This window comes from Enterobacter cloacae subsp. cloacae ATCC 13047 (assembly GCF_000025565.1).
GTDB lineage: Bacteria > Pseudomonadota > Gammaproteobacteria > Enterobacterales > Enterobacteriaceae > Enterobacter > Enterobacter cloacae.
Genome location: NC_014121.1, coordinates 1,428,468 through 1,486,138 on the forward strand (window position 1 = coordinate 1,428,468; position 57,671 = coordinate 1,486,138).

General features: G+C 55.8%; 55 protein-coding genes (2 of these 55 cut by a window edge). 34 read left to right on the forward strand and 21 right to left on the reverse strand.

The genetic code is table 11. The features are described from left to right. The 14 genes from ECL_RS06945 to bglB all read left to right on the forward strand — a co-directional run. Window positions 1-41, forward strand: partial view of a fimbrial biogenesis chaperone gene (locus tag ECL_RS06945; protein WP_013096058.1) — the 3' end only. It extends 721 nt beyond the left edge of the window; only the last 41 of its 762 coding nucleotides appear in the window; its start codon lies beyond the left edge, outside the window; its stop codon occupies window positions 39-41. Next, entirely contained in the window at window positions 17-2,401 is a 2,385-nt protein-coding gene (locus tag ECL_RS06950; protein ID WP_013096059.1) for a fimbria/pilus outer membrane usher protein, read from the forward strand. The genes ECL_RS06945 and ECL_RS06950 overlap by 25 nt, the downstream gene beginning before the upstream one ends. Continuing rightward, complete coding sequence (locus ECL_RS06955) at window positions 2,398-3,360, forward strand: Csu type fimbrial protein (protein ID WP_013096060.1); 963 nt, start codon at window positions 2,398-2,400, stop codon at window positions 3,358-3,360. The genes ECL_RS06950 and ECL_RS06955 overlap by 4 nt, the downstream gene beginning before the upstream one ends. A gap of 85 nt (window positions 3,361-3,445) precedes the next feature. Then, window positions 3,446-5,113: a methyl-accepting chemotaxis protein II gene (gene tar, locus ECL_RS06960; RefSeq protein ID WP_013096061.1), complete on the forward strand. Its 1,668-nt coding sequence runs from the start codon at window positions 3,446-3,448 to the stop codon at window positions 5,111-5,113. Window positions 5,114-5,157: 44 nt separating this feature from the next. Next, window positions 5,158-6,759, forward strand: coding sequence for a methyl-accepting chemotaxis protein IV (gene tap, locus ECL_RS06965; RefSeq protein ID WP_013096062.1), 1,602 nt, complete (start codon window positions 5,158-5,160; stop codon window positions 6,757-6,759). Window positions 6,760-6,778: 19 nt separating this feature from the next. Beyond that, entirely contained in the window at window positions 6,779-7,645 is an 867-nt protein-coding gene (gene cheR, locus ECL_RS06970; protein WP_008500429.1) for a protein-glutamate O-methyltransferase CheR, read from the forward strand. Beyond that, window positions 7,642-8,691, forward strand: a complete 1,050-nt coding sequence (locus tag ECL_RS06975) for a protein-glutamate methylesterase/protein-glutamine glutaminase (protein WP_013096064.1) — start codon at window positions 7,642-7,644, stop codon at window positions 8,689-8,691. The genes cheR and ECL_RS06975 overlap by 4 nt, the downstream gene beginning before the upstream one ends. A gap of 17 nt (window positions 8,692-8,708) precedes the next feature. Continuing rightward, window positions 8,709-9,098 carry a chemotaxis response regulator CheY gene (cheY, locus tag ECL_RS06980; RefSeq protein WP_008500431.1) on the forward strand — a complete coding sequence of 130 codons (390 nt, stop codon included), beginning with the start codon at window positions 8,709-8,711 and terminating at the stop codon, window positions 9,096-9,098. A 10-nt stretch (window positions 9,099-9,108) separates the two neighbouring features. Then, window positions 9,109-9,753: a protein phosphatase CheZ gene (gene cheZ, locus ECL_RS06985; protein WP_013096065.1), complete on the forward strand. Its 645-nt coding sequence runs from the start codon at window positions 9,109-9,111 to the stop codon at window positions 9,751-9,753. 145 nt (window positions 9,754-9,898) lie between these two features. Beyond that, window positions 9,899-11,047: a flagellar biosynthesis protein FlhB gene (flhB, locus tag ECL_RS06990; protein ID WP_013096066.1), complete on the forward strand. Its 1,149-nt coding sequence runs from the start codon at window positions 9,899-9,901 to the stop codon at window positions 11,045-11,047. Continuing rightward, on the forward strand, window positions 11,040-13,118 hold the full coding sequence (gene flhA / locus ECL_RS06995) for a flagellar biosynthesis protein FlhA (RefSeq protein ID WP_013096067.1): 2,079 nt from the start codon (window positions 11,040-11,042) through the stop codon (window positions 13,116-13,118). The genes flhB and flhA overlap by 8 nt, the downstream gene beginning before the upstream one ends. Next, entirely contained in the window at window positions 13,118-13,510 is a 393-nt protein-coding gene (gene flhE, locus ECL_RS07000) for a flagellar protein FlhE (protein WP_013096068.1), read from the forward strand. Before flhA ends, flhE begins: the two co-directional genes overlap by 1 nt. A gap of 260 nt (window positions 13,511-13,770) precedes the next feature. Further along, window positions 13,771-15,354: an MFS transporter gene (locus ECL_RS07005; protein WP_013096070.1), complete on the forward strand. Its 1,584-nt coding sequence runs from the start codon at window positions 13,771-13,773 to the stop codon at window positions 15,352-15,354. Between the two features lie 4 nt (window positions 15,355-15,358). After that, the gene (gene bglB, locus ECL_RS07010) at window positions 15,359-16,498 is read left to right on the forward strand and encodes a beta-galactosidase BglB (protein WP_013096071.1); all 1,140 of its coding nucleotides are present in this window, start codon (window positions 15,359-15,361) and stop codon (window positions 16,496-16,498) included. Between the two features lie 38 nt (window positions 16,499-16,536). Here the strand turns inward: bglB and argS are convergent, their stop codons facing one another. After that, the gene (argS, locus tag ECL_RS07015) at window positions 16,537-18,270 is read right to left on the reverse strand and encodes an arginine--tRNA ligase (protein WP_013096072.1); all 1,734 of its coding nucleotides are present in this window, start codon (window positions 18,268-18,270) and stop codon (window positions 16,537-16,539) included. Between the two features lie 238 nt (window positions 18,271-18,508). On the opposite strand from argS, the gene ECL_RS07020 reads away from it, so the two are divergent. Next, entirely contained in the window at window positions 18,509-19,069 is a 561-nt protein-coding gene (locus tag ECL_RS07020; protein ID WP_013096073.1) for a VOC family protein, read from the forward strand. A 78-nt stretch (window positions 19,070-19,147) separates the two neighbouring features. Beyond that, window positions 19,148-19,891: a copper homeostasis protein CutC gene (gene cutC / locus ECL_RS07025; protein WP_044158219.1), complete on the forward strand. Its 744-nt coding sequence runs from the start codon at window positions 19,148-19,150 to the stop codon at window positions 19,889-19,891. 262 nt (window positions 19,892-20,153) lie between these two features. On the opposite strand, the gene cmoB is transcribed toward cutC, so the two are convergent. From cmoB to ECL_RS07050, 5 genes are read right to left on the reverse strand one after another with little or no spacing between them, the layout of a single operon-like run. After that, complete coding sequence (gene cmoB / locus ECL_RS07030; RefSeq protein ID WP_013096075.1) at window positions 20,154-21,125, reverse strand: tRNA 5-methoxyuridine(34)/uridine 5-oxyacetic acid(34) synthase CmoB; 972 nt, start codon at window positions 21,123-21,125, stop codon at window positions 20,154-20,156. Beyond that, window positions 21,122-21,865 carry a carboxy-S-adenosyl-L-methionine synthase CmoA gene (cmoA, locus tag ECL_RS07035; RefSeq protein ID WP_013096076.1) on the reverse strand — a complete coding sequence of 248 codons (744 nt, stop codon included), beginning with the start codon at window positions 21,863-21,865 and terminating at the stop codon, window positions 21,122-21,124. Before cmoA ends, cmoB begins: the two co-directional genes overlap by 4 nt. Before the next feature lie 40 nt (window positions 21,866-21,905). Further along, complete coding sequence (locus ECL_RS07040; RefSeq protein WP_013096077.1) at window positions 21,906-22,301, reverse strand: MAPEG family protein; 396 nt, start codon at window positions 22,299-22,301, stop codon at window positions 21,906-21,908. A gap of 50 nt (window positions 22,302-22,351) precedes the next feature. Further along, window positions 22,352-23,170 carry a DUF72 domain-containing protein gene (locus ECL_RS07045; RefSeq protein WP_013096078.1) on the reverse strand — a complete coding sequence of 273 codons (819 nt, stop codon included), beginning with the start codon at window positions 23,168-23,170 and terminating at the stop codon, window positions 22,352-22,354. Next, window positions 23,167-23,733 (reverse strand): hydrolase, encoded by a 567-nt coding sequence (locus ECL_RS07050; protein WP_013096079.1) that lies wholly within the window; start codon window positions 23,731-23,733, stop codon window positions 23,167-23,169. The genes ECL_RS07045 and ECL_RS07050 overlap by 4 nt, the downstream gene beginning before the upstream one ends. A 264-nt stretch (window positions 23,734-23,997) precedes the next feature. Here ECL_RS07050 and aspS point away from each other — a divergent pair, with 264 nt between their 5' ends. The 6 genes from aspS (at window position 23,998) to ruvB (ending at window position 29,254) form a co-directional block, all read left to right on the forward strand. Further along, entirely contained in the window at window positions 23,998-25,770 is a 1,773-nt protein-coding gene (gene aspS / locus ECL_RS07055; protein ID WP_013096080.1) for an aspartate--tRNA ligase, read from the forward strand. Between the two features lies 1 nt (window position 25,771). Next, entirely contained in the window at window positions 25,772-26,215 is a 444-nt protein-coding gene (gene nudB / locus ECL_RS07060) for a dihydroneopterin triphosphate diphosphatase (RefSeq protein ID WP_023620451.1), read from the forward strand. A 27-nt stretch (window positions 26,216-26,242) separates the two neighbouring features. After that, on the forward strand, window positions 26,243-26,983 hold the full coding sequence (locus tag ECL_RS07065) for a YebC/PmpR family DNA-binding transcriptional regulator (protein ID WP_013096082.1): 741 nt from the start codon (window positions 26,243-26,245) through the stop codon (window positions 26,981-26,983). 34 nt (window positions 26,984-27,017) lie between these two features. Continuing rightward, window positions 27,018-27,539, forward strand: a complete 522-nt coding sequence (gene ruvC / locus ECL_RS07070; protein ID WP_013096083.1) for a crossover junction endodeoxyribonuclease RuvC — start codon at window positions 27,018-27,020, stop codon at window positions 27,537-27,539. An 81-nt stretch (window positions 27,540-27,620) separates the two neighbouring features. Beyond that, the gene (gene ruvA / locus ECL_RS07075) at window positions 27,621-28,235 is read left to right on the forward strand and encodes a Holliday junction branch migration protein RuvA (RefSeq protein WP_013096085.1); all 615 of its coding nucleotides are present in this window, start codon (window positions 27,621-27,623) and stop codon (window positions 28,233-28,235) included. 8 nt (window positions 28,236-28,243) lie between these two features. Further along, entirely contained in the window at window positions 28,244-29,254 is a 1,011-nt protein-coding gene (gene ruvB, locus ECL_RS07080; RefSeq protein ID WP_013096086.1) for a Holliday junction branch migration DNA helicase RuvB, read from the forward strand. Window positions 29,255-29,314: 60 nt separating this feature from the next. On the opposite strand, the gene znuB is transcribed toward ruvB, so the two are convergent. Next, window positions 29,315-30,100: a zinc ABC transporter permease subunit ZnuB gene (gene znuB / locus ECL_RS07085; protein ID WP_013096087.1), complete on the reverse strand. Its 786-nt coding sequence runs from the start codon at window positions 30,098-30,100 to the stop codon at window positions 29,315-29,317. Continuing rightward, window positions 30,097-30,852: a zinc ABC transporter ATP-binding protein ZnuC gene (gene znuC / locus ECL_RS07090; RefSeq protein ID WP_014832401.1), complete on the reverse strand. Its 756-nt coding sequence runs from the start codon at window positions 30,850-30,852 to the stop codon at window positions 30,097-30,099. Before znuC ends, znuB begins: the two co-directional genes overlap by 4 nt. A gap of 77 nt (window positions 30,853-30,929) precedes the next feature. On the opposite strand from znuC, the gene znuA reads away from it, so the two are divergent. The 3 genes from znuA (at window position 30,930) to lpxM (ending at window position 34,299) form a co-directional block, all read left to right on the forward strand. Then, entirely contained in the window at window positions 30,930-31,874 is a 945-nt protein-coding gene (znuA, locus tag ECL_RS07095) for a zinc ABC transporter substrate-binding protein ZnuA (protein ID WP_013096089.1), read from the forward strand. Between the two features lie 15 nt (window positions 31,875-31,889). Further along, complete coding sequence (gene mepM / locus ECL_RS07100; protein WP_013096090.1) at window positions 31,890-33,209, forward strand: murein DD-endopeptidase MepM; 1,320 nt, start codon at window positions 31,890-31,892, stop codon at window positions 33,207-33,209. Window positions 33,210-33,297: 88 nt separating this feature from the next. Further along, complete coding sequence (gene lpxM, locus ECL_RS07105) at window positions 33,298-34,299, forward strand: lauroyl-Kdo(2)-lipid IV(A) myristoyltransferase (protein ID WP_164928066.1); 1,002 nt, start codon at window positions 33,298-33,300, stop codon at window positions 34,297-34,299. 51 nt (window positions 34,300-34,350) lie between these two features. Here lpxM and pyk read toward each other — a convergent pair whose 3' ends face one another. Both pyk and ECL_RS07115 read right to left on the reverse strand, forming a co-directional pair. Continuing rightward, window positions 34,351-35,793 carry a pyruvate kinase gene (gene pyk / locus ECL_RS07110; RefSeq protein ID WP_013096092.1) on the reverse strand — a complete coding sequence of 481 codons (1,443 nt, stop codon included), beginning with the start codon at window positions 35,791-35,793 and terminating at the stop codon, window positions 34,351-34,353. Window positions 35,794-35,933: 140 nt separating this feature from the next. Continuing rightward, window positions 35,934-36,803, reverse strand: a complete 870-nt coding sequence (locus ECL_RS07115) for a MurR/RpiR family transcriptional regulator (RefSeq protein WP_029882312.1) — start codon at window positions 36,801-36,803, stop codon at window positions 35,934-35,936. 357 nt (window positions 36,804-37,160) lie between these two features. Here ECL_RS07115 and zwf point away from each other — a divergent pair, with 357 nt between their 5' ends. From zwf to ECL_RS07130, 3 genes are all read left to right on the forward strand, one after another. Further along, window positions 37,161-38,636 carry a glucose-6-phosphate dehydrogenase gene (zwf, locus tag ECL_RS07120; protein WP_013096094.1) on the forward strand — a complete coding sequence of 492 codons (1,476 nt, stop codon included), beginning with the start codon at window positions 37,161-37,163 and terminating at the stop codon, window positions 38,634-38,636. Between the two features lie 234 nt (window positions 38,637-38,870). Continuing rightward, window positions 38,871-40,682 carry a phosphogluconate dehydratase gene (gene edd, locus ECL_RS07125; RefSeq protein WP_013096095.1) on the forward strand — a complete coding sequence of 604 codons (1,812 nt, stop codon included), beginning with the start codon at window positions 38,871-38,873 and terminating at the stop codon, window positions 40,680-40,682. 39 nt (window positions 40,683-40,721) lie between these two features. Next, window positions 40,722-41,363: a bifunctional 4-hydroxy-2-oxoglutarate aldolase/2-dehydro-3-deoxy-phosphogluconate aldolase gene (locus tag ECL_RS07130; protein ID WP_013096096.1), complete on the forward strand. Its 642-nt coding sequence runs from the start codon at window positions 40,722-40,724 to the stop codon at window positions 41,361-41,363. A gap of 42 nt (window positions 41,364-41,405) precedes the next feature. On the opposite strand, the gene purT is transcribed toward ECL_RS07130, so the two are convergent. Beyond that, window positions 41,406-42,584, reverse strand: a complete 1,179-nt coding sequence (gene purT, locus ECL_RS07135) for a formate-dependent phosphoribosylglycinamide formyltransferase (protein WP_044158213.1) — start codon at window positions 42,582-42,584, stop codon at window positions 41,406-41,408. A 170-nt stretch (window positions 42,585-42,754) separates the two neighbouring features. Between purT and ECL_RS07140 the strand changes: the two genes are divergently transcribed. After that, entirely contained in the window at window positions 42,755-43,402 is a 648-nt protein-coding gene (locus ECL_RS07140; protein ID WP_013096098.1) for a tellurite resistance TerB family protein, read from the forward strand. 85 nt (window positions 43,403-43,487) lie between these two features. Next, entirely contained in the window at window positions 43,488-45,548 is a 2,061-nt protein-coding gene (gene ptrB / locus ECL_RS07145; RefSeq protein ID WP_013096099.1) for an oligopeptidase B, read from the forward strand. Here the strand turns inward: ptrB and exoX are convergent. The 3 genes from exoX to ECL_RS07160 form a co-directional block, all read right to left on the reverse strand. Next, the gene (exoX, locus tag ECL_RS07150) at window positions 45,545-46,207 is read right to left on the reverse strand and encodes an exodeoxyribonuclease X (protein ID WP_013096100.1); all 663 of its coding nucleotides are present in this window, start codon (window positions 46,205-46,207) and stop codon (window positions 45,545-45,547) included. The two genes, ptrB and exoX, sit on opposite strands and share 4 nt — an antisense overlap. A gap of 23 nt (window positions 46,208-46,230) precedes the next feature. Then, window positions 46,231-46,881 carry a carbon-nitrogen hydrolase family protein gene (locus ECL_RS07155; protein ID WP_013096101.1) on the reverse strand — a complete coding sequence of 217 codons (651 nt, stop codon included), beginning with the start codon at window positions 46,879-46,881 and terminating at the stop codon, window positions 46,231-46,233. A 109-nt stretch (window positions 46,882-46,990) separates the two neighbouring features. After that, window positions 46,991-47,221, reverse strand: a complete 231-nt coding sequence (locus ECL_RS07160) for a DNA polymerase III subunit theta (RefSeq protein WP_013096102.1) — start codon at window positions 47,219-47,221, stop codon at window positions 46,991-46,993. Between the two features lie 137 nt (window positions 47,222-47,358). On the opposite strand from ECL_RS07160, the gene yobA reads away from it, so the two are divergent. From yobA to ECL_RS07175, 3 genes are read left to right on the forward strand one after another with little or no spacing between them, the layout of a single operon-like run. Beyond that, entirely contained in the window at window positions 47,359-47,730 is a 372-nt protein-coding gene (yobA, locus tag ECL_RS07165; RefSeq protein ID WP_013096103.1) for a CopC domain-containing protein YobA, read from the forward strand. 1 nt (window position 47,731) lies between these two features. Beyond that, window positions 47,732-48,601, forward strand: coding sequence for a copper homeostasis membrane protein CopD (gene copD, locus ECL_RS07170; RefSeq protein WP_013096104.1), 870 nt, complete (start codon window positions 47,732-47,734; stop codon window positions 48,599-48,601). Between the two features lie 16 nt (window positions 48,602-48,617). Next, entirely contained in the window at window positions 48,618-48,956 is a 339-nt protein-coding gene (locus ECL_RS07175) for a YebY family protein (RefSeq protein WP_013096105.1), read from the forward strand. A 373-nt stretch (window positions 48,957-49,329) separates the two neighbouring features. Here the strand turns inward: ECL_RS07175 and ECL_RS27945 are convergent, their stop codons facing one another. From ECL_RS27945 to ECL_RS07185, 4 genes are all read right to left on the reverse strand, one after another. After that, on the reverse strand, window positions 49,330-49,530 hold the full coding sequence (locus ECL_RS27945) for a tyrosine-type recombinase/integrase (protein WP_350223636.1): 201 nt from the start codon (window positions 49,528-49,530) through the stop codon (window positions 49,330-49,332). A gap of 850 nt (window positions 49,531-50,380) precedes the next feature. Then, window positions 50,381-50,749, reverse strand: a complete 369-nt coding sequence (locus ECL_RS27890) for a glycosyltransferase family 17 protein (protein ID WP_314732276.1) — start codon at window positions 50,747-50,749, stop codon at window positions 50,381-50,383. A gap of 116 nt (window positions 50,750-50,865) precedes the next feature. Next, a complete protein-coding gene (locus ECL_RS27895) occupies window positions 50,866-51,231 on the reverse strand; it encodes a glycosyltransferase family 17 protein (protein WP_013096109.1) in 366 nt (121 codons plus the stop codon). Between the two features lie 786 nt (window positions 51,232-52,017). Then, window positions 52,018-52,959, reverse strand: a complete 942-nt coding sequence (locus ECL_RS07185; RefSeq protein ID WP_013096111.1) for a VirK/YbjX family protein — start codon at window positions 52,957-52,959, stop codon at window positions 52,018-52,020. Between the two features lie 166 nt (window positions 52,960-53,125). Between ECL_RS07185 and pphA the strand changes: the two genes are divergently transcribed. Further along, a complete protein-coding gene (gene pphA, locus ECL_RS07190) occupies window positions 53,126-53,770 on the forward strand; it encodes a protein-serine/threonine phosphatase (protein ID WP_013096112.1) in 645 nt (214 codons plus the stop codon). Between the two features lie 33 nt (window positions 53,771-53,803). Here the strand turns inward: pphA and ECL_RS07195 are convergent, their stop codons facing one another. The 3 genes from ECL_RS07195 to ECL_RS07205 form a co-directional block, all read right to left on the reverse strand. Then, complete coding sequence (locus ECL_RS07195) at window positions 53,804-54,043, reverse strand: YebV family protein (protein WP_013096113.1); 240 nt, start codon at window positions 54,041-54,043, stop codon at window positions 53,804-53,806. Window positions 54,044-54,148: 105 nt separating this feature from the next. Continuing rightward, on the reverse strand, window positions 54,149-55,591 hold the full coding sequence (gene rsmF, locus ECL_RS07200; protein WP_013096114.1) for a 16S rRNA (cytosine(1407)-C(5))-methyltransferase RsmF: 1,443 nt from the start codon (window positions 55,589-55,591) through the stop codon (window positions 54,149-54,151). Window positions 55,592-55,667: 76 nt separating this feature from the next. Beyond that, window positions 55,668-57,671 carry the 3' portion of a PqiB family protein gene (locus ECL_RS07205; protein WP_038419908.1) on the reverse strand. Its footprint extends 630 nt past the window's final position, so 2,004 of the gene's 2,634 nt are visible here — the last part of the coding sequence; its start codon lies off the right edge, out of view; its stop codon occupies window positions 55,668-55,670.

Here is a 57,671-nt window from a genome sequence, read left to right on the forward strand (position 1 = left end):
ACGCCAGGGATGAACAATGGCAGTCGACGCCCGTCAACTGAAACCGGCGATGATGATCCTGCTTTGCGTCACGACCAGCGCCTGGGCAGAACCCGGCGATGACAGTTTACCGCCGCCTCCCGAGGCCCGGGCGGTGAACGATGAGGTGGTTTTTCAGCTTGGCCTCATAGTGAACCACTACGATACCGGTCTGGTGGTGCCCGTGACGCAGCGTAAAGGCGCTTACTTTGTCTCGAGCGCCGATTTGCTGCGTGCCGGGCTGCCGCCGGAGCATGTGCCGACCGGCGAGGTGGATCTCTCATCGCTTGCTCAGGTTCGCGTGGAGTACGACAGCGCCGCACAGCGTCTGCTGCTCACTGTGCCCCGCGAATGGGTGGCCTCCCGGGTGACCTCCTTTGGCGGGCAAACCGCGCAAAGCAAACCTCACTTTGGGCGCGGGGCGCTGCTGAATTACGATCTTTATACCAACCACACGGAACACGTGGGCGGCCAGGCTTCTCTGTGGCATGAGTTCCGCTACTTCAATGAACGCGGCTCGCTCTCTTCTACCGGTTATGTGCGGAAAAATTTCGCTGGCGATGACGGCCAGCAGGCCGGATATGTGCGCTATGACACCACCCTGCTGGTCACCAACGAAGAGGACGCCACCACCTGGACGGCCGGGGATGTGATCAGCGATGCCCTGAGCTGGAGCTCCAGCGTGCGTATGGGTGGGATAAGCTACGGGCGTGACTTCTCCCTGCGCCCGGATCTGGTGACCTGGCCGCTACCGGAATTCTCCGGGGAAGCAGCGGTTCCCACCTCGGTCGATCTCTTTATTAATGGCTATCGGTCTGGCTCTACGCAGCTTCAGCCGGGCCCCTTTACCCTGACGAATCTGCCCTATATTAACGGGGCCGGGGACGCGGTGCTGATCACCACCGATGCGCTGGGACGGCAGGTGAGCACTACGCTGCCGTTCTATGTCACCAGCGAACTGCTTAAACGCGGCTTGAGCGATGGGGCGGTGACGCTGGGAAGCCTGCGGCGCAACTACGGGATCGACAATTTTGATTATGGTCCGGCGGCGGGCAGCGGTTCGTATCGCTACGGGGTAACGGACTGGCTGACCCTTGAAGGTCACGCGGAAGGGGCGGAGTCGCTGGCGCTGGGCGGGGCCGGGACGGTGGTGAAGCTCGGGCACTTTGGCGTTGTGAATACCGCGTATACCCAAAGCCGGATGCGCGGCGATGAGGGCGGGCAGATCGCCTGGGGCTATCAGTACAGCACCAGCGATTTTAGCCTTGCCACTCAACATACGCGACGCGATCGCGGCTTTGGCAACCTGGCCCTCTATGACCAGCCGACGATGTATGACGAAAACGACCGGCCTGTCGCCAGCTTCAGCCGCAATACCGATCAATATTCCCTGACTTTTAATCTTGGGCAGTACGGCAATATCGGGGCCGCCTGGATCGGTGTGGAGAGTTTTGACAGCCAGAAAACAGAACTGCTTAACCTCTCATGGAGCCGCAACCTGTGGGGCGCGAGCAGTCTTTACCTCGCCGCAAGCCGTGATCAGCAGCGGGGCGACTGGACGGTTGCACTCTCGCTACAGGTCCCGCTTGGGGAACGGGACAGCGCCGCAGTCACCTTCGAAAACACGCCGGAGGCAGGCAGCACGCAGCGCATCAACTACAACCACTCCATGCCTTCCGATGGCGGGTTAAGCTGGAACATGGCATGGGCGCATCAGTCGCGGGCGAACAATTATCAGCAGGGAACCTTGGGCTGGCGTAACAATAATATCGAAGTGCAGGGCGGGGCCTACGGTGAAAAGGACATGATGACCTGGTGGAGCGAGGCGCTGGGCTCCATTGTGCTGATGGACGGCGAGCTGTTTGCGGCGAATAAAATCAACGACGCCTTTGTGGTGATCAGCACCGATGGTCAACCGGATGTGCCCGTCAGCTACGAGAACCAGCCGGTCGGCAAAACGAATCGTAACGGCTATCTGCTGGTGAGCGGCGTATCGGCCTATTACCCGGCCAGTTACCGCATTGACACCCTCAATCTGCCTGCCGATACGCGTCTGAAAGAGACCGAACGCCGGATTGCGATCCGCCGCCACAGTGGTTATCTGGTGGACTTCCCGATGGAGCAGGAGCGGGTGGCAAGTGTCATTCTGCATGATGCCGAGGGACAGGCCATTCCGGTGGGCAGCCAGGTCAGACGTGCCTCACGCAGCAACGCGGTGGTGGGTTATGACGGGATCGCCTGGCTGGAAAATCTTAGCGACGTCAATTCGCTGGAGGTGATCACCCCGACGGGCAAACGGTGCCAGGCGATGCTGACCGTTGGCGCGAACCCGGAACACAGGCTGCAAACCTACGGGCCGCTGATATGTCGGGAGGCACGGTGACGCGTTATCTGCTGGTGATTCTGCTGCTCTTCTCCGGTGCCAGCAGCGCGGCCTGCACCGTCAGTACGGTGAATGCGTCGTTTGGCAGCGTGACCTCGTTCGCGCTGAGCGGAACCGGGGAAGTGGAAACCACCGGTACGCTGGTGGTGGCCTGCGATACGGTCCTCAACCTCCTTACCAACGACTCGGTGGCGCTGACTTACACCTCGGCATCGATATTCGCCAACAGTCGCGCCACCCTGAAGCGCACGGACAATGCGGCTATTACCGATGTCATACCCACGCGCCTGTGCGCTGCCTCCGGCTGTGGCGGTAGCAGCGAAGTGCAGATCGGTAATGCCTATACCTGGAGCGGGAACACGCTGCTCGGGCTGCTGGGGTCGAAGCGCTACAACATTCCGCTCTATTTCCGTACGGTGCCGGGACAGAACGTCTCGGCCGGGCCGTATCAGGTGCTGCTGACATTCAGCATTAATTACAACGTCTGTGCCGTTGGCGCTGCCGGACTTTGCCTGACGCCGCAAACCGGCACGGCCACCACCACGATCCTTCTCAACATGACCGTCACTAACGACTGCAGCACCATGACCACGCCGGACGTGAATTTCAACAGCGCGCCGCTAGTACAAAGTTTTCCCACCGTCTCGCAGGCCATCGCCGTCACCTGCACCAAAGGCAGTACCTATACCATAGGGATTAACAATGGTGCCAATGCGCTGAACAACGTTCGTCGCATGGTGAGCGGCAGTAACTACATGAGTTACGACATCTATAAAGAAGCCACCACCAACCGCTGGGGCAGCAGCGGCACCGAACGCTGGACCAGTGCGACCTCATCCCAGGTCAGTACAGACGGATTACTGCGTACCTACAATTACACCGCCAAAGTCCTGACCGGGCAGGCCACGCCCCCCGCCGGAACCTATACCGACACGCTGATTGTTGACGTGGCGTTCTAACCCCCGCGCTTTTCCCTTTCGCAAATGTAAAGTTCCTGTGGCCTGTGCCGATAACACCGTTAATAAATCTATGAGAAGGTGTTGTATGTTGAACCGTATCCGCGTTGTCACAATGCTCATGATGGTGCTGGTCATTTTCGCACTACTTCAGCTTATCTCCGGTGGGCTTTTTTTCTCGTCGTTAAAACAGAATCAGGACAGTTTCGCCGCCTCAAACGATCTGCGCCTGCAGCAGAGTGAACTCACGTCAACGTGGGATTTGATGCTGCAAACGCGTATCAACCTGAGCCGCTCCTCCGCCCGCATGATGATGGATCCCAATAACCAGCAGAGCAGCGCGAAAACCGATCTGCTGAAAAATGCCCGCGCAACCCTTGCGGATGCCGCAAAGCATTACGACGCCTTTAAGAAGATCGCCCCGCAGCCTGCCATGGAGCAGGTGAGCCAGAATATCGATGAAAAATATAACGCCTACTATGCCGGTCTGACGGAGCTTATCCAGTTCCTGGAGAGCGGCAACATGGACGCCTATTTCGCCCAGCCGACACAAGGAATGCAAAACGCGCTCGGCGCGGCGCTGAGTGAATACGCCAAAGCCAGCGCAGATCTCTACCACTCGGCCTTTACGGAAAGCCAGAATGATTACCGCTTTGCCAAATGGCAGATGGCTGTAATGGCGCTGGCGCTGGCCATTGTGCTGATCGCGGTATGGTACGGCATTCGCCATAGCCTGCTGAACCCACTGGGTCGCGTCATTGCCCATATCCGCGAGATTGCCAGCGGCGATTTGACCAAAACGCTGACCGTCTCCGGGCGTAACGAAATCACCGAACTGGCTAACAGCGTAGACCATATGCAGCGTTCGCTTATCGATACCGTTGCCAACGTGCGTAGCGGCACGGATGCCATCTATACCGGCACCAGCGAAATTGCGATGGGCAATAACGATCTCTCTTCCCGTACCGAACAACAGGCCTCCGCGCTGGAAGAGACCGCGGCCAGCATGGAACAGCTCACCGCCACCGTGAAGCAGAACGCGGATAACGCGCGTCAGGCTTCTCAGCTGGCAGAAAGCGCGTCCGAAACGGCGCAGCGTGGCGGTCGGGTGGTGGATGGGGTGGTGAAAACCATGCATGAAATTGCCGACAGCTCGAAGAAAATCGCTGACATCATCAGCGTGATCGACGGCATTGCCTTCCAGACCAATATCCTGGCGCTGAACGCCGCCGTTGAGGCTGCGCGTGCGGGTGAACAGGGGCGCGGGTTTGCGGTGGTGGCCGGTGAAGTGCGTAATCTCGCCAGCCGCAGTGCTAACGCGGCGAAAGAGATTAAAGCCCTGATTGAAGACTCGGTTTCCCGCGTCGATACCGGCTCCGTGCTGGTGGAAAGCGCAGGGGAGACCATGAATGACATCGTGAATGCCGTTACCCGCGTAACGGACATCATGGGTGAAATCGCCTCTGCCTCTGATGAGCAGAGTCGTGGTATCGACCAGGTTGCCCTGGCGGTATCGGAAATGGATCGCGTGACACAGCAAAACGCCGCTCTGGTGCAGGAGTCCGCCGCGGCGGCCGCTGCGCTGGAAGACCAGGCGAGCCGTCTGAAGATGGCCGTCTCGGCGTTTCGTCTCGCTTCACTCGCTGGAAATACGGTCACCCCGCAAGCCACGTATCGTGCGCCAGCCGCTGAGCCGGCGGCCACGCGTACCCGCGCCGCGACGACCGGACATGATGAAAACTGGGAAACATTTTGACTGACATTTAAACCGCGGCTGCTTGCCGCTTGATGGGAGCGTGGATGTTAAATCGTATTCGTATCTCGACCACACTGTTTTTGATTCTGATCCTTTGCGGTGTGTTGCAGGTTGGCAGTAACGGGTTGTCTTTTTGGGCGTTTCGCGATGGCTATCAGAATTTGCAGGAAGTTGAGGCGAGTAATCAGCAGCGCTCCGCACTGGCACAAACGCGTGCCGTGCTGTTGCAGGCAAGCACTGCGCTGAACAAGGCGGGAACCTTAACCGCGCTGAGTTATCCGCCAGATGATATCAAGGCGCTGATGGCGACGGCGCGCAACAGCCTTAAGCAGGCCGACGCGCAGTTCAAAACGTTCACCGCGCAGGAGGACGTCAGCGAAAAAGGGAAAGCGCTGAAAGCTGCCATGAAGAAGAACTTTGAGCAGTGGCACAGCGATCTGGATCACCAGGCGACCTGGCTTGAGAACAACCAGCTCTCGGACTTTATGAGCGCGCCGGTGCAGGCCTCACAGGCGGCGTTTGATGACAGCTTTAACGCCTGGCAGCAGGATATTAACCAGTTTGTTCAGCGCGCAGGGGAAAGCAGCCGCATGAGCTACCACATGTCCGGCGTGATTTTTACCGTGGTGGTGATTCTGGCGGCACTGCTGACCGGTGCCGCGCTGCTCTGGTCGCGCAAGATGATTGTTCAGCCGCTGGCGATTATCAGCAGCCACTTCGACAGCATTGCGAAGGGGGATCTGGCGCGTCCGGTGGCGGTGTATGGCAAAAACGAAATTTCGGCGATCTTTGCCAGCCTGAAGGCGATGCAAGGATCGCTACGGGAAACGGTCTCCGATGTGCGCCAGGGCAGCTATGCCATGCACACCGGGATCTCAGAGATTGCGGCTGGCAATAACGATCTCTCTTCCCGTACCGAGCAACAGGCGGCCTCGCTGGCGCAAACGGCGGCCAGCATGGAACAGCTGACTGCGACGGTAAGCCAGAACGCCGACAACGCGCGCCAGGCGTCAGACCTGTCAAAACAGGCGGCGATGACGGCGAAGAAGGGGGGCGACCAGGCGTCTCATGTGGCCAGCACCATGCAGGATATTGCCGCCAGTTCGCAGAAAATTGGCGACATCATCAGCGTGATTGATGGCATTGCGTTCCAGACCAACATTCTGGCGCTGAACGCGGCTGTGGAAGCGGCGCGTGCGGGTGAGCAGGGGCGCGGGTTTGCGGTGGTGGCGGGTGAAGTCCGTAACCTGGCGAGCCGCAGCGCCAACGCGGCAAAAGAGATCAAAGGGCTGATTGAAGAGTCTGTCTCCCGCGTCCAGCAAGGCTCCGCGCTGGTGGATACGGCGGCGAAAACCATGCACGAGATTGTCACCTCCGTTACGCGGGTGAACGACATCATGGGCGAAATTGCCTCGGCGTCTGATGAGCAGCGTCGCGGGATTGAGCAGGTGGCCCAGGCGGTAAGCCAGATGGATCAGGTCACGCAGCAGAATGCCTCGTTAGTGGAGGAAGCGGCAGCGGCAACCGATCAGCTGGCCAGTCAGGCGGATCATCTCACCGGGCTGGTCGCGATATTTAATGTCAAAGAGCACGTTGAAGCAGTAACAGAAGTCGGGCGGTCGCAGGCCGTGCCAGTTGTATCCTGAATGTAATTAAGAAGGCGCTATGACATCACCAATGCCTCCAGGGCAAACGTCATTATTGTTGCAGATGACACAGCGCCTCGCGCTGTCCGACGCGCATTTTCGTCGGATATGTCAGTTAATTTACCAGCGTGCGGGGATCGTGCTTGCTGACCATAAGCGAGACATGGTCTACAACCGTCTGGTGCGGCGCCTGCGTACGCTGGGGCTGGATGACTTTGGTCGCTACCTGAGCATGCTCGAAGCGAACCAGAACAGCGCCGAGTGGCAGGCTTTTATTAATTCTTTAACCACTAACCTGACGGCCTTTTTCCGCGAAGCTCATCACTTCCCGGTACTGGCAGAGCACGCCCGCCGTCGCACCGGGGAATATCGCGTCTGGAGTGCGGCGGCCTCGACCGGGGAAGAGCCTTACTCGCTGGCGATCACCCTTGCCGATACCCTGGGAATGGCGCCGGGTCGCTGGAAAGTGTACGCCAGCGATATCGACACCGAAGTGCTGGAGAAGGCGCGTAACGGCGTCTATCGCCAGGATGAGCTGAAGACGTTGTCGCCTCAGCAGCTTCAGCGTTACTTCATGCGCGGTACCGGCCCGCATGAAGGGCTGGTGCGCGTGCGCCAGGAGCTGGCGAACTGCGTGGAGTTTGCACCGGTTAACCTGCTGGATAAGCAGTACAACGTGCCGGGGCCTTTCGACGCCATTTTTTGCCGTAACGTCATGATCTATTTTGATAAAACGACGCAACAGGACATTCTGCGTCGGTTTGTTCCGTTGCTCAAGCCTGACGGTTTACTGTTTGCCGGGCACTCGGAAAACTTCAGCAACCTCGTGCGTGAGTTTAGCCTGCGTGGGCAAACGGTATATGCGCTGAGTAAGGAAAAAGCATGAGTAAAATCAGGGTATTGTCTGTCGATGATTCGGCGCTGATGCGCCAGATCATGACTGAAATTATCAATAGCCACAGCGACATGGAGATGGTCGCTACCGCGCCGGATCCGCTGGTAGCGCGGGATTTAATTAAAAAATATAACCCCGACGTGCTGACGCTGGATGTCGAGATGCCGCGCATGGATGGCATTGATTTCCTGGAAAAGTTGATGCGTCTGCGTCCGATGCCGGTGGTGATGGTCTCATCGCTGACCGGCAAAGGCTCGGAAATTACGCTGCGCGCGCTGGAGCTGGGGGCGGTGGATTTCGTCACCAAACCCCAGCTTGGCATTCGTGAAGGCATGCCGGCCTACAGCGAAATGATCGCTGAGAAGATCCGCACCGCCTCGCGCGCGAAGCTCGCGGCCCATAAGCCAACGGCTGCCCCGGCAACCCTGAAGGCGGGTCCGTTACTCAGCTCGGAAAAACTGCTGGTGATTGGCGCATCAACCGGAGGAACAGAGGCAATTCGCCATGTACTCCAGCCATTGCCGCTTTCCAGTCCGGGTATTCTGATTACTCAACATATGCCGCCAGGCTTTACCCGCTCGTTCGCGGAGCGTCTGAACAAGCTGTGCCAGATCAGCGTGAAAGAGGCGGAAGATGGCGAACGTGTGCTCCCGGGTCATGCTTACATCGCGCCGGGCGATAAGCATATGGAGCTGGCGCGCAGCGGCGCTAACTATCAAATCAAAATTCATGACGGGCCGCCGGTAAACCGGCACCGTCCGTCGGTGGATGTGCTGTTTCATTCGGTGGCGAAACATGCGGGGCGCAACGCCGTTGGGGTGATCCTGACGGGGATGGGCAACGATGGTGCCGCCGGAATGCTTGCAATGCACCAGGCTGGCGCCTGGACGATTGCGCAGAATGAAGCAAGTTGTGTGGTGTTCGGCATGCCGCGCGAGGCCATCAATATGGGTGGCGTGAGCGAAGTGGTCGATCTTAGCCAGGTAAGCCAGCAGATGCTGGCGAAAATCAGTGCCGGACAGGCAATACGTATTTGACTCAGGAGTATTATTTTATGGCGGATAAAGAGCTTAAGTTTTTGGTTGTGGATGACTTTTCCACCATGCGTCGCATTGTGCGCAACCTGCTGAAAGAGCTGGGCTTCAACAACGTTGAAGAAGCAGAAGACGGCGTGGATGCGCTGAACAAACTGCAGGCGGGCGGGTTTGGTTTTGTTATCTCTGACTGGAACATGCCGAACATGGATGGTCTGGAACTGCTGAAAACCATCCGCGCGGATGCAGGCATGGCCTCTATGCCGGTGCTGATGGTGACCGCAGAAGCGAAAAAAGAGAACATCATTGCCGCTGCACAGGCGGGCGCAAGCGGCTATGTGGTGAAGCCATTCACCGCGGCGACCCTGGAAGAGAAGCTCGGTAAGATCTTCGAGAAACTCGGCATGTGAGGTGTTGGTTATGATGCAACCTGCTATGAAACCCGTTGAAGAACATTCGCCCAGCGATATCATTGCCCGCATCGGCAGCCTGACACGCATGCTGCGTGACAGCCTGCGTGAACTGGGGCTGGACCAGGCAATCGCAGAAGCGGCGGAAGCGATTCCTGACGCGCGTGACCGTCTGGACTACGTTGTGCAGATGACCGCGCAAGCGGCTGAACGTGCGCTGAACAGCGTTGAAGCGTCACAACCGCACCAGGATGCGATGGAAAAGGGCGCGAAAGCGCTGACCAAACGCTGGGATGAGTGGTTTGAGAATCCTATCGAGCTGGCGGATGCCCGCGAGCTGGTGACGGATACCCGTCAGTTCCTGGGCGATGTACCGGGCCACACCAGCTTCACCAACGCTCAGCTGCTGGACATCATGATGGCGCAGGATTTCCAGGACCTGACCGGTCAGGTGATCAAGCGCATGATGGATGTGATTCAGGAGATTGAACGTCAGCTGCTGATGGTGCTGCTGGAAAACATCCCGGAACCGGCTGCACGTCCGAAACGCGAGAACGAAAGCCTGCTTAATGGCCCACAGCTCGACGCCACCAAAGCGGGCGTTGTGGCAAGCCAGGATCAGGTAGACGACCTGCTGGACAGCCTCGGCTTCTGATACGCCTTTCCGCCTCAGGTGTGCATGCGCCTGAGGCGGTTAACGCAGAATCACCGAAAAGAGCCCGAATAAACGGGCTTTTCCCGCCATTGGATTTCCTCTGCGCTGGCATGATACCCGTGACGTAATGGGCTGAGCATGCACTGTGGCAGAAGAGAACGACGACAAAACAGAAGCCCCCACACCCCACCGACTTGAAAAAGCGCGTGAGGAAGGGCAGATCCCCCGATCCCGAGAGCTGACATCCCTGCTGATCCTTATTGTGGGTGTGTGCATCATCTGGTGGGGTGGGGAGTCGCTCGCCCGAAAACTGGCCGGGATGCTCTCTGCCGGATTACGTTTCGACCACAGTATGGTCAACGACCCAAACCTTATCCTCAGCCAGATTATTCAGCTTATTAAAGGGGCCATGGTCGCACTGCTGCCCCTGATTACCGGGGTGGTGCTGGTCGCGCTGATCTCGCCGGTGATGCTTGGCGGTCTGGTCTTTAGCACCAAATCGCTGCAACCAAAATTTTCCAAACTGAACCCGCTGTCCGGCATCGCGAAAATGTTCTCCGCGCAGACCGGGGCAGAACTGCTTAAAGCCATCCTCAAAGCGGCGCTGATGGGCAGTGCCGCGGGGTTTTACCTGTGGCACAACTGGCCGGAAATGATGCGGCTTATCAGCGAGTCGCCTCTGACCGCGATGAGCAATGCATTGAATCTGGTCGGACTCTGCGCGCTGCTGGTGGTCCTCAGCATTATTCCGATGGTGGGGTTCGACGTCATCTTCCAGCTGTACAGCCATTTCAAAAAACTGCGCATGTCCCGTCAGGATATCCGTGACGAATATAAGCAGATGGAAGGTGACCCGCACGTGAAAGGGCGTATCCGCCAGATGCAGCGCGCCGCCGCCCGTCGACGGATGATGGAAGATGTGCCGAAAGCCGACGTTATTGTCACCAACCCGACCCACTATTCCGTTGCGCTGCAGTACGACGAAAACAAAATGAGCGCGCCGAAAGTGGTGGCGAAGGGGGCGGGCTTAATCGCCCTGCGCATCCGCGAGATTGGCACGGAAAACCGGGTGCCAATACTGGAAGCGCCGCCGCTGGCGCGTGCGTTGTACCGCCACGCGGAAATTGGACAACAGATCCCAGGTCAACTCTACGCCGCCGTGGCGGAAGTGCTGGCCTGGGTATGGCAGTTGAAACGCTGGCGTCTGGCTGGCGGTCAACGACCTGTCAAACCTGAGAACCTTCCGGTGCCTGCTGCGCTGGATTTTATGAACGAGAAGGACACTGATGGCTAATCTGGTGGCAATGTTGCGCCTGCCCGGCAACCTGAAATCGACCCAATGGCAGATCCTTGCCGGGCCGATCCTCATCCTGCTAATCCTGTCGATGATGGTATTGCCGCTGCCGGCATTCATCCTCGACCTGCTTTTCACTTTCAACATTGCGTTGTCCATCATGGTGTTGCTGGTGGCGATGTTTACCCAGCGTACCCTTGAGTTTGCGGCGTTTCCGACCATCCTGCTGTTTACCACCCTGTTACGACTGGCGCTGAACGTGGCGTCCACGCGTATCATCCTGATGGAAGGCCACACCGGCGCGGCAGCCGCGGGTAAAGTGGTTGAGGCCTTTGGCCACTTCCTCGTGGGCGGTAACTTTGCCATCGGTATCGTGGTGTTTGTCATTCTCGTTATCATCAACTTTATGGTTATCACCAAAGGTGCAGGGCGTATTGCGGAAGTGGGTGCGCGCTTTGTGCTGGACGGGATGCCGGGTAAGCAGATGGCGATCGACGCCGACCTTAACGCCGGGCTTATCGCGGAAGATGAAGCGAAAAAACGCCGTGCGGAAGTGACCCAGGAAGCGGACTTCTACGGCTCAATGGACGGTGCGAGTAAGTTTGTGCGCGGTGACGCCATCGCGGGCATTCTCATCATGGTGATTAACGTGGTGGGCGGCCTGCTTGTTGGGGTGCTGCAGCATGGCATGGGCATGGGCCAGGCGGCTGAAAGCTATACGCTGCTGACCATTGGTGACGGTCTGGTTGCCCAGATCCCGGCGCTGGTCATTTCTACCGCCGCGGGCGTTATCGTTACCCGCGTCAGTACCGATCAGGACGTTGGCGAGCAGATGGTTGGCCAGCTGTTCAGCAACCCGCGCGTCATGCTGCTGGCGGCGGCGGTGCTGGGTCTGCTCGGCCTGGTGCCGGGCATGCCGAACCTGGTGTTCCTGCTGTTCACGGCAGCACTGCTGGGCCTTGCCTGGTGGATGCGTGGCCGTGAAATGAAACCCGCGGCAGAACCTGTACCGGTAAAAATGCCGGAGAACACGCAGGCCGTGGAAGCCACCTGGAACGACGTTCAGCTGGAAGATTCGCTGGGGATGGAAGTGGGTTACCGTCTGATCCCGATGGTCGATTTCCAGCAGGATGGTGAACTGCTTGGCCGCATCCGCAGTATCCGGAAAAAATTCGCCCAGGATATGGGCTTCCTGCCGCCGGTTGTGCACATCCGCGACAACATGGATCTTCCGCCTGCCCGCTACCGTATTCTGATGAAAGGGGTTGAGATTGGCAGCGGTGATGCGTATCCAGGCCGCTGGCTGGCGATTAACCCGGGCACAGCCGCCGGTACGCTGCCGGGTGAACAGACCATCGATCCCGCGTTTGGTCTGGCCGCTATCTGGATTGAAAGCGCGCTCAAAGAGCAGGCGCAAATTCAGGGGTATACCGTGGTGGAGGCCAGTACCGTGGTGGCTACCCATCTTAACCACCTGATTGGACAGTTCTCAGCAGAGCTGTTTGGCCGTCAGGAAGCACAGCAGTTACTCGACCGCGTGAGCCAGGAGATGCCGAAGCTGACGGAGGATCTGGTGCCGGGCGTGCTGACGTTGACCACGCTGCATAAGGTGCTGCAAAACCTGCTTGATGAAAAAGTGCCGATCCGCGATATGCGCACCATTCTGGAAACCCTCGCCGAGCATGCGCCGCTGCAAAGCGATCCGCATGAGCTGACGGCGGTGGTGCGCGTGGCGCTGGGCCGCGCGATCACCCAGCAGTGGTTCCCGGGCACCGGCGAAGTGCAGGTGATTGGCCTGGATACACCGCTGGAACGTCTGCTGTTGCAGGCCCTGCAGGGCGGTGGCGCGCTGGAGCCGGGTCTGGCTGACCGTCTGCTGGCGCAAACACAGGAGGCGCTGGCGCGTCAGGAGATGCTGGGGGCACCGCCGGTGCTACTGGTAAACCATGCGCTGCGTCCGCTGCTGTCACGCTTCCTGCGCCGTAGCCTGAACCAGCTGGTGGTGCTGTCGAATCTGGAGCTGTCTGATAATCGCCATATTCGTATGACGGCGACGATTGGAGGTAAATAATGCGTAAGTGGTTAGGGCTATTACTCTTCCCGCTGGTGGCGCAGGCCGCGGGCGAAGGGAGCTGGCAGGCCAGCAGCATCGGCGTGACCCTCAGCAACCGTGGCGTGGCGATGTCGTCGCGCCCGCTGGCGCCTTCTGAACCGGTGTCCGGTCAGATGAGCCTGGTGGTGTGGAACTACTCGCTGATTGGCCCGACGCCTGCCGGGCTGCAGGTGCGTCTGTGCTCCCAGAGCCGTTGCACGGAAATCGACGGAGAGAGCGGCACTACCCAGGCGTTTAACGGCGTACCTGCTATAGAACCTTTACGCTTTATCTGGGAAGTGCCGGGCGGCGGGCGGTTGATCCCGGCGCTCAAGGTGCAGAGTAATTCCGTTATCGTTAACTACCGCTAGTTGCCTGCCTCAACGCCCGTTATCAACGTTTATGATAGCGGGCTCGCAAAAATGACCTCACCTTTTGAAGTAATAGAAACGCTGTTTTATAAATCAGTGATGCACGTAATGACACTCTTTGCATTTTTGCCAGCCTTTGCGGTGTGATGGCAGAAACAGAAAGGTTTCCACAGTGCGTTAATTCTACTGTAGCCGTGTAAAAACTCCCGGACGAGGTTTGCTTACAGGGGGGCTCCTAAAACTGATTAGGGTTGACGGCAATGAAAACACGAAAAATTGGACTCGCAAACTATCTTGCATACGGGGCAGGGGATTTCCTCGGCGCGGGAACGACCGCGCTGACGGCGGCCTGGCTTTTGTATTTTTATACGACCTTCTGTGGACTCACACCGATTGAAGCGACCTTTATTTTTGCTGCTGCAAGGGTGCTGGACGCGGTGGTCAGCCCGCTGATGGGCTTTTTAACCGATAACTTTGGCACCACCTGGCTGGGCAAACGCTTTGGCCGTCGCAAGTTCTTTATTCTGCTCGGCATTCCCTGCGTCTTCAGCTACTCCCTGATGTGGGTTGGGGAGATGAATTTCTGGTACTACCTGCTGACCTATCTGGTCTTCGATATCGTCTACACCATGATTCTGGTGCCGTATGAAACGCTGGTCCCGGAGATGACCGATGACTTTAAACAGAAAACGAAATTCTCCGGTGCGCGTATTTCGATGGCGCAGATGTCCGCTATCCTGGCTTCGTTCCTGCCAGGGATCCTGCTGACCCACTTTGGTAAAGACAACGCGATTTCATTCTTCTACGCAAGCCTGGTCTTCTCGGTGCTGTGCGCGCTGATGCTGACCTTTGTCTGGTTCTTCACCTGGGAACGCCCGCGCGAGGAGTGGTCCGAAGCGGCCCTGCGCGCGGAAGAAGAGAAGAAAAAACTGACCCTGGGCCAGAGCCTGAACCGCCTGTTTGTGGAGTTAAGCTCGACGCTGCGCATCAAGATTTTCCGTCAGCACCTGGGCATGTACCTCGGCGGCTACATTGCGCAGGACGTCTTCAACGCCGTCTTTACCTATTACGTGGTGTTTGTGCTGATGCAGGAGGCGTCAATGGCGTCGAACCTGCTGGGCACGATGGCCATCTTCCAGTTCCTTGCCGTGATTGGGATGATCCCGCTGTGCATTCGCTTTGGGCCTGCGCCGTCTTACCGCTTGGTGGTGGTGCTGTTTGGCCTGGCCTCTCTGTCTTACGCCGTGCTGTATTATGCCGGGCTGAGCGACGTTTACGCTCTGCTGCTGCTTATCTCCGCGGTTGCCGGTCTTGGTCGCGGCGGTATCAACTATGTGCCGTGGAACACCTATACCTACATTGCTGACGTGGACGAAGTGATCACCGGCCAGCGTCGTGAGGGCATCTTCGCTGGCATCATGACACTGACCCGAAAAGCGTCTCAGGCCGGTGCGGTAATGCTGGTGGGCATCGTGATGCAGATGTCCGGCTTTGTCAGCGGTCAGAAAACCCAGCCTGCTGAAGTCAGCCACACCATACTGCTGATTTTGAGCGTGGGAACCCTTCTGGTGCTGTTCTGCGGTTTCCTGGTTTCCCTGCGCTTCAGGCTCAATCTACAAACCCACAGCACGCTGCGCGAAGAGACCGCGAAAATGCGCGAATCGGGCCGCGCCATGCCTGAAGCGGCCAGCCCGCATGCCCGCGCCACCGTAGAAATGCTGGCCGGTATGCCGTTCGAATCCTTGTGGGGGAATAACAACATTGGTTATCTCAATCGCAATAAACCAGCAGCTCCTTCGCTGAAGGGACGTGCGGTACTGAATTCGACATACAACAGAGGTTAAGATGATGAAAGTTTGGCCTGTCAAACATAGCCCCTTGCTGCGTCAGCCAGAGCGTTTTATCGCCAGGGACGAGCTGAAATCGCTGATTCAGAAGGTGACGCATAACCTGGTCAATATCCACGACAAAACGGGTGAATTTTTGCTGCGGCTGGACGACGGGCGCGTCATAGATACCAAAGGCTGGGCAGGGTGGGAGTGGACGCACGGCGTCGGGTTGTACGGTATCTGGCAGTACTACTGCCAGACCGGCGACGACGGAATGCGCGACATTATCGACAGCTGGTTTGCGGATCGTTTTGCGGAAGGGGCAACCACCAAAAACGTGAATACCATGTCGCCGTTCCTGACGCTGGCGTACCGCTACGAAGAGACCCGAAATCCGGCCTGGCTGCCGTGGCTGGAGAGCTGGGCGGAGTGGGCGATGCACGAGATGCCGCGTACCGAACACGGCGGCATGCAGCACATTACCCTGGCGGAAGAGAACGCGCAGCAGATGTGGGATGACACGCTGATGATGACGGTCCTGCCGCTGGCCAAAATTGGCAAGCTGCTGAACAAACCGGAATACGTTGAGGAGGCCGTGTACCAGTTCCTGCTGCACGTGCAGAACCTGATGGACCGGGAGACCGGGCTGTGGTTCCACGGCTGGAACTATGACGGCAACCATAACTTTGCCCATGCCCGCTGGGCGCGTGGCAACAGCTGGCTCACCATTGTGATCCCGGACTTCCTCGAACTGGTCGATCTGCCGGAAAACAACGCCGTGCGCCGTTATCTGACGCAGGTTCTCAATGCGCAGATTGCCGCGCTGGCGACATGTCAGGACGACAGTGGCCTGTGGCATACGCTGCTCGACGACCCAGACTCATACCTGGAGGCGTCGGCCACGGCAGGCTTTGCCTACGGTATACTTAAGGCCGTGCGTAAACGCTATGTGGCGGCGGAATACGCTGAGGTCGCGGAGAAAGCCATCAGAGGGATTGTGAAAAACATCTCGCCGGAAGGGGAGCTGCTGCAAACGTCGTTCGGAACCGGGATGGGGAGCGATCTGGAGTTTTACCGCCAGATCCCGCTGACGTCGATGCCGTACGGTCAGGCAATGGCGATCCTCTGCTTGACGGAGTATTTGCGGAAGTACTTCTGATCATAAAAAAACCCGGCGATGATAGCCGGGTTTTTGTATTACATACGTTCTACGGTTTCGATACCCAGGGTATCCAGACCCAGCTTCAGGGTCTTCGCCGTCAGCTGCGCCAGCTTCAGGCGGCTGTTGCGGACCGATTCATTTTCCGCAGACAGAATAGGGCAGTGCTCGTAGAAGCCGGAGAACAGACCGGCCAGATCGTACAGGTAAGCACACATCACGTGCGGCGTACCGTCGCGCGCAACCACGGACAGCGTCTCTTCAAACTGCAGCAGACGGGCCGCCAGCTGGGCTTCGCGATCTTCGGTAATGGTGACGGTCGCATTCGCCAGCACGCTTTCATCGATATTCGCTTTACGGAACACCGAGAGCACGCGGGTGTAGGCATACTGCATGTACGGCGCGGTGTTACCTTCAAACGCCAGCATGTTGTCCCAGTCGAAGATATAGTCGGTGGTACGGTTCTTGGAGAGATCCGCGTATTTCACCGCACCGATACCCACGGCGTTCGCCAGTTTTTCCAGCTCCTCGGCCGGCATATCCGGGTTCTTCTCTGCCACCAGGCGACGGGCGCGTTCCAGCGCTTCATCCAGCAGGTCGGACAGCTTCACCGTACCGCCCGCACGGGTTTTGAACGGCTTGCCGTCTTTACCCAGCATCATGCCGAACATGTGGTGTTCCAGCGGTACGCAATCGGGAACATAACCGGCTTTACGCACGATAGTCCACGCCTGCATCAGGTGCTGGTGCTGACGGGAGTCGATGTAGTAGAGCACGCGGTCAGCATGCAGCGTTTCGTAACGGTACTTCGCACAGGCGATATCGGTGGTGGTGTAGAGGTAGCCGCCATCCTTTTTCTGGATGATCACGCCCATCGGTTCGCCTTCCTTGTTTTTGTACTCATCAAGGAATACGACCGTTGCGCCTTCGCTCTCAACCGCCAGATGTTTGGCCTTCAGGTCAGCCACAATGCCCGGCAGCATTGGGTTATAGAGGCTTTCACCCATCACGTCGTCGCGGGTCAGGGTGACGTTCAGACGGTTATAGGTGAGCTGGTTCTGGGACATGGTGATGTCCACCAGCTTGCGCCACATCTCCAGGAAATACGGGTCGCCGCCCTGCAGTTTCACCACATAGCTACGCGCGCGCTCGGCGAAGGCTTCATCTTCGTCGTAGTGTTTTTTGGCTTCACGGTAGAACCCTTCCAGGTCCGCCAGCGCCATTTCACCCGCGTTTTCCTGCTGCTGTTTTTCCAGGTAAGCAATCAGCATACCGAACTGGGTACCCCAGTCGCCAACGTGGTTCGCGCGGATCACCTTGTGACCGAGGAACTCAAGGGTGCGTACTGCCGCGTCACCGATGATGGTGGAGCGCAGGTGGCCAACGTGCATCTCTTTCGCGACGTTTGGCGCGGAGTAGTCAATCACCACGGTCTGTGGCTCTGGCTGGGCTACGCCCAGACGGTCAGATTTCAGCGCTGCGTCAACGTGGCTTGCCAGGAAGGCCGGCTCAAGGAAAATGTTGATAAAGCCCGGGCCAGCGATTTCGGTTTTGCTGGCAATGCCGGTGAGATCCAGATGAGTCAGCACCTGCTCAGCCAGTTGTCGCGGCGGCATGCCCAGTTTTTTAGCCACTGCCATCACGCCATTAGCCTGATAGTCGCCAAACTGTACTTTCGCTGACTGACGAACCTGCGGTTCGCAATCCGCAGGCGCACCTGCGGCAATCAGTGCCTGACTGACTTTTTCTGAGAGAAGAGCCTGAATATTCACCTGGATACCTTACGTTTTTGATGCGGGCTGACTGCCACCCGCGCCAGTTAAAGAATGAGGGCGGGAGTATACTGCAAATGCCTTCTGGCGTCAGCATTGCGGGGGGCGAAGATTGCGCAGAATCCAGGCTAAGAAAGCATGCATAATCATGCAGTGATAAAAAGCGTCATTCCGCGGTTGGTCAAAAGGGGGCAACAGAGTAAATTAGCGGCTTTGTGACACGATAAGAGACTGACTTATGGCGAACTGGCAATCCATTGACGAACTGCATGATATTTCCGCAGATTTACCGCGCTTCACCCAGGCGTTCACAGAACTTGCCACCCGTCTTGGTCTGGACATCGCACCGCTTGAGGCCGATCACATCTCCTTGCGCTGTCATCAGAACGCCACCGCCGAGCGCTGGCGTCGCGGGTTTGAACAGTGCGGGGAACTGCTCTCTGAGAACATCATCAACGGCCGTCCTATCTGTCTGTTTAAACTTCATGAGCCGGTCTGCGTAGCGCACTGGCAATTTAGCGTTGTTGAACTGCCGTGGCCGGGAGAAAAACGTTACCCGCATGAAGGCTGGGAGCACATCGAAATCGTGCTGCCAGGCGAGCCCGACACGCTGAATGCGCGCGCGCTGGCGCTGCTGTCTGATGAGGGGTTGAGCAAGCCGGGTATCTTTGTGAAAACGAGTTCACCAAAAGGCGAGCGCGAGCGTTTACCGAACCCGACGCTGGCCGTGACTGACGGACAGGTGACGGTGAAGTTCCATCCCTGGACGATAGAACAGATTGTTGCCAGCGAAGAGTAAGCGTTGTGACGACACGCGAAGACCGACCGGGAGCGGCGTGTCATGATGGTGCATTACGCGAAATTTAAGGAGGAGTGGATGGCGCTGCTGGAGATTTGCTGTTACAGCGTGGAGTGTGCCGTGACGGCGCAACAGCGGGGGGCTGACCGCATTGAACTGTGCGCGGCACCGAAAGAAGGGGGGTTAACACCCTCGTACGGTGTGTTGAAGTCTGCCCGTCAGGCTGTCACCGTTCCGGTACACCCTATCATTCGTCCTCGGGGCGGTGATTTTTGTTACACGGCAGGCGAGTTCAATGCCATGCTTGACGATATCGCCCTTGTTCGCGATCTGGGTTTCCCGGGGCTGGTGACGGGACTGCTCGATGAAGAAGGTAACGTCGATGTACCGCGGATGCGCCAGGTAATGGCGGCCGCGAAGGGGATGGCGGTAACATTTCATCGCGCGTTCGATATGTGTAAAAACCCATTGCAAGCCTTTGATACCCTTGCGGAACTTGGCGTGGCGCGTGTGCTGACATCGGGCCAGCAGTCGTCGGCTGAAAAAGGACTGCAATTAATTACGGAACTAAAAGCACATTCCGGTGTTCCAATAATAATGGCGGGTGCGGGAGTCCGTGCCAGCAATCTGGAACTGTTTTTAAACGCCGGGGTGGAAGAGCTTCACAGCTCTGCCGGGAAATGGATACCGTCGCCCATGCGTTATCGCAATACAGGGTTGTCTATGTCGACGGATGCTGAAGCGGATGAGTACTCACGCTACGGTGTAGATGGAGAGTCGGTTGCGGAAATGAAATCGCTGATTGAACGTCATCACGTGTAGCAACGTACCGATTTTTACCGCGCATCATGTCGCCCAATATGATGCTTGCTTGTACCAGGCCCCTGCCAATTACACAGGGGCCTTTTTTTCTCCTTCATATTTCAAGCCGCAGCTGCGTTGGCTGCCTCGCTCCCCCCAGTCACTTACTGATGTAAGCTCCTGGGGATTCGCTGCGTTGCCGCCTTGCTGCAACTTGAAATATTTTGGAGAAAACCTGCGATGACCAGGCCGGGTAAGGCGCAGCCGCCACCCGGCTAAAAGGCTACGGCTTCGTGGCAATCAACACCGCACGCATTGGCGCCGGATAGCCTTCAACGGTTTTGCTGTGGTCGGTTGGGTCAAGGAACTGCTCCAGCGATTCGGTCACCATCCACTCCGTGCGGCGTTGCTCCTCGATGGAGGTCACGCAGACGTCGGCGATGCGCACATCCACAAATCCGCACTTCTCCAGCCAGTTTTTCAGCGCCAGCGCGGAAGGAATGAAGTAGACGTTGCGCATTTGCGCGTAACGATCGCCGGGAACCAGAACGGTATTTTCATCGCCTTCGACCACCAGCGTTTCCAGCACCAGTTCGCCGCCGCTGACCAGCTGATCTTTCAGCTGCCATAAATGCTCCAGCGGGGAACGGCGGTGGTAAAGCACGCCCATGGAGAAGACGGTATCAAACGCTTTCAGCGCGGGCAGTTGCTCAATGCCCAGCGGCAGCAAATGCGCGCGCTGGTCGTTACCCAGCAGCTTACGCACGGCTTCGAACTGGCACAGGAACAACTGCATCGGGTCGATGCCAACGGCTAAATGCGCGCCCGCGCCAATCATGCGCCACATGTGGTAACCGCTACCGCAGCCGACGTCCAGAATGGTACGCCCGGTCAGGTCGGAGAGGTGCGGCAGCACGCGATCCCATTTCCAGTCGGAGCGCCATTCAGTATTGATATTCACCCCGTAGAGCGAAAACGGTCCTTTGCGCCACGGCATCAGGTTACGCATCAGCGTTTCGATGCGATTAATCTGCCCGGCGGGCAGCGGCTCTGCGCTTTCTGCCGTGACGCTGTGCAGCAGATCCAGACGGTGAGGCGTCAGCTCCGGCAGAAACTCCACCGCATTTGACCACTGCTTCAACAGCCCATGCTGCTGATCGCGCTGCCAGGTGGCAATCTGCGCAGGCAGGGTCTCCAGCCAGTGGGAGAGATGGTTTTTTGCAATCAGCTGATAGAAGTTACCGAACTCAATCATGCCGCGTCCTCAGCTTTCAGCGCCACCAGGGAGCCAAAGTTAAAGCACTGGAACCACAGTTCGCTGTGCTCAAAGCCTGCCTGGCGCAGACGCGCTTTATGGGTTTCCACGGAGTCCGTCAGCATCACGTTTTCCAGCATGCTGCGTTTCTGGCTAATCTCCAGCTCGCTGTAGCCGTTTGCACGTTTGAAATCGTGGTGCATGTTGAACAGCAGTTCGCCGACGGTCGCGTCTTCAAAGCTGAATTTCTCAGACAGCACCAGCGCGCCACCGGGGTTAAGGCCCTGATAAATTTTGTCCAGCAGCCGCTGGCGGTCATCGGGCACCAGGAACTGCAGGGTAAAATTCAGCACGACCATCGAGGCGTTGTGGATTTCGATGTCACGAATGTCGCCTTCAACGACCTCGACCGGAGTTGCCGCTTTCCAGGCATCAATATGGCGACGGCAGCGTTCAACCATCGCTGGGGAGTTATCGACGGCAATGATTTTACAGCCTTCGTGATGAACGTTACGACGTACCGACAACGTTGCCGCGCCGAGCGAGCAGCCCAGGTCATACACCTGCGTGCCGGGTTGAACGAAGCGCTCAGCCAGCATGCCGATCATGGAGATAATATTGGAATAACCGGGAACAGAGCGCTGGATCATATCCGGGAAGACTTCGGCTACCCGTTCATCGAAGGTCCAGTCGCCCAGGCTGGCGATAGGCGCGGAAAAAAGCGTGTCGCGATCTGACATAACGTAAAAATCCGGGAAAAATAAAGTGGCGTATTGTGCGCTAACGGAAGGAGAAAACCAACTCCCACGGCATATACCAAAGGTTAGCCAGCACCATCAGCAAAAGCGAACACCATGTCGCGCTCATGCCGGAACGACGCCAGCGGAATAAGCGGTGGTGAAAGCCGTAATAATGCATTAACCGACCCGCAATCAGCAGCAGGCCACAAATGTGTACCATCCAGGTTTCGGCGCCATTCATCTCCATAAACAGCAGCAAAATGAGTGCCACCGGAATGTACTCAACCGCGTTGCCGTGGATACGGATAGCGCTTTGCAGTTCGGAAAACCCCCCGTCGCCGTATGAGACGCGGTACTGCATTCTGAGTCGCACAACATCAAATGAAAATTTAATCAGCAGTAATGCACCTAGCACCGCATACAACGCGCTGACCATACAAACTCCCTGTGTTTTGGCAGATGGCGTCTCTATGATATGGCGTGATCTCAGAAAAGAGAAGATTGTTGTGGGATGGACGGCGCGCTGCCGAGCGACGGAACCGCGGTTTGCAGGGCCTGCCAGAGCGTATCGACCAGTTCGGGTGCCTGGGCGATATCCGGCGTATGTAAAAAGAGATACGGCGTGGTGGTCTGTTCCCATTTCGCTAACGTGTGCAGCCAGACGGCGAACATCTCCTGATTTTGCTGCATATTGTCGCTGCCGATAAACCGGACCATCGGATTGTGCGCGGTTACGATAGCGTGGACCGGGACTTTGGGCTTCTTGCGCTGGGCATCAATAATGGCTTCGTTATGCGCAATTGCGCTGTGAACAGGACGACTGTCAAGGATGACGCGGTTGACTGAGCGCTCATGCAATCCCCGGTTGAGTGCTTTTTCCACCTCGCCTTTGGCAAAAAATTCAGGATGTCTCACTTCAACGCCGTAGGTAAAGTCCCGGGGCAGGCCATCAAGGAATGGCCAGAGCGCGGGCAGATCGCGCGGACCAAAGGTGGCGGGAAGCTGCAGCCAGTACTGGCCGATACGGTTTGCCAGTGGCGACATTCGGCCAAAAAACTCTTCGGTTAAATCACCGCAGTTACGCAGGGCGGCGTTATGGGAGATGGTTGCCGGAAATTTAAAGCAGAAGCGGAAATCATCCGTGGTTTGATCCCGCCAGCGCTCGACAATCTCTGCCCGGGGAAGGGCATACAGCGTGGTGTTGCCCTCCACGCAGTTAAAGTGCCGGGCGTACTCTTCAAGGCTGGTTATGCCAAGGCGCACCCATTTCGGGTGCGACCACTGGGGCAGGCCCACATACATCATAACGCGCTTAAAATCTCATCCGTGCTGCGCACGCGACCGATGCGCGGGAAAATATGGGTCATGCTGCCCTGGTGTTGTTCCGCAGAAGCCGCGCTGCATGCGTCTTCGGCAATCACCAGGTTAAAGCCCAACTCCCAGGCGTTACGGGCGGTGGATTCCACGCCAATGTTGGTGGAGATCCCGCACAGGATAATGGTGTCGATACCGCGGCGGCGCAGCTGCAGCTCCAGGTCGGTGCCATAGAAGGCGCCCCACTGGCGTTTGGTCACTTCGATATCGCTGTCGCGTTTACCGAGCGAGACCGGATACGTCCACCAGTTGTCCGGCAGGGCGTGCGCGGGCGCCTGAGCGTCAACCGGCTGTTTTAACGCTTCGGCAAAATCGGCCGACCAGCCAACGCGCACCATGACAACCGGTGCGCCGCTGGCGCGGCATTTTTCCGCCAGACGGGCGGCACGGCTGACGACATCATCAGCGGTGTGCGGGCCACCGGCAAAGGGAAGGATCCCTTCCTGTAGATCAATCACCACCAGGGCGGTTTTGCGGGCATCAAGTGTCAGCATGGTAACTCCAGTTAAATGAATCGCTTCCGTTACACCTTACGACGTTATGGCCTGTTATCGGTCGGATAATTTTGTTAATTTTTGTGAGAATGCGCAATAAGAGCGCAGCAAACGTGCGTCTGGCCGTGCTTCGCTCTTATCGTCCGGCGGAATTTCCAGTATAATAGCCGCCTTTTTTCATCCAGTTGTGACATACAGAAAGCTGCGACATAGTAGCCTGCATACCAGGCGACATTTAGCCTGCGGCTAATTAAGGGATATCTCATGCGTACAGAATATTGCGGGCAGCTGCGTCAGTCCCACGTCGGACAGCAGGTGACCCTGTGTGGTTGGGTCAACCGTCGTCGTGATCTTGGTAGCCTTATCTTCATCGATATGCGCGACCGCGAAGGTATCGTTCAGGTGTTCTTCGATCCGGATCGCGCGGACGCGTTGAAGCTGGCTTCTGAGCTGCGTAATGAGTTCTGCATTCAGGTCACCGGCACCGTACGTGCTCGTGACGAGAAAAACGTCAACGCAGATATGGCGACCGGTGCCATTGAAGTGCTGGCCTCCGATCTGACGATCATCAACCGTGCTGAAGCGCTGCCGCTGGACTCCAACCACGTCAACACTGAAGAAGCGCGTCTGAAATACCGCTACCTGGATCTGCGTCGCCCGGAAATGGCACAGCGCCTGAAAACCCGTGCGAAAATCACCAGCCTGGTGCGTCGCTTTATGGATGACCACGGTTTCCTCGATATCGAAACCCCGATGCTGACCAAAGCCACGCCGGAAGGCGCGCGCGATTACCTGGTGCCATCCCGCGTTCATAAAGGCAAATTCTACGCGCTGCCGCAGTCTCCACAGCTGTTTAAACAGCTGCTGATGATGTCCGGCTTCGATCGCTACTATCAGATCGTAAAATGCTTCCGTGACGAAGACCTGCGCGCTGACCGTCAGCCAGAATTTACCCAGATCGATGTGGAAACCTCCTTCATGACCGCTGAGCAGGTGCGTGAAGTGATGGAAGCGCTGGTGCGCAGCCTGTGGAATGACGTGAAGGGCGTGGAACTGGGCGACTTCCCCATTATGACCTTCGCCGAAGCCGAGCGTCGTTACGGCTCCGACAAACCAGACCTGCGTAACCCTATGGAGCTGGTGGACGTTGCTGACCTGGTGAAATCCGTTGAGTTTGCGGTGTTTGCCGGCCCGGCTAACGATCCGAAAGGTCGCGTAGCAGCCCTGCGTGTACCGGGCGGTGCAGCACTTAGCCGTAAGCAGATTGACGACTACGGCAACTTCATCAAGATCTACGGCGCGAAAGGTCTGGCCTATATTAAAGTAACCGAGCGTGCGAAAGGTCTGGAAGGTATCACCAGCCCGGTGGCGAAGTTCCTGAACGCGGAGATTGTAGAAGCGATCCTTGAGCGCACCGGCGCACAGGATGGCGACATGATCTTCTTCGGCGCTGACAACAAGAAAATTGTTGCCGATGCAATGGGCGCGCTGCGTCTGAAACTGGGCAAAGATCTGAACCTCACCGACGAGAGCAAATGGGCGCCGTTGTGGGTTATCGACTTCCCGATGTTTGAAGACGACGGTGAAGGCGGCCTGACTGCCATGCACCACCCGTTCACCTCGCCAAAAGACATGACGGCGGCAGAGCTGAAAGCGGCACCGGAAGAGGCAGTCGCGAACGCCTACGATATGGTTATCAACGGCTATGAAGTGGGCGGCGGCTCCGTGCGTATTCACAGCGGTGAGATGCAGCAGACGGTGTTCGGCATTCTGGGCATCAACGAACAGGAACAGCGCGAGAAGTTCGGCTTCCTGCTGGATGCGCTGAAGTACGGTACGCCGCCTCACGCAGGCCTGGCATTCGGTCTCGACCGTCTGACTATGCTGCTGACCGGCACCGACAACATCCGTGACGTTATCGCCTTCCCGAAAACCACCGCAGCGGCGTGTCTGATGACCGAAGCGCCAAGCTTCGCTAACCCGGCCGCACTGGCTGAGCTGGGTATCGACGTGGTGAAAAAGGAAGAGAAAAACTGATATGGCATATAAGCGTCCCGTTTCTGTCTTAGTTGTAATTTACGCTCAGGACACGAAGCGGGTGCTGATGTTGCAGCGGCGCGATGACCCTGAATTCTGGCAGTCGGTTACCGGCAGTCTGGAAGAGGGCGAAACCGCGCCGCAGGCCGCCGCGCGTGAAGTAAAGGAAGAGGTCACCATTGACGTTGCTTGCGAGCAACTGACCCTGAAGGACTGTCAGCGCACGGTGGAGTTCGAAATTTTTAGCCATTTACGTCATCGCTATGCACCGGGTATCGAGCGCAACACGGAATCGTGGTTCTGTCTCGCGCTCCCTCACGAACGGGAGATCGTGTTCACTGAACATCTGACCTACCGCTGGGTGGATGCGGCGGATGCCGCCGCACTGACCAAATCGTGGAGCAACCGGCAGGCGATTGAAGAATTTGTAATTAACGCAGCCTGAAAAGGCGCGATTTTTGGAGAACTTTTTATGGCAGGTCATAGTAAGTGGGCCAACACCAAACACCGCAAAGCGGCACAGGATGCCAAGCGCGGTAAGATCTTTACCAAAATCATTCGCGAGCTGGTGACAGCAGCGCGTCTGGGCGGCGGCGATCCGGCGTCTAACCCACGTCTGCGTGCGGCAGTAGATAAAGCGCTGTCCAACAACATGACGCGTGACACCCTGAACCGTGCTATCGCTCGTGGCGTGGGCGGTGATGAAGACACGAACATGGAAACCATCATTTATGAAGGTTACGGTCCTGGCGGCACCGCGGTAATGGTTGAATGTCTGTCCGACAACCGTAACCGTACCGTTGCAGAAGTGCGCCATGCGTTCACCAAAACCGGGGGTAACCTGGGGACTGACGGTTCTGTAGCGTACCTGTTCAGCAAAAAAGGCGTCATCTCCTTCGAGAAAGGCGACGAAGATGTCATCATGGAAGCGGCGCTGGAAGCGGGTGCGGAAGACGTAGTCACCTTCGACGATGGCGCTATCGATGTCTACACCGCGTGGGAAGAGATGGGCGCAGTACGTGATGCGCTGGAAGCGGCGGGCCTGAAAGCCGACAACGCTGAAGTCTCCATGATCCCGTCCACCAAAGCGGATATGGATGCTGAAACGGCACCAAAACTGCTGCGTCTGATCGACATGCTTGAAGACTGCGACGACGTGCAGGAAGTGTATCACAACGGTGAGATCTCTGATGAGGTTGCAGCGACTCTCTGATGAGAGCGTTTAAACCGTTTACGGGAGACGCGTGATGTCGATTATCCTTGGGATTGACCCCGGCTCACGCGTCACCGGTTACGGCGTTATCCGTCAGGTTGGACGCCAGTTAACCTACCTTGGCAGTGGCTGTATTCGCACCAAAGTTGAAGATTTGCCGTCGCGACTGAAGCTCATTTATGCAGGCGTGACGGAGATTATCACCCAGTTTCAGCCTGACTATTTCGCCATCGAGCAGGTCTTCATGGCGAAAAACGCCGATTCGGCGTTAAAGCTCGGTCAGGCGCGGGGCGTGGCAATTGTTGCTGCCGTGAACCAGGATCTTCCGGTATTTGAATACGCGGCAAGACAGGTCAAGCAGACGGTGGTGGGGATTGGTAGCGCGGAGAAAAGCCAGGTGCAGCACATGGTGCGTACCCTGTTGAAGCTCCCCGCGAACCCGCAGGCCGATGCCGCCGATGCGCTGGCAATTGCGATCACCCACTGTCATGTCAGCCAGAACGCGATGCAAATGAGCGAGTCGCGGCTCAATCTGGCGCGAGGCAGGTTACGATAATGAGAAATCAGGCTGGATGTTTATCCAGCCTTTTTTTATTATGTCGCAAATCAATAATTTTCCAGAACGCAGGAGCGTCACGTGATAGGCAGACTCAGAGGCATCATCATTGAAAAACAACCCCCGTTAGTGCTGCTGGAAGTGGGCGGCGTGGGCTATGAAGTCCATATGCCAATGACCTGCTTCTACGAGCTGCCGGACGCGGGTAAAGAGGCGATTGTCTTTACCCAGTTTGTGGTGCGTGAAGATGCTCAGCTGCTCTATGGCTTCAACAACAAACAGGAACGCACCCTGTTCCGCGAGCTGATTAAAACCAACGGCGTCGGGCCGAAGCTGGCGCTGGCCATTCTCTCCGGTATGTCCGCCCAACAGTTCGTGAATGCCGTTGAGCGCGAAGATCCTGCCGCGCTGGTTAAGCTCCCGGGCATTGGTAAGAAAACGGCAGAGCGCCTGATTGTTGAGATGAAAGACCGCTTTAAAGGTCTGCATGGCGATCTCTTTACCCCTGCTGCCGATCTGGTGCTGACTTCGCCGGGTGCGCCTGTGTCGGATGATGATGCCGAGCAGGAAGCGGTTGCCGCGCTGGTGGCGCTGGGCTATAAACCTCAGGAGGCCAGCCGAATGGTGAGCAAAATTGCCAAACCGGATGCCAGCAGTGAAACTCTGATTCGTGAAGCGCTGCGCGCTGCATTGTGAGGTAAAGGATGATTGAAGCAGATCGCCTGGTATCGGCAGGCACTATTCAGGCAGACGACGTGGTGGATCGTGCGATCCGTCCGAAGTTGCTTGATGAGTATATTGGCCAGCCGCAGGTGCGTTCCCAGATGGAGATCTTCATCCAGGCGGCAAAGCTGCGCGGCGATGCGCTCGATCACCTGCTGATATTCGGTCCTCCGGGTTTGGGGAAAACCACCCTGGCGAATATCGTTGCTAATGAAATGGGCGTGAACCTGCGTACCACGTCTGGCCCGGTGCTGGAAAAAGCAGGCGATCTGGCGGCGATGCTGACCAATCTTGAACCGCACGACGTGCTGTTTATCGATGAGATCCACCGCCTGTCGCCGGTGGTGGAAGAGGTTCTCTATCCGGCAATGGAAGACTACCAGCTGGATATCATGATCGGCGAAGGCCCTGCCGCGCGTTCGATCAAAATCGATCTGCCGCCGTTTACCCTGATTGGCGCCACCACCCGCGCCGGGTCGTTAACCTCTCCACTGCGCGACCGCTTTGGTATTGTGCAGCGCCTCGAGTTTTATCAGGTCGCCGACCTCCAGCATATCGTGGGCCGCAGTGCCCGCTATATGGGGCTGGATATGAGTGAAGAGGGGGCATTTGAAGTGGCGAAGCGTTCGCGCGGAACACCGCGTATCGCTAACCGCCTGCTGCGCCGCGTCCGTGACTTTGCAGAAGTGAAGCACGATGGTTCTATTTCTGCCGAAATTGCTGCTCAGGCGCTGGATATGCTGAATGTCGATGCTGAGGGTTTTGACTACATGGACCGCAAGCTGCTGCTGGCGGTGCTGGACAAATTCTTTGGCGGGCCGGTCGGGCTGGATAACCTGGCGGCGGCAATCGGGGAAGAGCGTGAGACAATTGAAGATGTACTCGAACCGTATCTGATCCAGCAAGGCTTCCTGCAACGTACCCCGCGTGGGCGTATGGCCACGGTGCGGGCGTGGAATCATTTTGGTATCACGCCACCGGCAATGCCGTAATGCTTAATTCCCTCTCCCACGGGGAGAGGGGTTAGGATGAGGGCATCAGCGCCCTCGATATCAACTAGCGGTCTTCTTCATCATACTGAAAATAAACAGTACCGCCGCACACAGCACCACTGACGGCCCCGCAGGCGTGTCATAGAACGCCGAGAAGGTTAACCCGCCCGTTACCGCAATCATCCCGATAATCACCGCCACGCCTGCCATCTGCTCCGGCGTACGGGCAAAACGACGCGCGGTGGCCGCAGGAATAATCAGCAGCGACGTAATAATCAGCGCACCGACGAACTTCATCGCCACGCCGATGGTTAACGCTGTCACCAGCATTAGCAGCAGTTTCACCCGCTGCAACTTCACGCCGTCTACAAACGCCAGATCCGGGCTGACGGTCATCGCCAGCAAATTACGCCACTGCCACAGCAGAATACCCAGCACCACCACCACGCCAATGGCAATAGCAATGAGATCTTCAGGCGTCACGGCGAGCAGGTCGCCAAACAGATAGGCCATCAGGTCAACGCGGATATTGGACATCAGGCTCACTACCACCAGGCCCAGCGACAGAGCGCTGTGCGCCATAATGCCGAGCAGGGTATCAATGGCGAGGTGAGGGCGTTTTTCCAGCCAGACCAGACCGGCGGCGAGGAGCAGCGTAACGACAATCACCGCATAGAACGGGTTGACGTCCAGCAGCAAACCAAAGGCCACGCCCAGCAGTGAAGCATGGGCCAGGGTATCGCCGAAATAGGACATTCTGCGCCAGACCACAAACGAGCCAAGCGGACCCGCGGCGCAGGCGAGCATAATCCCGGCCAGCCAGCCGGGCAGTAACAGTTCAATCATGAGTGTCCATTTCCCCGGCGCAGGACAATTCGTCCCTGTAAATCATGGCGGTGGTTATGATGATGGCGATAAATACCCAGTTGTTCAGCCCCGCGAGGGCCAAACATAGAGATAAATTCGGGGTGCATTGACACCACTTCAGGCGTGCCGGAACAGCAGATATGATGGTTCAGACAGAGCACTTCGTCGGTTTTCGCCATCACCAGATGCAGGTCGTGGGAGACCATCAGCACCGCGCAGTTCAGTTCGTGGCGCAGCTGGTCAATTAAATCGTAAAGCGCGACCTGACCATTGACGTCCACACCTTGCGTTGGCTCATCCAGTACCAGCAGCTGGGGGCTGCTGAGCAGCGCCCGGGCAAGTAACACGCGCTGGGTTTCCCCGCCGGACAGTTTTTGCAGTGGCGCGTCCACCAGGTGGCCCGCCTGGACACGTTTCAGCGCCGGAAGGATATCGGCTTTACGCGTACCAGGGCGCAGGCGCAGGAAGCGGCTGACGGTCAGCGGCAGCGTGGCATCAAGATGTAATTTTTGCGGCACGTAGCCGATACGCAATTTTTCTTCACGCTTGATGACACCTTCATCAGGGGCTACCAGACCCAGCACCACGCGCACTAGGGTGGATTTACCCGCGCCATTCGGACCGAGCAGCGTCAGAATTTTACCGGGCTTCAGATCCAGCGAGACGTCAGAAAGGACGCGGCGCTGACCGAAAGAGACCGAAACATTTTCAAGAGAAACCAAAGTTGTCATGTCAATTTAAGCTTGCAGAAGTCAACGAATGTTATAATATCACATTCCACGCATTCATTACGATGATTAGTCGCATTATGTTACATAAAAATACGCTTCTTTTCGCAGCATTATCCGCTGCCCTTTGGGGCACAACAGCACAAGATGTTAACGCTGCCGTTGTCGCTTCGCTCAAACCGCTGGGATTCATTGCATCGGCCATTGCAGATGGGGTGACGGAAACCCAGGTTCTGCTGCCCGATGGGGCCTCTGAGCATGATTATTCCCTGCGTCCATCCGATGTAAAACGCTTACAAAACGCGGACTTAGTTGTCTGGATTGGGCCGGAGATGGAAGCTTTCATGCAGAAGTCTGCGAACCAGATCGCGGACACGAAAAAGGTCACCATTGCCGAACTTTCTGGCGTGAAACCGTTGCTCATGAAGGGGAGTGATGACGACGGTGACGAACACGAAGGTCATCATGCTCATGATGAAAAAGGTGACGGGGATCACCATCACGGCGAGTACAATATGCATCTTTGGCTCTCCCCAGAGATAGCGCGGCTTTCGGCGGTTGCAATCCATGACAAATTAGTGGAACTTATGCCGCAAAGTCGAGCCAAACTAGACGCCAACCTGAAAGATTTTGAGGCACAATTAGCCGCAACCGATAAGCAGGTGGGTAACGAGCTGGCACCGCTGAAAGGAAAAGGGTATTTCGTTTTTCATGACGCCTATGGCTATTACGAAAAACACTACGGCCTGACCCCGCGTGGGCATTTTACCGTCAACCCTGAAATTCAGCCTGGTGCGCAGCGTTTACATGAGATCAGAACACAGTTGGTTGAGCAAAAAGCGTCCTGCGTTTTTGCTGAGCCACAGTTCAGGCCAGCGGTCGTAGAAGCCGTGGCCAGGGGAACATCCGTGCGCATGGGAACCCTTGACCCGCTAGGAACGAACATCCAGTTGAGTAAAGCGAGCTATTCGCAGTTCCTCACTCAACTGGCGAACCAGTATGCGAGCTGCCTGAAAGGAGATTAACGAGGAAGTGAATACGTGCAACAGATAGCCCGCTCTGTCGCCCTGGCATTTAACAATCTGCCCCGACCCCATCGCGTTATGCTGGGGTCGCTTACAGTTCTCACCTTAGCGGTCGCCGTCTGGCGGCCCTATGTTTACCACCCGAGTTCTGCCCCTATCATCAAAACCATCGAGCTTGAGAAGAACGAAATCCGTTCTCTGCTGCCGGAGGCCAGTGAGCCTATCGACCAGGCGGCTCAGGAAGATGAAGCCATTCCGCAGGATGAGCTGGACGATAAAACCGAGAATGAAGCCGGGATCCATGAATATGTGGTCTCCACTGGCGATACGCTGAGCAGCGTACTGAACCAGTACGGCATTGACATGGGGAATATCAGCCAGCTGGCTGCCGCAGATAAAGACCTGCGTAATCTGAAAATTGGCCAGCAGCTCTCGTGGACGTTAACGCCAGAGGGCGATCTGCAACGCCTGACCTGGGAAATGTCCCGTCGCGAAACGCGCACCTACGACCGCACTGCAAACGGTTTCAAGATGACCAGCGAGTTGCAGAAGGGCGACTGGGTTAACAGCGTGATGAAAGGGACCGTAGGCGCAAGCTTTGTCTCCAGCGCGCGCGATGCGGGCCTGACCAGCGCTGAAATCAGCTCGGTTATCAAAGCCATGCAGTGGCAGATGGATTTCCGTAAGCTGAAAAAAGGTGATGAGTTCTCCGTACTGATGTCCCGCGAAATGCTGGACGGCAAGCGTGAGCAGAGCCAACTGGTGGGGGTACGTTTGCGCTCTGATGGCAAAGATTACTACGCCATTCGCGCTGAAGACGGCAAATTCTATGACCGCAGCGGTACCGGGCTTGCGAAAGGCTTCCTGCGCTTCCCAACGGCGAAACAGTTCCGCATCTCATCCAACTTCAACCCGCGTCGTCTGAACCCGGTCACCGGGCGTGTGGCGCCGCACCGTGGCGTGGACTTCGCCATGCCGCAGGGCACACCGGTGCTGGCGGTGGGAGATGGTGAAGTGGTTGTCGCCAAACGCAGCGGGGCGGCCGGGTACTATGTTGCGGTCCGTCATGGTCGCACTTATACCACCCGTTATATGCACCTGCGTAAGCTGCTGGTGAAACCAGGCCAGAAAGTGAAACGTGGAGACCGTATCGCCCTTTCAGGCAATACCGGACGTTCTACAGGGCCACACCTGCATTATGAAGTGTGGATCAACCAGCAGGCGGTAAACCCGCTGACGGCGAAACTGCCGCGCACCGAAGGGCTGACGGGTAAAGATCGTAAAGATTACCTGGCGCAGGTGAAAGAGGTTGTGCCGCAACTGCGTTTCGACTAAACCCTTCCGTTTTGTCTAAAGCCGGCGTCAGTAAGCGCCGGCTTTTTCTTTTGTGCGTGGGGCGCTGCCTCGCTACACTATCGTCATTATATTTTGCTTCACCAGACCCTGGAACCAGCATGGAAACCAAAAAAACAATATTGAGTTCATTCCTGAGTTTGAAAAATCCTTTCGCCACCCGCGTAACTGGGGCGCCTGGCTTGGCGTTTACGCGTTTGCTGGCATTGCCATGTTACCTGCCTCTGTGCGCGATCCCGTTCTGGGGAAAATTGGCCGTCTTGCAGGACGAATGGGCAAAAGTGCCCGCCGTCGCGCGCAAATCAATCTCTACTACTGCTTCCCGGAAAAGAGCGATGCCGAGCGCGAAGCGATTATTGATGACATGTATACCACCGCGCCACAGGCCATGGCGATGATGGCAGAGCTGGCGCTAAAAGGGCCAGAAAAGGTCCTTAAGCGTGTTGACTGGAAAGGGCTGGAGATCATTGACGAGATGCGCCGCAACGATGAAAAAGTGATTTTTCTCGTTCCGCACGGCTGGGGAGTGGATATTCCGGCCATGCTGATGGCATCTCAGGGCCAGAAGATGGCGGCCATGTTCCATAACCAGGGTAATAAAGTCTTTGATTTCGTCTGGAACACCGTGCGTCGTCGTTTTGGTGGACGCCTGCACGCCCGTAACGATGGTATTAAGCCGTTTATTCAGTCCGTGCGACAGGGGTACTGGGGTTATTATCTGCCGGATCAGGATCACGGTCCTGAGCACAGCGAGTTTGTCGATTTCTTTGCCACCTATAAGGCGACACTTCCGGCGATTGGCCGTCTGATGAAAGTCTGCCGCGCCCGGGTTATTCCGCTGTTCCCGGTCTACGATGGCAACACGCACCGTCTGAGCATTGAGGTTCGCCCGCCGATGGACGACTTACTGACCGCGGACGATAACACCATCGCGCGTCGCATGAACGAAGAGGTGGAGGTGTTGGTGGGACCGCATCTTGAGCAATACACGTGGATCCTGAAGTTGCTCAAAACGCGTAAGCCTGGCGAGAAAGAGCCGTATCAGCGCAAAGAACTTTACCCAAAGAAATAAAACCCCTCACGCTGACCCTCTCCCCGTGGGGGAGAGGGAAACATCTGTTTATTATTCGACGGTTAATACGCGGGTGGTGTTGGTTGAGCCGATGGTGCTCATGACATCACCCTGGGTCACGATGACAATATCACCGGATACCAGGTAGCCTTTGTCGCGCAGCAGATTAACGGCATCGTGCGCCGCTGCCACACCGTCATTGGTGCTGTCGAAGTAAACCGGGGTTACGCCGCGGTACAGCGCCGTCAGGTTCAGCGTGCGCTCGTGGCGGGACATCGCGAAGATCGGCAGACCGGAGCTGATACGGGACGTCATTAGCGCGGTACGGCCTGATTCGGTCATGGTGATGATCGCCGTGACGCCCTTCAGATGGTTAGCCGCATACATGGCGGACATCGCAATCGCTTCTTCCACGTTGTCGAACTGCACGTCCAGACGGTGTTTAGAGACGTTGATGCTTGGGATCTTCTCCGCGCCCAGACAGACGCGCGCCATCGCGGCAACGGTCTCTGCCGGGTACTGACCGGCTGCGGTTTCAGCGGAAAGCATGACCGCATCGGTACCGTCCAGCACGGCGTTAGCCACGTCCATCACCTCTGCACGGGTCGGCATTGGGTTGGTAATCATGGATTCCATCATCTGGGTTGCGGTGATTACCGCGCGGTTCAGCTGACGCGCGCGACGGATCAGCGCTTTCTGGATGCCGACCAGTTCCGGGTCGCCAATTTCCACACCCAGATCGCCACGGGCAACCATCACCACGTCAGACGCCAGAATCACATCGTCCATGGCATCCTGATCGCAAACGGCTTCCGCACGTTCAACTTTTGCTACGATTTTGGCGTCGCAGCCGGCATCACGCGCCAGACGGCGGGCATAGTTCAGGTCTTCGCCGCAGCGCGGGAAGGAGACGGCCAGATAGTCCACGCCGATCAGCGCCGCGGTAACGATATCCGCTTTGTCTTTATCGGTCAGCGCTTCGGCAGACAGACCACCGCCGAGCTTGTTGATCCCTTTGTTGTTAGAGAGTGGGCCGCCGACGGTGACTTCGGTGAACACCTTCATCCCCTGAACTTCCAGCACTTTCAGCTGAACACGACCGTCGTCGAGCAGCAGGATATCGCCAGGCACAACGTCAGCCGGCAGACCTTTATAGTCGATACCCACTTTCTCTTTATCGCCTTCACCTTTACCCAGGTTGGCATCAAGCAGGAATTTATCGCCGATATTGAGGAATACTTTGCCTTCTTTGAAGGTCGAGACACGAATTTTTGGACCCTGCAGGTCACCGAGGATAGCAACATGGCGGCCCAGTTTAGCCGCGATCTCACGCACTTTGTCGGCACGTAATTTATGGTCTTCTGGCGTACCGTGAGAGAAGTTCATACGCACCACGTTGGCACCCGCGGCGATAATCTTTTCGAGGTTATTATCGCGATCGGTGGCCGGGCCTAAGGTGGTGACGATCTTGGTTCTGCGAAGCCTTCTGGACATGTAATACTCCGTTGACTGAAACAACTTTGGTGTTGCGTGAAGATTGAATCGGCCTTCATCTGCTGCAAAGCAACCGCGAGGGGACCGAATGCCGTAAATCGTTACATCGTAATTATTCGTTACGTCTTAGTTATCTACTATTAGGGAACATCGCTCTTTATAAGCAATTCTTTATCAAAACGCGATTCCTTGAGCGCTTCCTTGACACGCTTCAAGTTATCTCTGAATTTAGCGCCGCGGCGTAAGGTAAAACCGGTTGCCAGGACGTCAATCACCGTCAGCTGCGCCAGACGGGAGACCATTGGCATATAGATATCCGTATCTTCCGGAACGTCCAGAGTGATGGCGAGCGTGGCTTCTCTTGCCAGCGGCGTGCCTGCCGTCGTGAGGGCGATAACCATGGCATCGTTTTCACGCGCCAGCTGCGCCAGCTCAACCTGACTTTTAGTGCGCCCGGTATGGGAAATCAGGACCACCACGTCATCCTCGCTACAATTCATACAGCTCATGCGTTGCAACACGATGTCATCGGAATAAATGACCGGGACGTTAAAGCGGAAGAATTTATTCATGGCATCATGCGCCACGGCCGCCGACGAACCGAGTCCGAAGAACGCAATTCGCTTGGCCTGGGTCAGCAAATCGACCGCCCGGTTGACAGAACTCATATCCAGCGACTGACGCACGTGGTCAAGCGTGGCCATGGCCGATTCAAATATTTTCGCCGTGTATGCATCAACGCTGTCGTCTTCATCCACATTGCGATTAACATAGGGCGTACCATTTGCCAGACTTTGTGCCAGATGCAGTTTAAAATCAGGAAAGCCACGCGTTTCCAGGCTCCGGCAGAACCGATTCACCGTCGGCTCGCTGACACCTGCATCCTGTGCCAGAGCGGCGATGCTTGAATGAATCGCCTGAGCAGGCGAGGCGAGAATAACTTCAGCCACTTTTCGCTCGGATTTGCTAAGGTGTTCCAGTTGAAACTGGATTTTTTCCAGCATGTTCATGTTAACAGGACGCTCATGGGTGTAAACGATTTCATCCATAGATGAAATTGAGATTCGATTTAGCCGATATTACCCTCGTGGCTTCCATAAAGGGTAACAGTCGACAAGATAATGTTGTTGTTTTTTTTCATTACTTGATCGGTGTCGGGTTTTACTGTGACCGTGTTGCGCAAAGAATCGACGCTTGTTGCGTCATCAGGCCAGCGTAATCCTCTTAAGGGGTGAAAAATCGCCGTATCGCACGCGACGTTAAGCGCTAATGGTTTCGGGACTGACGTAAAAGCAGTACAGTGCATTGTAATAAAATTACAACGATACCTGGCAGAAGCACCAGGTGATCCAACTGAGGAGAATGACATGGCGGTAACGCAAACAGCCCAGGCATGTGACCTGGTCATTTTCGGCGCGAAAGGCGATCTTGCACGCCGAAAATTGCTGCCTTCCCTGTATCAACTGGAGAAAGCGGGCCAACTTCATCCGGATACCCGTATCCTGGGTGTAGGGCGCGCCGACTGGGACAAGGACGCATACACCAAAGTCGTGCGTGAAGCGCTCGAAACTTTCATGAAAGAGAAAATTGATGAAAGTTTGTGGGATACCCTGAGCGGACGTCTCGATTTCTGCAATCTGGATGTGAACGACGTGAGCGCGTTTACCCGTCTGGGTGAGATGCTGGATCAGAAAAACCGGGTCACCATCAACTATTTCGCCATGCCACCAAGCACCTTCGGCGCCATCTGTAAAGGTCTGGGCGAAGCGAATCTGAACGCCAAACCTGCGAGTGTGGTAATGGAAAAACCGCTGGGTACCTCGCTGTCAACTTCCCGCGAAATCAACGACCAGGTGGGCGAATACTTCGAAGAGTGCCAGGTCTACCGCATCGACCACTATCTGGGCAAAGAGACGGTACTGAACCTGCTGGCGCTGCGTTTTGCCAACTCCCTGTTTGTGAACAACTGGGACAACCGTACCATCGACCACGTGGAAATCACCGTGGCCGAAGAGGTGGGTATCGAAGGCCGCTGGGGTTACTTTGACCAGGCCGGTCAGATGCGTGACATGATCCAGAACCACCTGCTGCAGGTACTCTGCATGATTGCCATGTCTCCGCCATCAGACCTGACCGCTGACAGCATCCGCGACGCGAAGGTGAAAGTGCTGAAGTCACTGCGTCGTATCGACCGTTCTAACGTGCGCGAGAAGACGGTGCGTGGTCAGTACACATCCGGCTTTGCGCAGGGAAAAAAAGTCCCTGGTTATCTGGAAGAAGAGGGCGCGAACAAGTCCAGCAACACTGAGACGTTCGTGGCGATCCGCGTGGATATCGATGACTGGCGTTGGGCGGGGGTGCCGTTCTACCTGCGTACCGGTAAACGTCTGCCAGCCAAATGCTCTGAAGTTGTCGTTTACTTCAAAAACCCTGAGCTGAACCTGTTTAAAGAGTCGTGGCAGGAGCTGCCGCAGAACAAACTGACTATCCGTCTGCAGCCGGATGAAGGTGTGGATATCCAGATCCTGAACAAAGTGCCGGGGCTGGATCACAAACATAACCTGCAGACCACCAAACTGGATCTGAGCTACTCCGAGACCTTCAATCAAACGCACCTGGCGGATGCTTACGAGCGCCTGCTGCTGGAAACCATGCGCGGTATCCAGGCGCTGTTTGTGCGTCGCGACGAAGTGGAAGAGGCGTGGAAATGGGTCGACTCCATCACCGAAGCCTGGGCTGCCGATCAGGATCCGCCAAAACCGTATCAGGCGGGCACCTGGGGACCTGTCGCCTCCGTGGCGATGATCACCCGTGATGGCCGCTCCTGGAACGAGTTTGAGTAAGATAATCCTCTAGCCCGAAGGTGTTATTTTACCGGTAACATGATCTAACACAGCTAGTGGCACAATTTTTATACTTTTAAGCTCCGCGTGGATTCACCCGCGGGGCTTTTTTTATTACACTGCCGGAAGCGATTTTGCCCCTGAGCTCCGGACAGCAAGCGTTTCAGCGTTGTTAACAACTGCCAGCGACTTTGTAAACTCCCGAGCCCGGACAGATAAATTAGAGGAGCTTTTATGAATCCGACATTGTTACGCGTAACACAACGCATTATCGAGCGCTCGAAAGAGACCCGTTCGGCCTACCTCGCCCGCATTGAACAGGCTAAGACCAATACCGTACATCGCTCGCAGCTGGCCTGCGGTAATCTGGCGCACGGTTTCGCCGCTTGTCAGCCTGAAGACAAAGCCTCATTAAAGAGCATGCTGCGTAACAATATCGCCATCATTACCTCCTATAACGACATGCTCTCCGCGCATCAGCCGTACGAAGTGTACCCGGACATCATCCGTAAAGCGCTGCACAGCGTGAATGCGGTGGGCCAGGTGGCGGGGGGCGTGCCGGCCATGTGTGACGGTGTGACCCAGGGGCAGGACGGGATGGAGCTGTCGCTGCTGAGCCGCGAAGTCATTGCCATGTCTGCAGCGGTCGGTCTTTCTCACAATATGTTCGATGGCGCGCTGTACCTCGGCGTGTGCGACAAGATTGTCCCGGGGCTCGCCATGGCGGCGCTGTCGTTTGGTCATCTTCCGACCATTTTTGTGCCGTCAGGTCCGATGGCCAGCGGTTTGCCAAACAAAGAAAAAGTGCGTATCCGCCAGCTGTATGCCGAAGGTAAAGCAGACCGCCAGGCGCTGCTGGAAGCGGAAGCCGCCTCTTACCATGCGCCGGGTACCTGTACCTTCTACGGTACGGCCAACACCAACCAGATGGTGGTGGAATTTATGGGGATGCAGCTTCCGGGCTCCTCCTTCATTCAACCCGATGCGCCGCTGCGCAAGGCTCTGACCGAAGCCGCCGCCCGTCAGGTGACGCGTCTGACCGGGAACGGCAACGAGTGGATGCCGCTGGGTAAAATGGTCGACGAGAAAGTGATCGTCAACGGCATCGTGGCCCTGCTGGCAACGGGGGGCTCAACCAACCACACCATGCACCTTGTGGCAATGGCACGTGCGGCTGGCATCCTGATCAACTGGGATGATTTCTCCGACATCTCTTCCGTGGTGCCGCTGATGGCGCGCCTGTATCCGAACGGTCCGGCAGACATTAACCACTTCCAGGCCGCCGGTGGTGTACCGGTGTTGATGCGTGAGCTGCTCAAGGGCGGTCTGCTGCACGAAGACGTGAACACGGTGGCGGGTTATGGTCTGCATCGCTATACCCTTGAGCCGTGGCTGAACAACGGTGAGCTGGACTGGCGTGATGGGGCGAGCGCCTCTCTTGATCCGCAGGTCATTGCTACCTTCGAACAGCCGTTCTCACGCCACGGCGGCACGAAAGTGCTGAGCGGCAACCTGGGACGCGCGGTGATGAAAACCTCTGCCGTGCCGGAAGAGAACCAGGTGATTGAAGCCCCGGCAGTGGTCTTTGAGAGCCAGCATGATGTTTTACCTGCCTTTGATGCGGGCCTTCTCGACAAGGATTGCGTGGTGGTGGTGCGTCATCAGGGACCCAAAGCGAACGGGATGCCAGAATTACATAAACTTATGCCACCACTTGGTGTATTATTGGACCGCCGTTTCAAAATTGCACTGGTCACCGATGGACGCCTCTCGGGTGCCTCAGGTAAAGTGCCTTCAGCCATCCACGTAACGCCTGAAGCGTATGATGGTGGTTTGCTGGCTAAGGTGCGTGACGGCGACATCATCCGCGTCAATGGCCAGACAGGTGAGTTAACCCTGCTGGTGGACGAAGCCGAGCTGGCGGCCCGTCAGCCGCATATTCCAGACCTGAGCGCATCGCGCGTGGGAACCGGACGCGAAATGTTTGGCGCGCTGCGTGAGAAACTCTCCGGGGCGGAGCAGGGCGCAACCTGTATTACGTTTTAAGACGACTTGATTTTATCGATCTGGCGAGAGAAAACTCTGATGAAAAACTGGAAAACAAGTGCAGAAGCAATCCTGACCACTGGCCCCGTTGTGCCGGTTATCGTGGTGAACAAACTGGAGCACGCGGTACCGATGGCGAAAGCGCTGGTTGCGGGTGGCGTTCGCGTTCTGGAAGTGACCCTGCGTACCGCCTGCGCGATGGACGCGATTCGCGCAATCGCTAAAGAAGTGCCGGATGCCATCATTGGTGCGGGTACCGTTACGAACGCAAAACAGCTGGCTGAAGTGACCGAAGCGGGCGCGCAGTTTGCCATCAGCCCGGGTCTGACCGAGCCGCTGTTAAAAGCGGCAACCGAGGGCACCATCCCGCTGATCCCCGGGATCAGCACCGTTTCTGAACTGATGCTGGGCATGGACTACGGTCTGAAAGAGTTCAAATTCTTCCCTGCAGAAGCCAACGGCGGCACCAAAGCGCTGCAGGCGATTGCGGGTCCCTTCTCTCAGGTGCGTTTCTGCCCGACGGGCGGCATCTCTCCGGCCAACTACCGTGATTACCTGGCGCTGAAGAGCGTGCTGTGCATCGGCGGCTCCTGGCTGGTACCGGCGGATGCCCTGGAAGCAGGCGACTGGGATCGCATCACCAGACTGGCTCGCGAAGCGGTTGAAGGCGCGAGGCAGTAAGCACCTCGCATCATGAAAAACGGGCCATCAGGCCCGTTTTTTTTATCCGTTAACGCTAACCGCGGCAGCGGCAGCTTTCGCCCTTGCCACGGCATCATCCACGCTATCGCCAGTGGCTAATGCCACGCCCAGTCGACGCGTACCGTCGATCTCCGGTTTCCCGAACAGGCGAACCTGCAGACCTGCCCCAACCGCGCCTTCAACGTTGTCAAAGGTGATGTTCTGGCTGGTCAGTTGCGGGAGGATCACCGCCGAGGCGGTCGGACCATACTGGCGAATACCGCCAACCGGCAGGCCGAGGAACGCGCGCACGTGCAGGGCGAACTCGGAGAGATCCTGGGAAATCAGGGTCACCATCCCGGTATCGTGCGGGCGAGGGGACACTTCGCTGAATATCACCTCATCACCGCAGACAAACAGTTCCACACCGAACAGGCCGTAACCGCCCAGCGCCAGCACCGTTTTACGGGCGATCTCCTGCGCGCGCGCCAGCGCCAGGGCACTCATCTGCTGCGGCTGCCAGGATTCACGGTAATCGCCATCCTCCTGACGGTGTCCAATCGGATCGCAGAAATGGACACCATCAACGGCACTGACGGTCAGGAGGGTAATTTCGAAATCAAACTTCACCACGCCTTCAACAATCACGCGACCGGCTCCGGCGCGACCGCCCTGTTGGGCATAATCCCATGCCTTGTCCAGCGTGCTGCTGTCGCGGATGAAGCTCTGCCCTTTACCGGAGGAACTCATCACCGGCTTAATGATGCACGGATAGCCAATCTCCTCAACGGCCTGCAGGAAAGCAGCTTTATCGCCGGCAAAACGATAGCCAGAGGTGGGTAATCCCAGCTCTTCCGCCGCCAGGCGACGAATGCCTTCGCGATTCATGGTCAGCTTCGCGGCCTTTGCACAGGGCACCACGCGCTGGCCTTCCTGTTCAAGGGCAAGCAGCGTATCGGTGGCGATGGCTTCGATTTCCGGTACGACAAAATCCGGTTTCTCACGCGTAATCAGCTCGCGCAGGGCATCGCCATCCAGCATGTTAATCACATAAGAACGGTGGGCAACGTGCATGGCGGGTGCATCGGCGTACCGGTCTACGGCAATGACTTCCACGCCTAAACGCTGACACTCAATGGCGACCTCTTTGCCCAGTTCACCCGATCCCAACAGCATTACACGCGTCGCCGCAGGTCGCAGCGCGGTTCCTAAACGAGTCATAACAATCCCCCTGAAAAAGTTGCGCGCAGTATAAACGAAAACGTTTGCGTGTGTCTTGATCGGGGCCCGTGCGCGGGGAAGAAATTTGCGCTTCTTTAGCCCCGCCAGACATTTCCTGACGCCTGCTCGCTTACGCTGTGGAATATGTACACCGTTAAGTGAGGGAAACCATGTCTGGCTGGTTAAATCAATTGCAATCACTGTTAGGGCAGAAAACGTCGCCATCCGGCGAGCAGGGGCTGAGCAAACTGGTCCCCGGGGCGCTCGGCGGGCTGGCGGGCCTGCTGGTGGCGAATAAATCCTCGCGCAAGTTGCTGGCAAAATATGGCACCGGCGCGTTACTGGCCGGTGGCGGAGCCATTGCGGGCACGGTTCTGTGGAATAAATACAAGGACAGAGTACGAACCGCACATAGCGATGAACCCGATTATGGTCAGCACACATCACCGTTGGATCTGCGCACTGAACGGCTGATCCTTGCGCTGGTTTTTGCCGCGAAAAGTGACGGGCATATCGACGATAAAGAACGGTCGGCGATTGAGCAGCAGCTGCGGGAGGCCGGTGTGGAAGAGCAGGACAGAACGCTGGTGGCTCAGGCCATCGAACAGCCGCTGGATCCGCAGCGCCTTGCGCAAAGCGTAAAGAATGAGGAGGAGGCGCTTGAACTTTATTTTTTAAGCTGTGCCGCCATTGATATTGACCACTTTATGGAGCGCAGCTACCTCAATGCCCTCGGCGACGCGTTGAAGATCCCTCAGGACGTGCGCGACAGCATTGAGAAGGATATCAGGGAGCAAAAACAGGCGTTAGCGGGTTAACTGTCACCGTCGCGGTCATGTTTCGCTTGCATCATGCGCGTGTTTTGCCAACCTTATAGGGTGTAAAACTCAAAAGAAACATGACATGCCACCAAAAGCCCGACGTACTCCTTATGCGATCACCACGCATGGCGATACGCGCATTGACAACTATTACTGGCTCCGGGACGATTCGCGTTCCCGGCCAGAGGTGCTCGACTATTTGCACGCGGAAAATGACTATGGCCGCAAGGTCATGGCCAGCCAGCAGGCGCTTCAGGATCAGTTGCTGAATGAAATGGTGCAGCGTATTCCCCAGCGCGATGTCTCCGCACCCTGGACCAAAAACGGCTATCGTTATCGCCATATCTACGAGCCCGGTAACGAATATCCCATCTACCAGCGTCAGTCGGTGTTAAGCGCCGAGTGGGATGAATGGGATATTTTGCTGGATGCTAACCAGCGTGCTGCCCACAGCGAGTTTTATACGCTGGGCGGCATGTCGGTCTCGCCCGATAACGCCATTATGGCGCTGGCGGAAGATTACCTCTCCCGGCGTCAGTACGGCCTGCGTTTTCGCAATCTGGTAACCGGTAACTGGTACCCGGAGATGATTGCGAACGTTTCGCCGGATTTTGTCTGGGCGAATGATTCTGAAACCGTCTATTACGTGAAGAAACATGCCTCCACGCTGCTGCCTTATCAGGTATGGCGTCATACCGTCGGCACCAGTGCGGATGATGACGAGCTGGTCTACGAAGAGAAAGATGAAACGTTCTATGTCAGTCTGCATAAAACGTCGTCACGCCACTATGTGATTATCTTCCTCGCCAGCGCAACCACCTCTGAAGTTCTGCTCCTGGATGCCGAGCTGCCTGATGCGCAGCCGCTCTGCTTCCTGCCGCGTCGTAAAGATCATGAGTACAGCCTGGATCACTTCCAGCACAGCTTTTACCTGCGCTCTAACCGCGAGGGCAAAAACTTTGGCCTCTATAAAACCAAAGTACGCGATGAACGGAAATGGGAAGTGCTCATTCCTGCGCGGGAACAGGTGATGCTCGAAGGATTTACCCTCTTTACCGACTGGCTGGTGGTGGAAGAGCGCCAGCGGGGGCTGACCAGCCTGCGGCAAATTAACCGCAAAACGCGGGAGGTCATCGGGATTGCGTTTGACGATCCGGCCTATGTTACGTGGATTGGGTTTAATCCCGAGCCGGAATCTTCCCGCTTGCGCTATGGCTACTCGTCAATGACCACGCCGGATACGCTGTTTGAGCTGGACATGGAGACCGGACAACGTCAGGTGCTTAAGCAGTCTGAGGTAAAAGGGTTTGATTCCGATAACTACCGAAGCGAACACCTGTGGGTCACCGCCCGGGATGGCGTCGAGGTGCCCGTCTCGCTCGTCTATCACAAGGCGCATTTCCAGAAAGGGAAAAACCCGATCCTGGTCTACGGGTATGGCTCCTACGGCTCAAGCATGGATGCCGATTTCAGCAGCAGCAGATTAAGCCTGCTCGATCGTGGCTTTGTTTTCGCCATCGCCCACGTGCGCGGTGGCGGCGAGCTGGGCCAGCACTGGTACGAAGACGGGAAATTCCTGAAGAAGAAAAACACCTTTAACGACTACCTCGACGTCTGCGATGCGCTAATAGAGCAGGGTTATGGCGATCCGCAGCTCTGCTTTGGCATGGGCGGCAGTGCGGGAGGGCTGCTGATGGGGGCGGCCATTAACCAGCGTCCTGACCGCTTCAAAGGGGTCATCGCGCAGGTTCCGTTTGTCGACGTGGTGACCACAATGCTGGATGAGTCTATTCCGCTGACGACTGGTGAGTTTGAAGAGTGGGGGAATCCTCAGGACGAGATCTATTACCGCTATATGAAAGAGTACAGCCCGTACGATAACGTGGAAGCCAAAGCCTATCCGCACATGCTGGTGACCACCGGTCTGCACGATTCACAGGTGCAATACTGGGAGCCCGCAAAGTGGGTGGCGAAGCTGCGTGAGCTGAAAACTGATAATAACCTGCTGCTACTCTGTACCGACATGGACTCCGGACACGGCGGGAAATCGGGACGATTCAAATCGTATGAAGGGGTCGCGCTGGAGTATGCCTTTTTGATTGGCCTGGCGCAGGAAACGCTGCCAGGCCGTGCCGGAAGTTAAGCTTCACCCAGATAGTGCTTGAGCGTTAAGCGAAGCTCCGGGCTCATTTTGTCGAGGTTGTTATACAGCCAGCGCAGGTAGCCCGGATCTTTATCGGCGATATCGGACACCGCTTTGCCGCGGTATTTGCCAAAGGTGAAGGTGGTCAGCAGCGCCGGTCGCCCGGTGATCGTCGCCATATCATCCGGCGTCCAGCCAGAGGTATTCATAATATCTATGAGTAGCGCCGCGGTAATATAGCAGTCGTACAGGGCGCGGTGATGATGCAGCCCCTCGGGCGTTCTGACGCTGAGCTTACGCGATTTATACAGCGCCATATTGCTGTATTTGATCCCCGGCCACAGACGACGCGCCAGCTTCATGGTGCAAATCCATTCGCCGGGCATCTCGGGCAGTACCCGGCGGTCAAAGCTGGCGTTGTGCGCGACATACCACGGGCTACCGTAATAGTGCGGAATGACCTCTTCAATCCAGGGTTTATCCGCCACCATCGATTCAGTAATGCGATGAATGGCCATCGCCTGCGGGCTAATCGGGCGGTCGGGACGCACCAGATGGCTCATGGGATTGACGATTTTACCGTCAATGACGTCAACAGACGCCACTTCCACTATTCCGCCCTGAAGATCGCAAGTTTCGGTATCGATGACGCGCAGCATTGAACGCTCCTGAGCTAAAACGCTTAGCCTAAAGGAATGATATCGCCTTGCCAACCCTGTCGGCCCAGAGATCCGGTCAATAATAGTTCGCCCTTATCCGCACGGACAATCAGCTGGCCTTTTTCATCCCACAGCGCGCTACCGCCACGGGCGTTCGCCATTAACACGGCAATGGCATACCTGTGCGCGAAGCGCTGCAACGTGTTGATGGACTGGCGCCAGCGGGTATCGCCCACCGACTGACAGCTGGTGAATAGCGTCGCCTGCGGATCCAGATTGGGGGAATCGGCATGCGTATCAACAATCGTCAGCTGTTTATCACCCGGCACCAGGCTGGCTCCACTTCCCTGGGGGTAGCGCAGGATGCTGTGCCGGGACGGCGAAAACAGGGCGAGGCCCTTAACGCGCTGACCATTCAGATCAAGGGGCAGACCGGCAATGATGGTGATCCGGTAACGCTTTGCGGCGGCAAGCAAAGGGGCGAGCTGTGCGTCATCGGGTGGGGGAGGTAGGTCCGTCTTTCCCGGTCCTGTTAACGAGAGTTCAGGAAAGACCAGGAGATCGCACCGCTGTTGTGCCGCTTTCGCAACGAAACGGAGATGGTGCGCTACGTGGTCATTTACACTGTGATGCTGCCCGGCATACTGGGCGGCGGCAATATTCCATTGTGACATCGTGACTTCCTTATACACAGAGTCGCAGGATATAAGAATGCACCTAAACTAATCAGGGTTTTCTTATCCTGGCATATTCCGCGTAAGGAAGTGTAACGAGTCGTTAAGCTTATTTAACTTTAGGTTCGTACGGCAAACGAGAGAGATTGACCGACGCGAGTCGGTGCGCAATCAAACGTTCGCGGAACCAGTCACGCAGATGGGCGGGTTGTTCACGTTCCACCACCTCAGCCACGATTGGCATGTTGTAACGCTCTTTAAACGCGACACCTGCGGCAGCGAGATCGACATTCACTTTATCCATCTCGTCCTGAGGAAGGGCAGCCAGATTGATCTTCATTACCTTCTCCTTTTTATGCGGCGGCAACGTTACCGCGATTGCACGATGATGACAAGCGGAGGTGGGATGATCCTCGACTCGATTATTATACAGCGTTATTCTTTAGCATACAGGCATAACAAAAAGGAATGATTGCGATGGGTTTATCCGCTTCCCGCGCTGTATGCGCGCTGGCTTTTCTCTTCTCTTCCGTTACAGCGACCCCGGTGCTGGCGCATGCGCACCTCCAGCAGCAAATCCCGGCAGCCGATAGCCAGGTAACGGCTCCTCAGACGCTTACCCTGAATTTTTCCGAAGGCATTGAACCCGGATTCAGCGGTGTCGTGGTGAAGGATGCACAGGGGAACGTGGTTAAAACCGGTGATATACAGCGTGACGAGCAGAATAAGGCCCAGTTTAATGTTCCGCTGGAGCAGACGCTGGTGACCGGCACGTACCAGGTTGACTGGCATGTGGTCTCGGTAGATGGTCACAAAACCAAAGGCAGCTATCGCTTCAGCGTGAAATAATATGCTGGCCTTCATCTACGTGGGGTTGCGCTTTATCCATTTCGGTGCGCTGATGCTGATTTTTGGTAATGCGCTGTATAGCGTCTGGTTCGCGCCGTCTTCTTTGTACCGTCTGATGTCCTGTCGTTTTCAGGTGCAGCAGCAGATTGCGGCGCTGGTCAGTCTGTTGTCGGCGCTCCTGATGTTCATGATCCAGGCGGGGCTCATGGGCAACGGCTGGGGAGACGTGTTTAACCCGAACGTCTGGCAGAGCGTGCTGGCAACGCAGTTTGGTAGCGTGTGGCTGTGGCAAATTATCCTGGGTGCAATTGCGGCCTGTGTCGCCTGGCTTGCGCCCCAGAAAGGATCGCGACTCTTGCTGCTCGTCATGGGGCAATTTGTCCTGCTGGCAGGCGTAGGGCATGCGGCAATGAACGACGGTGCAGCGGGGGCGTTGCAGCGTATCAATCACGCTCTGCATCTGCTCTGTGCCGCCACCTGGGTTGGCGGCCTCCTGCCGCTGCTGTATTGCATGCATCTGGCGAAAGGGCGCTGGCGGGTTGCGGCAATTTACACCATGATGCGCTTCTCTCGCGTGGGACATTATGCCGTAGCGGGGGTCGTGCTTACCGGCGCGATCAATGGGCTCTTTATTCTGGGCATTACGGTGCCCTGGCACACGGGCTACGTGCAACTTTTGTTGTTCAAATGTGCGCTGGTGGCATTGATGGTGGTAATTGCGCTGGTGAATCGGTATTTTCTGGTGCCACGGTTTGGTGCCCACATCGGGCGCGAACAACAGATTTTTATCAGAATGACACAGGCAGAGGTGGTGCTGGGGGCGTTGGTGCTGGCAACGGTCAGCCTGTTCGCAACCTGGGAACCCTTTTGACAAGGTTAAAAAGCATATGAAAAAGACAGTACTTTCTCTCTTATTGTTGGCCTGCACGGGTAGCGCGCTGGCGGCACCACAGGTTATTACCGTCAGCCGTTTTGAAGTGGGTAAGGATAAATGGGCGTTCAATCGTGAAGAGGTGATGCTGACCTGCCGTCCGGGTCATGCGCTGTATGCCATCAACCCAAGCACGCTGGTGCAATACCCGTTAAACGACGCGGCCGAACAGCAGGTCGCCAGCGGTAAGAGCAGCGGACAGCCCATCAGCGTTATCCAGATTGACGACCCGTCCAGCCCGGGGCAGAAAATGAGCCTGGCGCCGTTTATCGAACGCGCTGACAAGCTCTGCTAGCTTTCGGTTTCCAGTAAAAAAAACCGCAGTGGCTTGCGAAAGCACTGCGGTTTTTCATATTTATTGATGTTTTGACGCTTTTTTTCCGGCCGCTTTAGCTGTGGACTGGAAAACCTGGCGTCGTCATCTATTCTTAAAAGGCAAGGCGACTTAGCCTGCATTAATGCCAACTTTTAGCGCACGGCTCTCTCCCAAGAGCCATTTCCCTGGACCGAATACAGGAATCGTATTCGGTCTCTTTTTATCTGCTTTTTATTTCAGTCACTTGCGGCTCTTCGTCCGAAAGTTGTCCGAACTTCAATATTCGGTAATTCCCGTTATACCACACCGTTTTTAACATTCACAATTCATTTACACGCAAACTTTTATATCATCACGAATTCCTTTTTCTGCTTTCCGGGTACTTTGCGGTCATCCTCTCTGACTTATGCCCTAAGAGGCGATGGGCGAAATCTTTCCCAAACTCCTTCTTATGCATCCTGCCGGACAGACTCCGGATTTTATGGAACGATGGCGGAGTCTCCGTAAATTCTATCTCGGAAAAATTCCTCGCCTGAAGAATACCCTTTGTCAACCTGCCCAGGTTAATGTTCCCATCCGGGCTGTTTTTAGCGGTTCCCTTGGACCTATCATAAAATCGCAGCGACTTACCAGACGGAAACGATCGTCCACAGGGTAGAAGGGGATATCGATTATCGCGCGCGCATTGCGTGTGCCACTGGGGGCGTTAACGCCGGGGGTAGGGAACACCGATGATAGGGTTGTCTTGCGTCCGGGAATGCCAGTCAGTGGCATTCCGTCAACCGGATATGCTGACACCGTGACCAGCGAAGATGATATGGAAGAACCAGTGACCTGATTCATCCCGCATAGGGAGCTTACCTTGTCCAGACAGTGCTAAATCATTTTTTTCCACGGGTAGCTGTGGCCGGGTCGGACTGACGATCTTTGCAGCAAGCAAAAAGGTAATTCCGATGCCATAGCCCTGACTGAAGATACGGCAGAAATTCATGTGGCCGTTATGGCAGAACTGAATACCCTGATGCTGCGCGATGGGGTACCATCCGGAAAAGCATACTTGTCACGCATCAAAGAGGCGATCAGCCTGGCTACGGTTGCTTTAAAATGATGGCAGTTATTTAAACGTAAAATGGCTCGAAAGTCAGGTTTTACAAAATATGAAAATGGATAATTTTTATCACAGGGTTCAAAACCGTTTTAAACTGCAAGGGGGGGGATTTTTATTGAACCTCAGAGAAAATCTCTGTTTTACAGCTTTTTATTGATTTATGGATGGCTATGGCAAACAGGTTAAAAATCATTTTAGAATGAGAAAATACTATATATTGCTCAGCAGGATTGATATGGATGAACCGGTGAGACAAAAAAACTGCCAGCTAAATAGAATTTAACTGGCTTGGATTTTAAGCAATGAAATCTTTAAATCTGTCTGCATTATCTACAAGATAAGCAGGGAATTTGTCTTTGTTTAGATCCTGTTTAATCATTTTACGGTCACGATTCCATATGTCTTTAGCATTTGTCAGAGCATCAATAATATGTTCTTTGTTATTGAGGTGAGGTAAATCATATTCAGTATGAGAAATAGAAGACATTTTTTCAGAGATACGCTCAGGAGTCATTATCCATGAAAAGTGCCATCCAGCATCAGATACAATCTTTCTTCTGATTTTGAAAGTGGTTCTGGATATGAAATCTTTATGAAGTTCGGATTTTTTTACATTTCTGAATAATTCCGGTTCACCGGCAAAGTAATCTTTAAGATTACGCAATGTTGTTGCTCGTGGAAGTTTACAAAGACGATTTGTACCGTCAGTATTAAAAACCTGAAGGTTAAACTGATAATTGAAAAAATTCATGTGAAAAATAGTGCACAGTTTTTTAGGGTTTATGTTTTTGATAACTTCGGGCGAAAAATTTCATCAACATCTGAAATTAATATGATGTCATTATCTTTTGCATTTTTTAACCCGCGCATGATTGCATTACGGGTAGCTGCTTCATTTTTCCAGGCGTCGTACTCACCCGCAATACCATTTTTCAATTTTGGGAGATCGTTATATATCACATAAATTATTTTATCTTTAAATTTTTCAAATTTAGAAATATCGAAATTTAATTTTTTAGGTTTGCCAGTGAATGTGTGTGTGGATTCTACAATAACGAAGTAATCAACAACATCATTTAGAGTATTAAGACGAATATCTAGCAACATATCTTCATCGTAATATAAAAAACAATCATAAATCATCATATACATCCTTAATAATTACGCTTACTTGGCGCATTTCGTACGTTTCAACCAGCAATTCGTAACGGAATGCTAACCGAGCAGCCTCGCTGTATGCAATAGCAGACTGCCCTGTAGAGTTAAAATTGGATCCAACTATCCTGGACTTGTCATGCTATGGCGATCATTTTCTCTATCTTACCGGAGGTGAATTTTTCTGCGTTATCACATGGCATTACTGCAAAGCCGGAACGGATCACATGTGCCAGGCATGAATTTGGGTTCATAACTACTTCGCCAGTCATAAGAGGGTGCAGGCCACAGGGAGATCTTTTTTAATTGGTGATGTTTGCGTAATGTAGTCGATCATCAGTCTGCTGCATCTGAGTTGATGGCTTCATAACCTCTTTGCCGAAGGTGTCTAATACGTACCTACAGAATTCTTTTGCATTCGGCGTTCCGACAAACATGGCGATAAAATGTGCACTACAGAGGGAGAAAGATCGCACTGTTTATTATAGTTCACAGAGACGGTCAAATTGACCTTCTCAGTGATTCGGGCAGAAAACTCTTTGTGGTTGTGGTTATAGATTCTGGCAATTGAGTCGTCTGATCTATTGCAGAGGACTTGGGTAAGCTCTGAAGATGTGAGCCAGATTTGGTTGTTATCGGTAAAGACACTGAACTGAACGCTATTTAAAATTAGTTGAGTATTCATGTGGTGTTCCTTGACTGAGGAGGTTTGCACCACTGCGACGCCAATCATTGAGTTGGTGAGATGTACAGGGTTGGCAAAAGCAAGACGCAGGGTTAAAAGCGGGCGTTAATGGCCGTTTTAATTTCATCAAGCAGCTCAAAGCGGCGGCGATATTCTGCCCGTTTCTTACTGGCAATCTCGTCCAGGGATTTGCGCGCCATCTCAAGTGGCAACTGCCAGCAGAAGGTCGAGCGTTTCTTACCCTCCAGGGTTTCCCAAAACTCATCGTAGCTGGCGTGGAAATGACGGCCTTTGCTCAGGCGATAACGCAGCGCGCGGAAAACATGGCCCTCATCACTGACGGCATAAATGACGCGGATGTTTGACTGTGCGACCAGCTGGAAAATCACTTCCATCAGTACGCGTTTTGGGAACAGACCGTGGCAGGCGCGGGTAGCCTGTTTTATCACATCGCGCGTGACGCCACGGCGAGGCCCCTGAAGACCGCCGATCACCAGTACCCGTTGTCCCGCGCTGTGCGCAACAGTGAAGGTCAGGCTTGCGAGCAAGGTATTCTCGTCATCGCGCAGCCACAGTGTGCTTTCACCTTCGCGCTCGGCTTTGTGAGCGGAGGAGGCGTTGACGGTATAGAGCACCTCATTTTTAGCCCTGAACTGCACGACAGGTTGCTCCTGAGGGCTGGTCAGCGCATGGGCGAGTAAGGGGTCTTTCAGACCATCAATCCAGTGGTAGTGGCTGACGATCGCGTCAGCACGGTCGCCGGCATTCAGGCCGCGCATCAAGTACTGGCGGTGGGTTTTACTGGGTAACGTGATTTGCGCGGCCAGTAACCGATCAAAGTCATCCCGGCCAGAGAGTGCCTCAAGCATGCGTCGGGTAGAAGACCAGAACAGAAGCGTGCGTAACAGGAATTTCAGCCGATACTCACGCTTTTTCCAGATGGGGCCCGGAACGCATCTTCCGTTGACCAGGTCGGAAATAATATGTGTACGATGCGGATAGAGCACATCGTTATGCAGGTGAGTATTGGACACGTTGAAACCTCTCTTTTATTTAGTGCTTATTTTAAAGGCCCGATAAAAAGGGATTAATAGCGCGGGAAGGTTTATTTCCGTTTGGTTTAGCGTTTGTTTGGCTTTGTGATGCCCGGCGCTGATATTTGCATTTTCTGATGCGGCTATACTTATTCAGGGAGGCCTTATGTATCAGCGAATCGATGGTGGAAAGTGGCGTCACGTCTGGGTTGTGAGCGATATACACGGTTGCTATCAGTGGCTGTTGGACGAACTGAAACGCCGCCGTTTTAATCCTTATGAGGATTTGCTGATCTCCGTTGGGGATTTGATTGATCGTGGCCCTGACAGCGTTAAGTGCCTGCAACTGATCAATGAAAAATGGTTTCGCGCAGTCCGGGGGAACCATGAGCAAATGGCAATCGACAGCGTGGAAAATAATGACTTTGCGCTCTGGTTGATGAATGGTGGAAGCTGGTTTTCGCAGCTTGGTGATTCGCAACAGCAGCAGGCGCTGACCCTGTTAGAAGCGTGCCGAAAGTTGACGCTGATTATTGAGATAACCTGCACAAACGGCCTGAATGTTATTGCTCATGCTGACTATCCGGCAGCGGAATATCGCTGGCAGCAGCCGGTGAGCGCTGAGCGGGTGCTGTGGGATCGGGATCGGCTAATGGGGTTTATGGCAGGAAAAGGGCAGGGAATTCGCGGAGCGGATCACTTCTGGTTTGGTCATACGCCGCTGGATAAGCGATATGATTTTGACAACCTGCACTACATTGATACCGGCGCGGTGTTTGACGGCTATTTCACGCTGGCGCAGTTGCAGTAATAAATAACCCGCCTTCGGGCGGGTTCTCTCTGGTCAGGCAAGACGCATGACCCAGGCATCGGTTTTACTATCGTAATGCTCGCGGTAAAGGACGGAATGTTCGCCATCAAGGATTGCCGGAACGCTGGTGTCGGCATCCCAGGCATCCAGTTGCATACACAAATCCGGGTCGGATTTGCAGGGAATACTTAACGTTCGTTCGCCCTGTGTTTCGCCGCGCAATTCTGCGTCGTCGATTTCAAAAGCGCCAATTCGCACGCTGGTTTTCGTCATAATGCTCTCCGGGTGTGTTGTCAAAATCTGGTATGACCAGTACAGCCATCCATTTTTGATCGTAGACAAGGAGAGCAAAATCGCCAGTAAAAAAGTGCGCTTTTTTTAGTCGGCGCGATCGTTACCGGTAAACAAGCGACCATCGCGCACCAGTTCGCGTGGATAGCTGTTTTTCAGACGCGAACCCACTTTCTTTGCCAGTCCTAGCGGGTATCCCTGGTACGTCACCACAACGTCATCCTGAGAAGGGGCCGTTTCCGGATACACATCGCGCCCCCGGTACCACTCTTCAGCTTCCAGATGCGTCAGCGCGAAGGTGTTAGCCGTGCCGGCAAGGGCAATGACCGCCTCGTGCTGCCAGCGATAGCCTTTGTTATGCACTTCCGCCAGGCGGATCCCGATTCGGGAAAAACGAACTTTGCCGATAAGCGGTTCGATGTTCGCCGGGAAAAGCCAAATCTCTTTATCACGCTGCCAGAGGTGGAGATCGTCGTTCCAGTTCAGTCCGGCTTTGCGGGCTGCGGTGGTGACCTGCTCTGCTTCACGGCTCTTCAGCGGTGTGAAGGGGAAATTACCGATCTTAAATGTTGGCGCGGGCAGTGGTGCGATGGCGGCAGTTTTACGCAGACGGGCGACAAAAAAACCTTCGCAGTCATAAATCTGCGGGAATACGTGGAGGAAACCTTCCGGGGTGATGGCGTCTTCAGCAGAGGCAAATAAGTCATTCAGTGGCAGAAACTCAACCGCATCGGGGTATTGCGCTTTCAGCCACAGGCAGACCTCTTCGTTTTCATCACGGTTTAACGTGCAGGTGGAATAAACCAGCGTACCGCCTGGACGAAGGGCATGAAACGCGCTGTCGATCAGTTCGCGCTGCGTTGAGGCAATGTCGAGGTTGCTTTCAACTGACCAGTTTTTTAGCGCATCGGGATCTTTGCGTACCACGCCTTCACCGGAGCAGGGGGCGTCCAGCAGGATGGCGTCAAACGCTTCCGGCAGGGCGGCGCCAAACACGCGTCCGTCGAAATGCGTCAGGGCAACATTCTGAATGCCGCAGCGGCTGATGTTGGCATGCAGCACCTTCACGCGGCTGGCTGAAAACTCATTGGCGAGAATGGCCCCGCGGTTAGCCATGCGGGCGGCAATCTGCGTGGTTTTTGAACCGGGTGCGGCAGCCACATCCATGACCCGTTCAGGCGCGTTGCCATCGGCAAACAGCGCAGCAACCGGCAGCATTGAGCTGGCTTCCTGAATATAAAACAGACCGCTCAAATGCTCGGCGGTACTGCCCAGCGGCAGTGACGCCTCGTCCTCCCGTTCGATCCAGAAACCCTCTTCACACCACGGAACGGGCGTGAGCTGCCAGTGGTAAGGTGATACCAGCGCAAGGAAATCTGCGACGCTGATTTTCAGCGTGTTGACGCGAATACTCCGGCGTAACGGTCGCTGACAGGCGGCGATAAAATCGTCTAACGAGAGGTGAGAAGGAAGCGCCTCGCGCATCTGCGCCAGGAATTGTTCAGGAAGATATACGGAGTTTTGAGCCACGGGCACACCACAGGGAAAAGTTCAGGTGCGCAGTGTAACATAAAGGCTCCGGTGCGTTGACACCGGAGCCCTGAGATTAACGCGGCAGGGCGGTTCCCCACTCACGCCACTCTTTAGGTTCGCTTTCGAGCAGCAGGAAGTGTTTGCCCGGCTGTGCTTTCGGCGCCAGCGGTGTACCCGGCGGCGTGGCGAAAGCAATACCGCCGCGAATAAACTGGTTGAACGTACCGGTTTTCACCACGCCGCCCGTCAGGCCGAAGTCCAGCGAATAGCCAGAGGCCAGCCAGAACACCGAATTATTCCGTACCAGATGCTGGTAACGATCGCTGATGCGTAACGCCACCATCACGCGGTCGGAGAGCGTCCCGAGCGTCAGGCCGGTCACCGTTCCCACTTCAATACCGCGGAACAGAACTGGCGTGCCGATGCTAAGCGAGCCGGCTTCCGGTACCTCCACCACAATGCTCAGACCATCAAGATAGCGCGAGTCGGTGATGGTGGCTTCCTGCAGTTCAAAATCACGACGCGCGTTGCCACGGCCAGGCTCGACGTTGATATACGGCTGCAGGATGGTGTCGAGATGCTCAACGCCCGCGGCCGAGATCTGCGGCGTCACCACGGAGAAACGCGTGCCTGAACGGGCAAACGTCTGCACATATTCCGGATAAAGCACCGCGGTGGCCTGCACTTCATTGCGGGCGGTGATCAGCGTCAGCTTCTGGATCTGTCCGATATCAATGCCCAGGTAGCGGATAGGCATTCCTTCCGCCAGCTTTCCGGCATCGAAGGCGTGCAGGGTAATCTGCCCGCCAACCGCACGTGCAGCGGTTTCAGACGGGAAGAGGATACGCTTGTCACCCTTGCGCATATTGCCGCCCGCGCCGGGCAGGTTATCGAAGCTGATCGCCCCGCGCAGCGCGCGAGAGAGCGGGGAGGCCTGCACGGTCAGCCCGCTACCGTTAAGCTGAACTTTTGCACCACCTTCCGCCCAGAAGACGCTGTTCGGGGTAAGCAGTTTGCGATACTCCGGCTTGATGTGCAGTTCAATATCAAAGGCGTCTGCACGAGGGCGAACGGTGATGACCTCCCCAACTTCAAACTTGCGATACAGCACGACTGAGCCTGCCTGAACGTCCGGCAGCGTTTCCGCACTCAGCGTCAGCGTGGTGGTCGGCAGATCGCTCATGCTGTTTTCAATCGCTTTATCCAGATTGGCATACAGCGGATAGCTGTCGCGGACAGGACCTTTGCTGCCCGGCAGGATGCGGATCCCGCCGTTCACCCACTCGCTCGCACTGGCTCCGAGGAATTCAACGCCGTCCAGCCCAACCTTCACGTCTACGCGGCTGTTAACCACGAATTTGCTGTCGCCATGCACCAGATTGCTGTATTGCGGATCGATTGCGGCGGAGAAGCTCACACCGTTTTCCGACAACGACCGCTCCAGCACCTGGCCTACCTGCACGCCGTGTAAGATCAGCGGCTGACCGGCTTCGATACCGTAACTTTCCGGCGCGTTCAGCGTAATGGTCACCACGCCGGGTTTTTGCAGCAGGGCTTTATCCGCCGGGGCAACCACAAAGGTGTTGCTGGGCTGGCCTTCGCCGGGGATCAACTCGAAGGTACTGCCTGTCAGGAGGCTGCTGATGCTGGCATCACTCAGGGACAGTTTCGGGCTGCGCATTTCGATACGCGTTTTCTCGCGCAGAAGATCTACCACGCTTGGGTCAACCGTCATCTCCCCGGTTACGGAACCGCCCGGATTGAGCGTCATTTTGGTGAGCTGACCGACCTCCAGACCCTGATACATCAGCGGCGTAGAACCGGCTTTTAACCCTTTGGCATCGGGCAGGGCAAGTTTGACGATCACGCCACGCTGGCTGTGCGCCAGGTCGGCATACAGACCGAACGTGTCATCTGCGGCGGCAGGGCTGGAATTTTCCGGGGAGTCAAAGGCAATGGCACCATTGACCAGCGCGGCCAGACTTTCAAGCTTCACTTTCGCACCGCTAAGGCTTAGGTCAGCGTCCACGCCGGAAACGTTCCAGAAACGGCTGCCTTTTTTCACCAGATTGGTAAA

What these genes read in the sequence shown, in the direction of transcription:
- ECL_RS06950 (WP_013096059.1), top strand. Translation starts at nt 17, where the DNA reads ATGGCAGTCGACGCCCGTCAACTGAAACCGGCGATGATGATCCTGCTT.
- tar (WP_013096061.1), top strand. Translation starts at nt 3,446, where the DNA reads ATGTTGAACCGTATCCGCGTTGTCACAATGCTCATGATGGTGCTGGTC.
- tap (WP_013096062.1), top strand. Translation starts at nt 5,158, where the DNA reads ATGTTAAATCGTATTCGTATCTCGACCACACTGTTTTTGATTCTGATC.
- cheR (WP_008500429.1), top strand. Translation starts at nt 6,779, where the DNA reads ATGACATCACCAATGCCTCCAGGGCAAACGTCATTATTGTTGCAGATG.
- ECL_RS06975 (WP_013096064.1), top strand. Translation starts at nt 7,642, where the DNA reads ATGAGTAAAATCAGGGTATTGTCTGTCGATGATTCGGCGCTGATGCGC.
- cheY (WP_008500431.1), top strand. Translation starts at nt 8,709, where the DNA reads ATGGCGGATAAAGAGCTTAAGTTTTTGGTTGTGGATGACTTTTCCACC.
- cheZ (WP_013096065.1), top strand. Translation starts at nt 9,109, where the DNA reads ATGATGCAACCTGCTATGAAACCCGTTGAAGAACATTCGCCCAGCGAT.
- flhA (WP_013096067.1), top strand. Translation starts at nt 11,040, where the DNA reads ATGGCTAATCTGGTGGCAATGTTGCGCCTGCCCGGCAACCTGAAATCG.
- flhE (WP_013096068.1), top strand. Translation starts at nt 13,118, where the DNA reads ATGCGTAAGTGGTTAGGGCTATTACTCTTCCCGCTGGTGGCGCAGGCC.
- ECL_RS07005 (WP_013096070.1), top strand. Translation starts at nt 13,771, where the DNA reads ATGAAAACACGAAAAATTGGACTCGCAAACTATCTTGCATACGGGGCA.
- bglB (WP_013096071.1), top strand. Translation starts at nt 15,359, where the DNA reads ATGAAAGTTTGGCCTGTCAAACATAGCCCCTTGCTGCGTCAGCCAGAG.
- ECL_RS07020 (WP_013096073.1), top strand. Translation starts at nt 18,509, where the DNA reads ATGGCGAACTGGCAATCCATTGACGAACTGCATGATATTTCCGCAGAT.
- cutC (WP_044158219.1), top strand. Translation starts at nt 19,148, where the DNA reads ATGGCGCTGCTGGAGATTTGCTGTTACAGCGTGGAGTGTGCCGTGACG.
- cmoB (WP_013096075.1), bottom strand. Translation starts at nt 21,125, where the DNA reads ATGATTGAGTTCGGTAACTTCTATCAGCTGATTGCAAAAAACCATCTC.
- cmoA (WP_013096076.1), bottom strand. Translation starts at nt 21,865, where the DNA reads ATGTCAGATCGCGACACGCTTTTTTCCGCGCCTATCGCCAGCCTGGGC.
- ECL_RS07040 (WP_013096077.1), bottom strand. Translation starts at nt 22,301, where the DNA reads ATGGTCAGCGCGTTGTATGCGGTGCTAGGTGCATTACTGCTGATTAAA.
- ECL_RS07045 (WP_013096078.1), bottom strand. Translation starts at nt 23,170, where the DNA reads ATGATGTATGTGGGCCTGCCCCAGTGGTCGCACCCGAAATGGGTGCGC.
- ECL_RS07050 (WP_013096079.1), bottom strand. Translation starts at nt 23,733, where the DNA reads ATGCTGACACTTGATGCCCGCAAAACCGCCCTGGTGGTGATTGATCTA.
- aspS (WP_013096080.1), top strand. Translation starts at nt 23,998, where the DNA reads ATGCGTACAGAATATTGCGGGCAGCTGCGTCAGTCCCACGTCGGACAG.
- nudB (WP_023620451.1), top strand. Translation starts at nt 25,772, where the DNA reads ATGGCATATAAGCGTCCCGTTTCTGTCTTAGTTGTAATTTACGCTCAG.
- ECL_RS07065 (WP_013096082.1), top strand. Translation starts at nt 26,243, where the DNA reads ATGGCAGGTCATAGTAAGTGGGCCAACACCAAACACCGCAAAGCGGCA.
- ruvC (WP_013096083.1), top strand. Translation starts at nt 27,018, where the DNA reads ATGTCGATTATCCTTGGGATTGACCCCGGCTCACGCGTCACCGGTTAC.
- ruvB (WP_013096086.1), top strand. Translation starts at nt 28,244, where the DNA reads ATGATTGAAGCAGATCGCCTGGTATCGGCAGGCACTATTCAGGCAGAC.
- znuB (WP_013096087.1), bottom strand. Translation starts at nt 30,100, where the DNA reads ATGATTGAACTGTTACTGCCCGGCTGGCTGGCCGGGATTATGCTCGCC.
- znuC (WP_014832401.1), bottom strand. Translation starts at nt 30,852, where the DNA reads ATGACAACTTTGGTTTCTCTTGAAAATGTTTCGGTCTCTTTCGGTCAG.
- znuA (WP_013096089.1), top strand. Translation starts at nt 30,930, where the DNA reads ATGTTACATAAAAATACGCTTCTTTTCGCAGCATTATCCGCTGCCCTT.
- pyk (WP_013096092.1), bottom strand. Translation starts at nt 35,793, where the DNA reads ATGTCCAGAAGGCTTCGCAGAACCAAGATCGTCACCACCTTAGGCCCG.
- ECL_RS07115 (WP_029882312.1), bottom strand. Translation starts at nt 36,803, where the DNA reads ATGAACATGCTGGAAAAAATCCAGTTTCAACTGGAACACCTTAGCAAA.
- zwf (WP_013096094.1), top strand. Translation starts at nt 37,161, where the DNA reads ATGGCGGTAACGCAAACAGCCCAGGCATGTGACCTGGTCATTTTCGGC.
- edd (WP_013096095.1), top strand. Translation starts at nt 38,871, where the DNA reads ATGAATCCGACATTGTTACGCGTAACACAACGCATTATCGAGCGCTCG.
- ECL_RS07130 (WP_013096096.1), top strand. Translation starts at nt 40,722, where the DNA reads ATGAAAAACTGGAAAACAAGTGCAGAAGCAATCCTGACCACTGGCCCC.
- purT (WP_044158213.1), bottom strand. Translation starts at nt 42,584, where the DNA reads ATGACTCGTTTAGGAACCGCGCTGCGACCTGCGGCGACGCGTGTAATG.
- ECL_RS07140 (WP_013096098.1), top strand. Translation starts at nt 42,755, where the DNA reads ATGTCTGGCTGGTTAAATCAATTGCAATCACTGTTAGGGCAGAAAACG.
- ptrB (WP_013096099.1), top strand. Translation starts at nt 43,488, where the DNA reads ATGCCACCAAAAGCCCGACGTACTCCTTATGCGATCACCACGCATGGC.
- exoX (WP_013096100.1), bottom strand. Translation starts at nt 46,207, where the DNA reads ATGCTGCGCGTCATCGATACCGAAACTTGCGATCTTCAGGGCGGAATA.
- ECL_RS07155 (WP_013096101.1), bottom strand. Translation starts at nt 46,881, where the DNA reads ATGTCACAATGGAATATTGCCGCCGCCCAGTATGCCGGGCAGCATCAC.
- ECL_RS07160 (WP_013096102.1), bottom strand. Translation starts at nt 47,221, where the DNA reads ATGAAGATCAATCTGGCTGCCCTTCCTCAGGACGAGATGGATAAAGTG.
- yobA (WP_013096103.1), top strand. Translation starts at nt 47,359, where the DNA reads ATGGGTTTATCCGCTTCCCGCGCTGTATGCGCGCTGGCTTTTCTCTTC.
- copD (WP_013096104.1), top strand. Translation starts at nt 47,732, where the DNA reads ATGCTGGCCTTCATCTACGTGGGGTTGCGCTTTATCCATTTCGGTGCG.
- ECL_RS07175 (WP_013096105.1), top strand. Translation starts at nt 48,618, where the DNA reads ATGAAAAAGACAGTACTTTCTCTCTTATTGTTGGCCTGCACGGGTAGC.
- ECL_RS27895 (WP_013096109.1), bottom strand. Translation starts at nt 51,231, where the DNA reads ATGATGATTTATGATTGTTTTTTATATTACGATGAAGATATGTTGCTA.
- pphA (WP_013096112.1), top strand. Translation starts at nt 53,126, where the DNA reads ATGTATCAGCGAATCGATGGTGGAAAGTGGCGTCACGTCTGGGTTGTG.
- ECL_RS07195 (WP_013096113.1), bottom strand. Translation starts at nt 54,043, where the DNA reads ATGACGAAAACCAGCGTGCGAATTGGCGCTTTTGAAATCGACGACGCA.